A 57671-nucleotide genomic window follows, 5' to 3' on the forward strand; every position below is an offset into this window, starting at 1 on the left:
CGCACCGCCGATCAGGTTGGCGTACTCGTTCGTCTTGAAGTCGCTCATGCGCACGATCACCGGGTGCGGATGCTGCACGGCTGCGATGCGTGCGAGCCCGCGGGCGAGGCGTTGCACGAAATAGTCGCAGCGATCGGCGTAGCCGGCTGTCAGCGTGTCGATCGCGTGCCGCGCGTCGGCGTCGGCGAGCGCGTCGTAGTGCGCGAGCGCCATGGGGTGGATCTTGACGTCGTTGCCGATTACGAACTCCATGCGTGCCAGCCCGACGCCGTCGGCCGGCAGCCGCCACCAGCGCAGCGCGGCGGCCGGATTGCCGAGATTGAGCATCACCTGCGTGCGCGTGGCGGGCAAGCCGGCGAAATCGATCTCCTCGACCGTGTAGGCCGCCTGTCCCTCGTAGATGAAGCCCTCGCTGCCTTGCGCGCAACAGACCGTCACCTCCTGTTCGTCGTGCAGCACGTCGGTGGCATTGCCTGTGCCGACGACGGCAGGAAGGCCCAGCTCACGGCTGACGATCGCCGCGTGCGAGGTTCGCCCGCCGTGATCGGTGACGATTGCCGAAGCCCGACGCATGAGCGGCAGCCAGTCCGGATCGGTCGTATGCGTGACGAGGATCGCGCCATCGACGAAGCGTTGCGCCTCGCGCGGACTTTCTATCACGCGGACCGGCCCGCTAGCGATGGCCTCGCCCACCGCGACGCCGGAAAGCAGCCGGCGTCCCGCGTGTTCGAGCCGGTAGGTCTGCACGGCGCTGGCGGCACGGCGCGACTGTACGGTCTCCGGCCGGGCCTGCACGATGAAGAGCTCGTTCGTGATCCCGTCCTTGGCCCACTCGATGTCCATCGGTCGCCCGTAATGGCGCTCGATGGTGCAGGCCATGCGCGCGAGCGCCAGAATCTCGTCGTCGGCGAGCACGAATGCGGCGCGCTCGGCCTTCGATGTCGGCACATTGCGTGTCGGCTGATCGGAGCTTGCTGCGTAAATCATCTTGCGCGCTTTCTCGCCGCGCTTTTTCTCGATGATCGGCACGCACGCCGGGTCTTCCAACAAGGGTTTGAAGACTTCGTATTCGTCGGGATCGACCATGCCCTGCACGACGTTTTCGCCGAGTCCCCACGATGCGTCGATGACGACGATTTTCTCGAAGCCCGTCTCGGTATCGATCGAGAACATCACGCCGGCGCCGCCGAGGTCCGCGCGTACCATCCGCTGTACGCCGATCGACAGCGCCACTTTCGTGTGATCGAATCCCTTGGCCTCGCGGTAGCTGATCGCGCGATCGGTGAAGAGCGACGCGTAGCAACGCCGGCAGGCGGCGATCAACGCGCGCTCGCCGCGCACATTGAGGTAGGTCTCCTGCTGTCCCGCGAAACTCGCGTCGGGTAAATCCTCCGCGGTCGCGCTCGAGCGTACCGCGACGTCGATCTCGACATCGGCCTGTGTGCCGCCGCCGGAAGTGCGTCGGCACAGCTGCCGGTATGCGTCGCGTATCGCGTCGGCGACCGGCACGGGCCATTCGCCCGTGAGGATCGCGCGGCGAATCGTCTCTCCGGTTTCGGCGAGCGAACGCTTGCCCGCCGCAAGATTGGCGATGGCCTCGTCGATCGTCGCGCGCAGGCCATTTTCATCGATGAAGCGCCAGTAGGCGTCGGCGGTCGTCGCGAACCCGGGCGGAACGTTGACACCTTCGCCGGCGAGGGTGGCAACCATCTCGCCAAGGGAGGCGTTCTTGCCGCCGACGCGCGCGACATCGTCGCGCCGCAACTGCTCGAACCAGACGATCGGTGTGAAGGGCGCAGCGTCGGTGCGTTCGATCATGGCAGACTCCAGCGGTTGCGCGCTTCAAATGCTGATATAGCCCTCGAAGCTCCAGGGCAAAGCCAGTTGCGGCCTGCCGGCAGCCTCGTGCGACCGGTCGATCGCCGTGCCGGAAAACCCCGGGCTGCCGTCATCGGAAAATACGGGCACGAACGAAAAGACGTCGTTGACCGTGACGAGAAAATCCGGGTTGAACATCGACGGCGCGTAGATCGATATCCGCGTGAAGAACGAGGGCGCCGGCGCACGGGGCACGGGACCCTCGACATCCGTGATCAGTGCGGCGGCGGTGTCATAGTGGGCGGGCAACAGATAACGGCGCCCGTCATGTTCGACCACGGCCGCCGGTGTCAATCGAAGCGTCGCACCCGGATAGCGCAGTGCGTACGCCGGCTGCGCGGCAGGCCCGTCCGGGCCGATCGCAAGCGGCGGACGAGCCCAGAGCGAAAGGGTGAGCGGGCCCGCGCGTTGGGCGAAGTACTCGGCCAGCCAGTTCATGTCTGCCTCCTGTCGATCGTTCGAGCCGACGTGATCGATTGTGGAAGCCGGCGCATCGGCCGTGATTGATATGGGTCAACGAGATACGGCCGCGCGCCCACGCGCGAACAGGCCCCTCAAGCCAGATCGCGCTTCGCCTCGGCGCTCAGTTCCTCGACGAGCGCATTCGCATTCGCGCTCGTGCCGCCGAATAGCGCGAACTCCACGTCGGGCAGCGCGGGCAGCCCCGATGGCGGCTCGACGCTGCGCAGGCCTGCCTCGATGCGGCTGGCGGGCATCGGCGCGATGGCGAGCCCGGCGCGCACGGCGGCGACAAGCCCGTTGCTGCTCGCGCACACGACGGCAATCCGACTTTCGACGCCCGCTTGCGCGAGCGCGGCGAGCGCCGCTTCGCGATAGGGGCAAGGCTCGGGGAAAACGGCAAGCGGTACGGGCAGCGCCGCGTCCACCGCGAGCCAATCGGCCGCGGCCCAGACGAGCGGCTCGCGCCACAATTCACGCCCGGCCCGGTCGTCGCGGCAACGCCCGCCAAGCACGACGTCCAGCTCGCCGCGGTCCATCGCCTGCAGCAGCAAACCAGGGATGCCGATCGTCACCTCGAACGCGAGTTCGGGATGGCGCAGACCGAATCCGTGCAGCCGCTCCATCACGCGCACGTGCGCGAAATCTTCCGACATGCCGATGCGCAACGAACCGTCCGCCGGCGTGCGGTGCAAGCGTGTTTGCGCATCCCGGTTCAGCGAAAGAATCGCGCGCGCGTAGCCGAGCAGCATTTCGCCGTCCGGCGTGAGCGACACCGAACGCGTCGTGCGTGCAAGCAGCGCTTTGCCGGCCTGCTGCTCGAGCCGGCGCAGATGCGCGCTGATCGCCGATTGCGTCAAATGCAGCCGTGCCGCCGCGCGCGTGAAGCTGCCCTCTTGCGCGACGGTCACGAACGAGCGCAGCAGCACGGTATCGAACATGGTCATTCAGTTTGATTCGTAATGAATACGTGCAGAATACTTCGTTTTCATTTTCGCCGTTGCTGTGTTGAGATGGTGCGCCTACAACCGCTCAGGAGCCACTCCATGGCCAAGCTGCTGCACATCGAAGCTTCTCCGCGCAAAGCGCGCTCCGCATCGCTCGAGGTTGCGCGGGCGTTCGTCGAGGCTTACCGCCAGGCTCATTCGGCGGCACACGTCGCTTCGCTCGATCTTTGGCAGGCCGCGTTGCCCGAGTTCGACGGCGCGGCGCTCGACGCGAAATACGCGGGCCTGTCGGGTGCGCCGCTCAGCGCCGCGCAGGAGGCGGCATGGGACGGCATACGCGCGCTGGCCGCGCCGCTGCACGAGGCCGAGACGCTGCTCTTCTCGGTCCCGCTTTGGAATTTCTCGATCCCCTACAAGCTGAAGCATTTCATCGACGCCGTGTCGCAAAAGGACGTGCTTTTCACGTTCGATCCGGCACAGGGGTTCGGCGGCCTTTTGCAGGGCAAGCGTGCCGTCGTCGTCTATGCGCGTGGACTCGATTACGGCCGTCAGTCGATGACCCCGGCGGAGCGCTTCGATTTTCAGCAGCCGTTTCTCGATGCGTGGCTGCGTTTCGTCGGCATTGACGACATCGAAACGATCGTCGTCGAGAAGACGCTTTACGGTCCCGAACTCGACACCGCCGCGCGCCGCGAAGCATCTGCTGCGGCACAGGCGCTCGCGCGGGCGCGACCATAAGGCGCACGGAGACGGAGACGCAGGCGAAGCGCACGGGCGAAGGCCCGCGCCGCGCACTCGCCGGACTTGCGGCCGGGCGACGCCGACTTGCGTCTTCCGGCAGCCGCGCGCCCCGCTTCATCGGATCTTTTTCTCGGGTGATTCCTGTATGCCGCTGGCCCCGCGCGGCATACAATGCCGGTCCATTTCGTCTGGTGCGCCGCACAAGACCAGCCGCGCGTGTTTGAACGCGGATTTTGGCGCATCGACGATGCGCATCGGGCCTCGCCCTCGTTTCAACTCTCAAAGGATCTGCCTCCGATGAAATTGCACTCGCGAATCCGCGCATGGATGCTTGCCGTGGCCGCACTGATGGCTGCGGGTAGCGCCAGTGCTGCCGAACTGAAGGAAATTCGCTTCGGCGTCGAAGCCGCGTATGCCCCGTTCGAATCGAAATCTCCGAGCGGTCAGCTCGAAGGCTTCGATATCGATGTCGGCAACGCCGTCTGCGCGAAGCTCAAAGCGAAGTGCGTATGGGTCGAGAACGACTTCGACGGGCTTATCCCCGCGCTCGCCGCGCGCAAGTTCGACGCGATCAATTCGGATATGACGATTACCGCCCAGCGCAAGCGGGCCGTCGACTTCACCGATCCCATTTACTCGATTCCGAATCAACTCGTCGCGAAGCAGGGCAGCGGTCTGATGCCGAATCCGGCCTCGCTCAAGGGCAAGCGTGTGGGCGTATTGCAAGGAACCATTCAGGAATCTTACGCAAAGGCGAAATGGGCGCCGGCCGGTGTCGACGTCGTTTCCTACCAGACGCAGGACCAGGCGTATGCCGACCTCGTCGCCGGCCGGCTCGACGCGTCGTTCCAGGACTCGGAGGCGGCCGCCAAGGGCTTTCTGAAGCGTCCGCAAGGCGCCGGCTTCGCATTCGCGGGGCCGACCGTCGCCGACGATACGCTGCTCGGCTCGGGCGTGGGCTATGGCGTGCGCAAAGGCGACAAGGCGCTCAAGGCGGCGCTCGACCAGGCGTTGCGCGAGCTAAAGGCCGACGGCACGATCGAGCGCATCGCCGCCAGGTATTTCAATGTGAAGGTCGTGCTCAAGTAAGCGGCGAGCGCAGGCGCACAGGTGCGCCGCCCTGGCCCGCAAGCCGGTGCGGGCGGCGTGCCCGTATGGTTTCCCCGTTCGGCAATCGTTTGCGGCCCGGCCATCTTGCGCTATCGGAGGGCGTGGGCGTCATCGTATAATCGCCCCGACTGACCACCACACGGGGCTGGTGCATTGCGCGCCAGATGCAATAACAACAAGCAAGCGAACGAGAGGGGCGTTGATGGACCTTACTCACGATACGGCGGCGCGTCACGCGGCCGGCACCGAAACGCCTTCGTCCGAGGGCCAGCCCGCGGCGGGGCATCCGGTGCGGCAGCCGCTCGTGGATGCCGAAGGGCTGCTATGCGGCTACGAACTGATCGCGCGCCACTCGCCCATCGATGAGCCCGAGGCCGATGGGCCCGACGCCAGTGCTGCGGCAATCCGCGCCACGCTCGACATGCTGGCCGCACCGGGCGTGTACGCCGCGCTTGGGGGCCATCGGGGCTACCTCAATACGACACGGGCGCTTCTCTTTTCCGACGATCTTTCGCGCATCGCGCCCGATCGCTTCTTCCTCGAACTGCCGCGGGACATTACCGCCGACGCCGAACTGATCGCACGCCTCGTGCTGCTGCATGCCAAGCGCTACCGCTTCGTCATCGACAGCGTGGCACAGCCCGATGCCACGTTCGGCAAGCTGCTGCCCTATGCGTACGCGGTCAAGATCGACGTCGCAGCCGTGGATCCCGAGTTTCTCGTCAAGCTTGCCACCGCGCTGAAATCGGCCGGCAAGATTCTCATCGCGCTGGGCGTCAATTCGCAAGAGATGTTCGAGCGCGCCAAGGCCGCGCATTTCGACGTATTCCAGGGCTATTTCTTCGCGCGCGCGCAACAGCAGGGCACCCGGCGCGCGAGCGCGCCGCGGCAGGCGCTCCTGAACCTCCTGCGGCTGCTCGCCTCGGACCCGAGCGTGGCGCAGCTGGAAGCGGAGCTCAAGCTCAATCCGATTCTCGTGATGCATATCATGCGCCTCGCGAATTCCGGCGAGGGAAGCATCGGACGCAAGGTGGCGACATTGCGCGACGCGATCAACGCGACCGGTACGAACCGCATCGCGCGCTGGACGCAACTGCTGCTCTACGCAGATGGACGCAAGGTGCGTCTCGAAGACGATCCGCTCGTACAGATGGCCGCCACGCGCGCGCGTTTCATGGAAATGGCGTCCGCGCGGCTTGCCCACGCGAACCGCAAGGTAATCGACGGGGCCTTTCTGACCGGGGTCTTCTCGCTCGTCGATGCCGTGTTCGGCGGTTCGCTCGATTCGACGCTGGAAGCACTGGGGCTTGCCACGCACATTCGCGCGGCGATCGCACGCCGCGAGGGGCTGCTCGGCACGTTGCTCGACGCGATCGTCGCGATCGAGCAGGCCGATTGGGCCGCGCTCGACAAGACGGCCGAAACGCTGGCGCCGCTCACGTCGACCGAACTCGCGGAACTCGCGATTGCGGCTGCCGCATGGGCAAGCACGGCCGAACAGCATGGCGAAAACGCCGGGCTTGAACGGGTGGACGAGTAAACGGGGCTGGGACGACGGGGTCGCGGCGCATGTCATCTATGCAGAGGCATGGCGAGCATGGCCAAGTCGTCTTCACCGATTTCGAAAGGATCATCCGATTCTGGCTGCATGAGCCATTCCAGCGCATTGTATTCTTTTGCGGAGGCATGGGCCGACATTATCTTTACCCGGACCCCGCTGAGATCGACATTGCGGCTTATGAGTTCCTCCAGAATGGCGATCAAATGCGGTTCGCCAGGTTTGTAGTGGCCGCTTTCGTTTGAAACCTTAATCAACTCCCCATCGCTGTTCATTTCGAAATAACCTGCTGATCTGACAGATCCTCCGGATAATAATGATGTGTGATGATGGAGGAGAGGGGTCTTGTGTAACGTATAGATCCGATTTTCCTCGTCCATTGCGAACATCAACTCAAGATTGCTCTCGTTCCCGCTGCCTTCCTTGTTTTTATTGGATAGGCTGGCGAGATATGGGGATGTGATCTTGTTTCCGTCGAACGATGTTAACAGATTCTCTCTGCGGGCTGCGTCGTAATAATCGATCTTTTTGTGGCGGGCTTCTTGCGGTATTTCATCAATAATTAAAGTCATTACTTCCGACGCGGTGTCTGTGGCGAGCCAGTCGAAGAAATTCAGCGAACCGGGCATGATTTTCCAGGCGCTATGCAGTGCGCTGAGCCACTCCCCGTAGCGGTGCTGTTCATCGAGTTTTTCGAGGTAGTAGGCATCGGAGAGATCCAGCCCTCCTTCGAAATTGCCTGCGGTCAGGCGGCGAGCGATTGCCTTTCCGCGCCGCCAATTCTGCTTTGCCCGCCTTTTGGAAAGCCAGTCGAAGAAGCTGGAGGTGCTATTGGAGTTGCTCCATATTTTGTGGAGGAGCGAAAGATCGCCTTTATATTTATATTTATTGTTTCTGTTTAATAGCGTCAGGTATTGATCTTCCCCCGAGGTCGAAAAATCGGGGTTCGACTGCAGTTCGGCCATGATGCTTCGGACCCGCTGCCAGCTTCTGGCGGTTGTGCTGTGTGCGGCTGGTTCGAGCATGATAGGCCTCGCGTTCAGGCGTGCTATGCGGCAGTGTAACCTATATTCCTGGTAGGGCAGTGCTCCTGAATTCTATCCCTCGATATGGATTGTCGCTCTGGCTTGATTTTCCCGGTTATTCCCGTTATTTGGTTTTACAGCCGCGATTTGAGCAATAACTGTCGATCAGCGACCTGCGATGTGTCGAAAACCGATGGGCCCGCCTATGAGTGCGGTGTAGCGGCCGCCCCGGCGGGCGCATGCGGCGAGCAAGGCGTAGAGCAGGGACAGCGCACGGCCATTATCGGGCGACGTGCGCTGTCGGATTCGTTGAATAGCGGGCGTGTCTGCTGACGCGAAGCGGTTCGATCAGAGCGTTTCCACTTCTCGGGCGGGCGCGTGCGCGAAGAACCGGCCGAGCTCGCGCGCAAGCTCGTTCAACGCACTCATTTGAGCCTGCGAGATTTTGCGCGCTTCGCCGCCATGGCACCAGTCGCCATAGATGAGCGCGACCGTGGACTGATGGGCGACCACGGGCAGCAGCACGAACGAGCGTGCGTCCGAGAAGGCGTCACGGAACCATGTCGGCAATCGCGCCACCATCTTCGGATCGCGCGCGTTCTCGATGAAGATGCCGACCGAATTGGCGATCGCGAGATGGAAGACGTCGGGCTCGAACGCTTCCTTGAACCATAGTGTCGGCAGCACACGCTCGATGTCGCGCCCGAGGCCGAGCCGGGCCTTGAAAAGCCCTGACGCCTGGCGTACGAAGACGACCGTGTGCGCAAAGCCGAGGCCCGCGAGCACCGTTTCCGAGGCCAGCGAGAGGACGGGCGCGAGCGCGTTCTCGGAGGGCAGCGCGCGCAAATCCTCGAGGCCCGCCGCGATGCGCGCCTCCGGGCTGATGCTCGCGCGCGCGATCGCATCGGCGTTCGCGCGCAACTCGGCGATCTCGCGCACGACGCCTTCGCCCGCTTCCTCGCGTGCGAGCGCGACGCTCATCGCGACGAGCGTTTCGGGATCCGTCGTGAGTGCGGCGCAGTAGCGCTGGGCCACGCTTGCGAGCTTGGCCTCGATGGCCTGCGCGGGCGCATCGGGCGCGGTGAGAACGTCGGCCACTTCGGTGGAAAAATTCGTTACCGCGCGCAGCCATTGCGCCGATTGCTGCGCATCGGCATCGGGCTCGTAGGTGCCCATGCCGATACGGATCGTTTCGGGCAGGCGCCAGCGAGAGGCGGCCTCCAGGCCGATTTCCTCGAAGCTCACACCGAGCACGGCGACGCACGCCTGCGTTTCGTCGAGTGCTCCCTGGCCGGCCTTGCGGCGGATCTGCTCCCATTCCTCTTCGAGATAACAGACCACGAGCAGCTTGCCCACTTGCCGCATCAGCGTGCAGACGACGGCTTCCTCGCCCGCGCGCAGATCGGTTTGCGCGGTCAGCTTGCGCGCGACGCTGCCCGAGAGCAGTGTGCGGTTGAGCTCCACCTTGGCATCGATGCGGTGCGGTGCGCTCTGATGGAAGTGATCGACGAGCTTCAAACCGACCACGAGGTGGCCGACGGCGTCCATGCCGAGCACCATCAGCGCGCGTGTGACGGTGGTGATGTTGCCGCCGAACGCCATGTACATGGCCGAGTTTGCAAGGCGCAGCACTTTCTGCGTCAGCGCGAAGTCCGACAGCACGACCTGCACGAGCGCCGTGAAATCGAGGTCGTCATTCTTCATGGCAGCCACGGCTGTGCGCAACGATTGCGAAAGCATCGGAAAGTCGCCGCGCTCGCTCATTTGGGCCCAAAGCTTATCGAGCAGCGCCACCTTCACCATGTGGAATCCGTCAAAACCATATGCATGTCTGTATTGTCGAGCAGCCTCAGGCTGCCGCCTCGACCTCGTGCAGGCGCAGCGCGCGGCTGGCGAACCGCTGCGCGAGCTCCTCGGAAGGCAGCGCCTTGCACACGAGCCAGCCCTGGATGTGGCCGCAGCCCATCTGCGTCAGGAGCTGCCGTTGAGCTTCCGTTTCCACTCCTTCCGCCACGAGCTCGAGATCGAGCGTTCGCGCCAGCCCCACGACGGCCGAGACGATCGCCTGGTCGTTGCGTGAGGTTATCAGGTTCTCGACGAAACTGCGGTCGATCTTTAGCTTGGCGAGGGGAAACCGTTGCAAGTACGCAAGACTCGAGTATCCGGTGCCGAAATCGTCGACGGCGAAGCGGATGCCGGCGGCCGTGAGTTCCTCGAGCAGCGTCTTGGCATGCGCCGGGTCTTGCATGAGCAGGCTTTCCGTGATCTCGAGCACGAGCCGGCGCGGGTTCACGCCGGTCAGATCGAGCGCTTCCCGCACGTTTTGCGTGAAGCGCGGATCGCGGAACTGCTGAGGCGACACGTTCACGGCCACGTACTGCAACGCGATGTCTTGGGCATCCCATTGGACAAGCTGCATGCAGGCGACCTTGAGCACCCAGTTGCCCAGATAGTTGATGAGCCCGATCGATTCGGCGAGCGGTATGAACGTCGATGGTGGGACGAGTCCGTGTACCGGGTGGTGCCAGCGGATGAGCGCTTCTACACCCACGACGCCGCCCGTGTGGCTGCTTGTAATGGGCTGAAAGTGAAGTGCGAACTCACCGTTGCGCACGCCGTCGTAGAGGTCCGCCTCGAGCTTCAGGCGTTCCGCGTCGGCCGGGTCGGCATCGGGCGTGTGAAACGCGATGGCATTGCTGCCCGATGCCTTGGCCTGGGCCAGTGCGTGGTCCGCGCGGCGCATGAACTGTTCGTGATGGCCGGGCCAGCCGTCTTCGCCCGGGGCGGGATAGAGCGCAATACCCACGCTCGTCGACAGATGCACTGGTTGCCCGTTGAACGAATACGGCTGTTGGATGGCCGTCATGAGACGGCGCGCGAGCGCCTCGGCGGCCGCGGCGGCATGATCGCGCGTGCCGCACCGCACGAGGATCGCGAACTCGTCGCTCGTCACCCGGGCCAGCATCTCGTCGGACGAGACGAGGCCGGAAAGCCGCTGCGCCGTGTCGCGCAGCAGTGCATCGCCCGCGTCGTAGCCCAGTGCCCGGTTCACGCGCTGGTAGTCGTCCAGATCGATGAGCAGCAAGGCGGCGCCGGTGCCCTCGGCGTCCGCGTATTCCTGCGCGCGCTTGAGCGCGCTGGCGAGCGCCGTGCCGTTGGCGAGGCCCGTCATGCGGTCGTTGTGGAGTTCGTACGTGAGCCGCTCTTCGGCAGCCCGCCAGTTGGCAACGTCGAACGCCGAGACCGCGAAGCCCGGGATGCCGTCGTGCATGCTCGGGACGACGCGCAGCTCGACCGGAATCGGATAAGTCAGCGACTTCATCAGATGCAGCGTTGCCCGTTCCACGCGGCCGCTCGCCGCCGCTTTGGCGACAAGCGCGTCGAGTTCCGCCGTCTCGCCCGCGGCCACGAGCTCGTGCAGCGTCACCGCCTGCAGATATTCGCGCCGGTAGCCGACGAAGCGCAGGCTCGCCTCGGATACATAGAGAAAGCGCAATTGCGCATCCACATGCGCGAGAAAATCGACGGCACCGACGAGCCGTTCGAGCTCGGCCGCAAGCGCGTCGCCCGCGCAGGTTGCGCTGCCGCGCGCGCTGGAGCCGCCGCGGCGCCACAGCAGATCGATTGCGGCGCGCCACGCGCCACGGCGAGGCGTGCTGATGATGTTTCCTTCCATTGGTTCTCGCTGACTGAGATCGAACGGCCGCACGCGCGTCCGGCGAAAAGGCTGCGGCACTCGTCGGACCGCTCGCTATTGCCTCCCATCAGGCGCATTATCGGCTCTGGGACCGATTTCTTTAGCGCTAAGCTCATTGTGGGATCCGGCCCGATTTATGCGCGCATCCTGCCCAATTTTTGAGAGAATGCGGACGAGCCGCGGCAGCGCGTCGCTGGCAACGAGGGTGGCCGAGGGGTAAAGAGTCGTTCGCGGCCCAATGTGCCGCCTGTCGGCGCGGGCGCCGCACTTGCTGCCGATATCCGTGTCAATGCCAACCGAAGCGAACCGACGAACCCATGCCCGATAGCCTTTCCGTGCGCGCGAACCGGGGTGCCGCACGCGCCTCGCACGAGGCGTCCTACGTCTACATCGGACGCCAGCCGATCGTCGCGCGCGACGGCGCGCTGAAGGCCTATGAGCTGTTGTTCCGCTCGGGGCGCCGCAACGAAGCGCGCGTCGCGGACGACGCGCAGGCGACCGCGCACGTCGTCGCGAGCACGATCGGCGGCGTTGGCGTGGCTGCGGCGCTCGGCCCGCATCGGGGGTATGTCAACGTGGGCGGCTCGCTGCTGTTCGACGATGCGCTGCTTTTGCTGCCGCCCGAGCGCTTCGTCCTCGAAGTGCTCGAGACCGTGCCGCTCGACGCCACAGTCGTCGAGCGGCTTGCCTCGCTGCGCCGCGCGGGATTCCAGATCGCGCTCGACGATGTTGGGGAGATCAGCGAGCGCGTGTGTACCGCGCTGCCTCAGGTCGATATCGTCAAAGTCGATTTCGTTTTGGCCGAACGCGCGGCCTTGCCGGCCATCGCCAGGCAGGTGCGCCGCTGCGGCAAGACGCTCGTTGCGGAGAAAATCGAAACTCGGGAGGACTTCGGACTCGCGAGCGAACTCGGCTTCGAACTGTTCCAGGGCTATTTCTTTGCCCGGCCGCAAGTATTGAGAGCGCGCCGCAGCGAGCCGTCCCGGCAATCGCTCTTGCGCGTGCTCGCCTTGATCGCGGGCGACGCGCCGTTCGCCGAGCTCGAGGCCGAGCTCAAACGCAATCCGCCCGTCGTCATGCAGTTGCTGAGACTCGTCAATTCGAGCGCCTACGGGTTCGCGCGGCGCATTGCCTCGGTGCGCGAAGCCATACTCGCGGCCGGCACGCGGCAGATCGCCCGGTGGGCGCAACTGCTGCTTTATGCGTCTGCCTCGGGGCTGCCCTGGCGCTCGGACCCGCTCGTGCAACTGGCGGGCACGCGTTCCCGCTTCATGGAGCTGGCCGCGAGCCGTCTGCGGCCCGGCGACGAGCGCTTCATCGATATCGCGTTCATGACGGGTATTTTGTCGCTCGTGCACGTGCTGTTCGGTGAGTCGACACCCGCCGATACGCTGCACCGGCTCGGGCTCGTGCCCGAGATCGGCGATGCGATCAGCCACGGCACCGGGTTGCTCGGTGCGCTGCTGAAGATCGCCGAGGCCGCCGACGCCGCCGACGCGGGGCGCGCGCAAGCCGCCGTCGAGGCAGCCGCGGTTCAACATGGCGAGTTGGCGATGTTCACTCCCGCGTTGCTCGCTGAACTCACGCTGCTCGCCGCGGACTGGTTCGACGCTCGTCCCGCGTCGTGACGGTGCGATTGCGCCGGCTTGCGCGCGGCGCTGCACCATCGTCGGGCCCGTGCTTCAATAAGACCGTTTTCCATCGGGCGGAGCCGGCGGTGGAAGTGTGGCCGTTCCGTCTTCTCATCGAACCGACATCGAGGAAGCGATATGAAGCGAACGATGACACGTATTGCGCCCGCGTTGGCGCTCGCGCTCTGCCTGGGCACATGGACGCTCGACGCCGCCGCGGTACTGAAGCCCGGCGACAAGGCGCCGGCGTTCACGACCGACGCATCGCTCGGTGGCAAGACGTTCCGGTATTCGCTGGCCGATGCGCTCAAGCGCGGCCCCGTCGTGCTTTATTTTTACCCGGCGGCGTTCACCAAGGGCTGCACGATCGAAGCGCACGAGTTCGCCGAGGCCGTCGACGAGTACAAGCGGTATGGCGCGACGGTGATCGGCGTCTCGCGTGACGACATCGGCACGCTCGCGAGGTTTTCGGTCAGCGAATGCCGCAGCAAGTTTCCCGTTGCCGCGGACGGGAGCGGGCACATCGTCGAAGCCTACGACGCTGCCATGCCGCTCGCCAGCAAGAAGATGGCGAACCGCGTTTCGTACGTGATCGCGCCCGACGGCACGATCGTCTACGAGTACACGTCGCTGTCGCCGGACCAGCACGTGCGCAATACGCTCGACGCACTCAAGCAGTGGGCCACGGCGCATCCGGCGAAATGACCGGCTCGCGCGGTGTTTGAACGTCCGAGCCGCGCGTGCGGGCGTACGCAGCCCTTCGGCGTGGCGTCTGTTTGGTAAGGAGCCTCTACGAAAAGCTGTCGGCATTCGGGGGTGCAACACAAGACAATCGAGTCGAGATCATTTGACGAGCGGCCCCGCATTGCCCTGTTGGCAGGAGCCGGTGCTCCGGTGCTCTGGTGCTCTGGTGCTCTGGTGCATTACGCCGATCCATGCCCGCCGACACGATGCGACGAAGGCCGCCGGGGGAGGCATGATGCTCGGACGATATCAGGGCCCTTCGCGCCCGGCGGCGCGCGTGCGCCATGCGTCGGCGCGCCGCTGGGCAGGGGCCGCCGCGGCGGCGCTCGTCGCGGTGCTGGCCGGCTGCAGCGCCGCGGCGGATATGCCGGCGGCGCCCGGTGCGCACTTGCCGCGGCTCGAGGCCGACAAGGCGCGCGCGCTCGAGATCGAGCGTGCCATCGCGATGCGCTTGCCGTCGGCCGGCGGCATGACGCTCGCGCGTACGCGGCCGTTCACGCTGCGCGATTCGGGCATCGATGCGACGCTGCTCTTCGCGCGCGATGTCGATTTCCGTGTGACGGGCGAGCTCGGCTTCGAGATTCGAACGATGGCCGCAACGCTTGCGCCGGCGCACGACGGCGTGCCGATCGTCTTCGACGATCCGGCCAGTGTGACGATCCGCGTGCATCGCGGCGAGGTCGTGCTCGATGCGGCGCGGCTCACCGCCGTCTTCGACCGCTACCTCTTCGGCTATCGCGGCTCGCCGCTGCGACGCTTGCGCGTGACGCCTCAGGCCGGCACGCTGCGCATCTCGGGTGAGATGTGGCGCGGCGCATGGGTCCCGATCGAGCTCATGGGGACGCTCGCGACCGATCGCTCGCGCGGCCCCGATACGCTGATTTTTCATGCGACGCACGTGAGCGTGGCTGGCGTGGCGGCCGATGCGCTGATGCGCGCCGCACATGTGCGCATGGCCGATCTGCTGACGATTCGCACCCCGCTTGCGCAACTCGCGGGCGACGACGTGGTGATGCGTGCCTCGCTCTTGATGCCGCCGCCCGCGCTCGACATGACGGTGGCGGCCGTGAACGTGACGAGCGCGGGCGTGGCGCTCGCGCTCGACGACGGCACGCTCCAAGGCATCGACTGGCCCTCGCACATGCCTGCGCGCGGCATGCTGCTCGTGGGCGGCGACGTGAAGTTCATGCGCTCGATGCCGATGAACATCGACCTCGCGCTTGTGCCGCTCGAGCCGTTCATGGCCGATGAGCCATTTCGGTTCGATCTCTACCGGTATCGCGAGCAACTGGCCGCCGGGTTCATGACCTTCGACGAACGCGGGGCATTGACCGTGCACGTACCTTCGGCCGCCGCGCTTGCCGGCGCGAACGAGCGCACGAGCCTCCAGGGTTCGGCTCGCGCACAGTTCAACGACGCACTCTTGCGTCGCCAGCAGCGCGCGCTGGCCGCTGCGCGCGCCCAATGGCGCGCATCGACCGCCGAGGTGCCGGCAGCCGCCGCTTCATCCACGAAGGAGCAGGCGCAGGCGGCCGAACCGGCTGACGCGCGCGCCGAACGAGGTCCCACGGGTGGCCCCACGCGCGTGCACATCGAAAACGTCGATTATTTCGTCGCGGGGCGCATCGGCTTTCACGTGCGCACGCTCGATGCGCAGATGGTGCCCAAGCGCGCGGGCGAGCCTGTGGACCTCGACGATCCGAACCAGTACGACGTACGCATCCTCGCGGGCGAGGTGATCGAGCCTTGGCCGGCAATGACGGCGCTCTTCAACGAGTATCTGCTCGATTACGCACCGCGCTCGCTCAACGGCATCGAGCTGGTCGCGCACGAGGGCCAGCTCCAGGTCAATGGTGGCGTAAAGCTCTGGAATCGCTTTCCGGGGGTATGGATGCCGCTTGCCCTGAGCGGCGGCATCGAGGTGCTCGACGGGCGCCATATCGCCTATACGCCGACGCGCGTGGAGGTGCTCGGCGTCCCTCAGGCCGGATTGCTGCGAGCGCTCGGCGTGCAGCTTTCGTCGCTGACGCCGTTCGATCGCAAAGGCGCGCGCCTCGACGGCAACCGCCTCGTGTTCGATCAATACACGGTCTTTCCACCGCCCGCACTGATGGGCGAACTCGAACGCGCGAGCGTGACCGATGAAGGCCTCGTATTGAAGTTTCGACGGCAACCGTCCGTCGCGCTCTCGCACCCGCCCGCCGGCGCCGGCCCGAGCTACGTATGGATCGAAGGCGGCGACGTGAAGATGTTCGATTCGCTCGTCGTCAACGCGCGCGCGCTGATTCGCGATACGAGCTCTCCGACCCTGCGTTTCGACTTGTACGGGTACCGGCGAGACGTGTCGCGGGGTGCGGTGCGGATGGCGCTCGACGGCACGCTTGACGTCTCGCTCGCCCAGCGGGCCGACGCGAGCCCCCCTGACTGGGCGCCGATGGGCGCGGCGCACGGAGCCGCAGCGGTCAGTATCCGGGCGGGGGCGGCGGAGGCGGCGTGGCGCCGCGGGCCGGCTGCTCGTCGAACGACTGGCGATACGCGTTGACGGCGTTGGCCGGCACCGGCACGCGTTCGCCGGCCGCGTACATGCACTGGATGTAGGCGTAGTCGTAGCGTCGCTGGATGCCGTAGCCCGAGGCCTGCGCGGTGCCGGCACCAATGGCGCTGCCCGTGAGCAGCCCCGCGCCCGCGCCGATTGCGGCACCTTGCCCGCCGCCGAACGCGGCGCCGGCCGCCGCGCCCACGGCGGTGCCGAGGGCGGCGCTGCCGACGGCGCTCGACGTCGCGGCCTGGCCGGCGCTGACGCCGCCGACCTGTGCGAGCGCGTACTGGCGGCACGATGCGTCGTCCGCGCGGAATTGGTCGAAGGTCTTGCCGGTGCCCGGCAGCGCCATGACACTCGGGCCGGACGGCATGACGGTACAACCGGCGAGCGCGGCGAGCAGGGCGGCGGCCGGGGCCGCAGCCGCGATGCGCGCCCTCGCGCCGGCGCGAAGCGTGGTTCTCTGGTCGCTCATATCAGCGTTTCGGCGCGGGCGGCGTCGCAGGCGTTTCCTGCCAGCCGCCCGGGCATTCCTTGACATAGGGGTAATACGCCTTCGAGGCCCTGCAATACCACCAGGTACCGCCGGAGCTCGTGGCGGGCGTGCCCGGTGCCGCCGTCTGCGAACGTTCGATGTAAACATCGGGCTGGGCCGGCTCGATGACGACCGGCGGCGCATAGTAGGGCGGGGGATACACCGGGTAGGGCGGTGGATACGGCGCGTAGTAGTACGGCGCGGGTACGACCGGAACGGGGTAGATCGGGGCCGGTGGACCGAGGAAAACGCCGACGTTCCAATGCGCCGCCTGGGCGGTGCCGCTCAGGCAGACCGCCGCCGTCGCCAGGAGCGCAAGCGAAGCGTTTCGCCATCGCACGATGATTCTCCTTCATGACAAATGGCCCCTTCGAGACGGGGCGCTTATGAAGGCTATGCCAATCGCGGCGCAAGCACCATAACAGGCCGCTTCACAATTATTTCGCGGGCTTACCGTCGGAGGCGTCGGTGTACCGCCTCGTGCCTTCTTGCGCGCAATCGCCCAGATAGTGGAGCAGCAAGTGTTCGAGATCGCGAAGGGCGGCTTCGCGATCGGCTATCGATGCATCGAATCTCATGGCGACCGCCGTTTTCATCAGATGCTGGACGACGGCTGCTCGCACGGCGAGCGCGGCGGCCGGCAACCCAGGCGCCAGTGCCGCGATCATCGCTTCGATCGAACCGCGTATTCGGAGACGTATCGCTTGCGCGGCGGGCAGCGCGAGGTCCGCGGCGTCGACGAGCACGACGAACGCCGGATGCTCGGTGCGGAATCGCGCGAAGAGGGTGGTGAGCCGGGCGGCGAGCGATGCGGCGTCGCCGCCCGACGCGAGTGCGCGCAGCGCGTCCAGTGCATCGACGAGCGCACTCGTGTACTGCTCCATCAGTGCGGCGGCGATCTGTTCCTTTGTGGGAAAAAACTGATAAAGCGAACCGATCGACGACTCGGCGCGCGCCGCGATGGCCGTCATGGTCGCCGCTTCGTACCCCTTCTCCGCGAACTCGACGCTTGCCGCTTCGAGCAGACGCGCCACCCGTGCCCGCCCGCGGGCGCGGGCCGGTGCTTTGGGTGCCGAGGCCTCGGCCGGCGCCGAATGACTTGACTTTTGTGAGGTCATCCTCATATATTAAATGTGAGTCGAGCCTCACAATACAGGCTCGCGTCCATTCGTTCAACCGAGGCCAACATGCTGCAGAACCTGGATCCCCATACCACCGCGCTCGTGCTGATCGACCTTCAGCAGGGCATTCTCGGCTTCGGCAAGGCGCCACGCAGCGGCGAAGCCGCCTTGACGGCTGGCGCCAAGCTCGCCAAGCGCTTTCGCCGGATCGGAGCGCCGGTCGTGCTCGTACGCGTAGGCTGGAGCGCCGACTTCGGCGACGCGCTGAAACAGCCCGTCGATCGACCCACGCCTATGGACGGCGGCCTGCCTGCCAACTGGTGGGACTTCCCCGCGGAGCTCGAAACGAGCCCAAGCGATATCCTGATCACCAAACGTCAATGGGGCGCGTTCCACGGCACGGAACTCGATTTGCAGTTGCGCCGGCGCGGTGTTCGCACGATCGTGCTGGGTGGCGTGTCGACCAACGTCGGGGTCGAATCGACCGCACGCGCCGCCTTTGAGCACGGTTATGCGCTCGTGCTGGTAGAGGATGCGATGAGTTGCGTCGCCGCCGAGCAGCATCGGGCATCGGTGGAATATATTTTCCCAAGGCTCGGGCTCGTCCGCTCGTCGGAAGAGGTGCTTGCGGCGCTGCCCGGCCCAGCCGATTCGCGCGGCGCTTGAAGGCGCGCCGGGGTGTTCCGGCGACGGGCAACGAGCGGCCCGCAATACGGCTCGATGCGGCCGCCCTTCGCCGCGACGGCGCCCTCAGTGTTCCTGGCCGCGGACGGCCGGCGAGGCGCGCCGCCGGTCCCACCAGACACGCAGCCGGTCCATGTAGAGATAGACGACGGGCGTCGTATAGAGCGTGAGCATCTGGCTCACGATGAGCCCGCCGACGATCGAAATGCCGAGCGGCGAGCGCAGCTCCGCGCCCTCGCCGGTGCCGAAGGCAAGCGGCAATGCCCCGAGCAGGGCCGCGCAGGTCGTCATGAGGATGGGCCGAAAGCGCAGCAGGCAGGCGCTGCGGATCGCCTCGACTGAAGACATGCCCTGGCGCGATGCCTCGATGGCAAAGTCGATCATCATGATCGCGTTTTTCTTCACGATGCCGATGAGCAGAATCACGCCGATCAACGCGATGATGCTGAACTCCGTCTTGAAGAGCAGCAGCGCGAGCAGCGCCCCCACGCCCGCCGAAGGAAGCGTCGAGAGAATCGTCACGGGATGGATGTAGCTCTCGTAGAGAATGCCCAGCACGATATAGACGGCGGCGAGCGCGGCAAGAATCAGGAGCGGCATGTTCGACACCGACTGCTGGAACGCCTGCGCCGTACCGGAAAAGCTGCCGTGGATGGTACCCGGCATGCCGATGTCGGCCATCGTCTCCTCGATCGCGCGCGTGGCGTCCGAGAGCGACTTGCCGGGCGGCAGGTTGAACGAGATCGTCGAGGCCACGAACGAGCCCTGGTGATTGACGGAAAGCGGCGTATTGCCGGGTCCGAACGAGGCGATGGCCGAGAGCGGCACCATCGTTTCGGCGGAGGTCGACACAGCGGAACCCGTCGACGCGCTCGACTTGCCGCTCGCCGCGATCGAGTTGGTGGCGAGATTGCGAGCGGCGTCCGTTGCGATCGTGGCCGCGCTCGTGCCTGTGCTGCCACTGCCACCGCTCGCGGCGGCGGACGCAGTCACGGTCCCGGCCACCGCATTCGTCGATTGCGTACCGCCTGCGCTGCCGCCGGACGTGCTCACGTAGATCTGCTTGAGCATGTCCGGGCTCTGCCAATAGCGCGGGGCGACCTCCATGACGACGTGATACTGGTTGAGCGGGTTGTAGATCGTCGAGACCTGGCGCTGGCCGAACGCGTCGTAGAGCGTGTTGTCGATCTGCGAAGGCGTGATCTTGTAGCGCGCGGCGCTCCTGCGATCGATCGTCACCATCGATTCGAGGCCGCCTTGCTGCTGATCCGAGTTGACGTCGATGAGTTCCGCCCGGCGCTTGAGCGCCTCCGTGAGCTTGGGGGTCCATTCGTCGAGATCGGCCGAGGAGTCGCCGAGCAGCGTGAACTGGTATTGCGCGTTCGACATGCGGCCGCCGACGCGGATGTCCTGCACGGGCTGCAGAAACGTCTGCGCGCCCGCCACGTGCGAGAGCGGGCCACGCAGCTGCGCGATGACCTGATCGGCCGAGGCCTTGCGTGCCTTGCCTTTCGGTTTGAGCGAGATGAACATGAAGCCGGAGTTCGTCTGCCGGCCGCCCGTGAAGCCGGTGACGGTGTCGACGTTCTGGTTCGCCTGCACGATACGCATCATTTCGGCGAACTTCGTCTTCATCAACTGGAACGATGTGCTCTGATCGGCCATGATGCCGCCGATCAGCCGCCCCGTGTCCTGCTGCGGGAAGAAACCCTTGGGCACGGCCACGTAGAGATAGACGTTGAGCGCCACGGTGCCCGCCAGGATCGCAATGACGATCGCCGGATGCGCGAGGGCCCAGCCGAGCGTGCGCCCGTAGCCGGCGGCGAGCCGCGCGAAGCCGCTTTCGAGCCGGCGCGCAAGCGGGCCTTCCTCGCGGCGCTCGTGGGCCGGGCGCAGCAGCCGCGAGCACATCATGGGCGTGACTGTCAGCGACACGGCGAGCGAAACGGCGATCGCAAGCGAAAGCGTCACGGCGAATTCGCGGAAGATGCGCCCCACGATGCCGCCCATCAACAGGATCGGCAGGAACACGGCCACGAGCGAGATACTGATGGACATGACCGTGAAGCCCACCTCGCTCGCGCCGAGGTAGGCGGCGCGCATCGGCGGCACGCCTGCTTCGATGTGCCGCGAGATATTTTCGAGTACGACGATCGCGTCGTCCACGACGAAACCCGTCGCGATGATGAGGGCCATCAGCGACAGATTGTCGATCGAGTAGCCAAGCAGATACATGGCCCCGAACGTGCCGATGATCGAGATCGGAACGGCCACGCTCGGGATCAACGTCGCGCGCCAGTTGCGCAGGAACACGAATACCACGGACACGACGAGCGCCACGGCGATCAGCAGCGTACGCTCCGTATCCTTGAGCGACGAGCGGATCGTCGTCGAACGGTCGACGACGGGTTCGACGTCCACGGCGGCCGGCAGCGAGGCCTTGAGTGTCGGGATGAGGCCGATCACGCGGTCGACTGTTTCGACGATGTTGGCGCCGGGCTGCCGATAGAGAATGACGAGCACCGAGCGCTTGCCGTTCGACAGGCCGAGGTTGCGCAGATCTTCCACCGAATCGACGACTTCGGCGACGTCCGAAAGCTTGACGGCCGCGCCGTTGCGGTAAGCGATGACGAGGTCCTTGTATTGCGCGGCCCTCGTCGCCTGATCGTTCGTGTAGAGCTGTACGGTATGCGGCCCGAACTCGATCGCGCCTTTCGGGCTGTGAGCATTGGCGGCGGCGAGCGCGGCGCGCACGTCCTCGAGACCGATGCCGTAGTGAAACAGCGCCTGCGGCTCGAGCTCGACGCGCACGGCGGGGCTCGCCGAGCCGCTCACGTCCACCTCGCCCACGCCGTCCACCTGCGAGAGGGCTTGCTGCAACACGGTCGACGCGGCGTCGTAGAGCTGGCCGGGCGTCATCGTCGGCGAGCTCAGCGCGAGTACGAGGATCGGGGCGTCGGACGGGTTGTACTTGTGATAGGTCGGGTTGCTGCGCAGGCTCGTCGGCAAGTCCGCGCGCGCCGCGTTGATCGCGGCCTGCACGTCGCGCGCCGCGCCGTCGATGTCGCGGTTCAGGCCGAACTGCAGCGTGATGCGCGTATAGCCGACGGCGCTTTGCGACGTCATTTCGGTGACGTCGGCGATCTGGCCCAGGTGCCGTTCGAGCGGGCTCGCCACGCTCGTGGCCATCGTTTCCGGGCTCGCGCCTGCCATCTGCGCCATGACGGTGATCGTCGGGAAGTCGATCTGCGGCAACGGCGCGACCGGCAGCCTCACGAACGCAAAGAACCCCGCCAGCGCGATGCCGATCGCGAGCAGGGTCGTGGCGACGGGCCGGGAAATGAAGGGGCGGGAGAGATTCATCGCGTCCCTCCGCACGAGCGGTAGCGGATGCCGAGACGGTTCATGTCACGTGCCTGCGTCGCTCGGGCCGCGGCTCGCCGGCGGCATGCCGAAGCGTTCGCGCAGCCGGCGCGCGAGCGAATCGAAGCCGAGGTAGATGACGGGCGTCGTGAAGAGCGTGAGCAACTGGCTCACGAGCAGGCCGCCCGCAATGGCGATGCCGAGCGGATGGCGCAGCTCCGAGCCCACGCCGGTGCCGAGCATGAGCGGCAGCGCGCCGAGGAGCGCCGCCATCGTCGTCATGAGAATCGGCCTGAAGCGCAGCAGGCAAGCCTGATAGATGGCCTCGCGCGGCGATTTTCCTTCCTCGCGCTCGGCCTCCAATGCGAAGTCGATCATCATGATCGCGTTCTTCTTCACGATGCCGATCAGCAGCACGATGCCGATGATGCCGATGATGTCGAGGTCATGGCCCGAAATCATCAGTGCGAGCAGCGCCCCCACGCCGGCCGAGGGCAGGGTCGAGAGAATCGTGATCGGATGGATGAAGCTCTCGTAGAGCACGCCGAGCACGATGTACATGGTGACGATGGCGGCCAGGATCAGAAACAGTTCGTTCGAAAGCGAGGCCTGGAACGCGAGTGCCGCGCCCTGGAAGCGCGTCTGAAACGAGGCCGGCAGGCCGATCGCGGTTTCGGCCGCGCGGATCGCCTTGACGGCTTGCCCGAGCGAGGCGCCCGGCGCGAGGTTGAACGAGATCGTCGTGGCCGGAAACTGACCGAGGTGCGTGACGAGCAGCGGGGCGGGGCGCTCGATGAATTTCGCGATGGACGTGAGCGGCACCTGTCCGCTCGTCGTGGTGGACGAAGGCAGGTAGATCGACTTGAGCGCGTCCATGTAGTGCTGCATCTGCGGCTCCGCCTCGAGGATCACGCGATACTGATTCGACTGAGTGAAGATCGTCGAAATGATCCGCTGCCCGAAGGCGTCGTAGAGCGCGTTGTCGACGGTGGCAGGCGTGATGCCGAAACGGGCGGCGCTCGCGCGGTCGATTTCGACGTAGACGGAGCGTCCGCTTTGCTGCAGATCGGTGGCGACGTCGGCGAGTTCGGGCGCAGCCTTGAGCCGCTCGACGAGCTTCGGCACCCAGTTCGCGAACTCGTCGGCGTTGGGGTCGGTCAACATGAACTGATACTGCGTCGGGCTGACCGTCGAGTCGATCGTGAGGTCCTGCACGGGCTGCATGAAAAGCGAAATGCCCGGTACGTCCGCCACCTCGCCCGCGATGTCGCGAATGATGCTGCTCGCACCGGCGCTGCGTTCGCTCGCGGGCTTGAGATTGATCAGCATGCGCCCGCTGTTGAGCGTAATGTTGGTGCCGTCCACGCCGATGAACGACGTGAGGCTTTCGACGTTCGGGTTGCGCAGGATCACCTCGGCGAGCGCGCTTTGGCGATCGGCCATCGCTCCGTACGAGATCGATTGCGGCGCTTGGGTGATGGCCTGGATCACACCGGTATCCTGCACCGGAAAGAACCCTTTCGGGATCACGACATAGAGCACCCCCGTCAGCACGAGGGTGAGCACGGCCACGACGAGGGTCGAGCGCTGGCGCGCCAATACCCATTCGAGCGCGATGCCGTAGCGCGCGATCACGGCGTCGATGAGCGCATGCGCCTTCGCCTCGAAGCGGCGGCTTTCGGGCGGCGTATGGCGCAGCAGCTTCGCGCACATCATCGGCACGAGCGTGAGCGAGACGACGGCCGAGATGACGATCGTCACGGCGAGCGTGATCGCGAACTCGTGGAACAGGCGTCCCACCACGTCGCCCATGAATAGAAGCGGAATCAGCACCGCGATGAGCGAGACCGTGAGCGAGATGATCGTGAAGCCGATCTGCCGTGAGCCCTTGAGCGCCGCCTCCAGCGGTGAATCGCCCGCTTCGACGTAGCGCGCGATGTTCTCGATCATGACGATTGCGTCGTCGACGACGAAGCCCGTGGCAATGGTCAGCGCCATCAGCGAGAGATTGTCGAGCGAGAAACCCGCCAGATACATGACGGCGAGCGTGCCGATCAGCGAAAGCGGTACTGAGAGGCTCGGAATGACCGTTGCGTAGATATTGGCGAGAAAGAGGTACATCACGAGCACCACGAGCACGACGGAGGCGGCGAGCTCGAACTGCACGTCGCGCACCGAGGCGCGGATCGTGGTCGTGCGATCGGTGACGACGGCCACGTCGAGCGAGGCCGGCAACGAGGCGCGCAACTGCGGCAGGATTGCCTTGATGCTGTCGACAACTTGAATCACGTTCGCGCCAGGCTGGCGCTGCACGTTGAGCAGAATCGCGGGCGTGACGCCCTGCTGCGTGCCGATCCAGGCGCCGAGCCGGGTGTTCTCGGCGCCGTCGACGATCTTCGCCACGTCCGTCAGCATGACCGGGCGGCCGCTCTTGTAGGCGACGATCGCACTCTGGTACGCGCTCGCATCGGTCAACTGGTCGTTGGCGTTGATCGCGTAGTTGCGCGTCGGCCCGTCGAAGTTGCCCTTCGGCGTATTCACGTTCAGATTCGCGACCGTCGTGCGGAGATCGTCGAGATTGAGGCCGTAGGCCGCGAGCGCGAGCGGGTTGGCCTGAATCCGCACGGCGGGGCGGTTACCGCCCGCGAGACTCACGAGGCCGACGCCCGCCACCTGCGAGATCTTCTGCGCGAGCCGCGTGTCGGCGAGATTCTGCAATTGCGTGAGCGGCATCGTCTTCGACGTGATCGCGAGCGTGAGGATCGGAGCATCGGCCGGGTTGACCTTGGCGTAGATCGGCGGCGCCGGCAGATCCGACGGCAGCAGGTTGCCGGCCGCGTTGATGGCGGCCTGGACTTCCTGCTCGGCTACGTCGAGCGGCAGATCGAGGCTGAACTGCAGCGTGATGATCGACGAGCCGGCCGAACTTTGCGAGCTCATCTGATTGAGCGACGGCATCTGGCCGAACTGCCGTTCGAGCGGTGCCGTGACCGACGAAGTCATGACGTCCGGGCTCGCACCGGGGTAGAACGTCTGCACCTGGATCGTCGGGTAGTCGACCTCGGGCAGTGCGGAGATCGGCAAAAAGCGCAGCGCGACGAGCCCGACGAGCAGGATCGCCGCCATCAGCAGCGCCGTGCCGACGGGGCGCAGGATGAACGCGCGGGAAGGATTCATGCGGGCAGGGCGTCAGTGCGCGGCCGAGGCCGCGGAGGCCGCCGACGCGTGCGCGCGCCGGTGCCCGCCCTCGGGCCGCGAGCCGGGCTGCGCGGCCTGGGCCGCCGATGCGCCCGAGGCGGCATCGGCCGGAATCGTGATCTTCGCGCCCTCGCGCAGGCGGTCCGAGCCGTCGACGACCACGCGCTCGCCGGCGGCGAGACCCGAGGCGATGCTCGTGCGCTCGCCGTCCACCGGGCCGACCTTGACGAGCCGCACGGTCACGGTGTTGTCGGGCTTCGCGACGTAGACGAACTGGCCGGACGAGCCGTTGAGCACGGCCGAGCTCGGCACGATCACGGCATTCCTGATCGTGTCTACGAGCAGCCGCGCGTTCACGAACTGATTGGGGAAAAGCAACTGCTCTTTGTTCTCGAAGAGCGCGCGCAGCTTGACGGTGCCCGTCGAAGTGTCGATCTGATTGTCGAGCGTCTCGAGATACCCGGTTTCGAGCGACGTCGTGTTGTTGCGGTCGTAGGCGGTGGTCGAGAGCTTCACGCCCGTGTGCATGCGCTTGAGAATGGCCGGGAGGTTGTCTTCCGAGGTCGTGAACACGACGCTGATCGGCTGAAGCTGCGTGATGACGACGATGCCGTTCGTATCGGAGGGCGTCACGTAGTTGCCGGGATCGACCTGCCGAAGGCCCACGCGGCCCGTGACGGGCGCCGTGATGCGGGCATAGGTCAGGTCGAGTTTGTAAGTGTCGACGTTGGCCTGATCGGATTTCACCTGCCCTTCGTATTGCTTGACGAGCGACGCCTGGGTGTCCACCTGCTGGCGTGCGATCGAGTCCTGCGCGAGCAGCGTGCGATAGCGCTCGAGATCGAGTCTCGCCGTCTGCAGCAGAGCCATGTCCTTGGCGAGCGTTCCCTGGGCATTGGCGAGCGAGATCTCGTACGGGCGTGGGTCGATCTGCGCGAGCAGATCGCCCTGCCTGACCATCTGGCCTTCCTTGAAGCCGACGCTTTGCAGCGTGCCGGAGAGCTGCGTCTTTACCGTGACCGTGGCAAGCGGCGTGACCGTGCCGAGTGCGGTCAGCACGATCGGCATGTCGCCGAGCTTCGCGGTGGCCACGTGCACGGGCTGCGGCATGTCGGCGAAGCGGCTGCCGGGCCCGTTGCGGCCGTGGCGCGCGGCGCTGCCGGAGGCGCCGGGGGTGTCGGACGCGGGCGACATGCCGCGCCACGGGTGCCACCAGGCGAGTATGAGCGCGGCAACGAGCACGACGCCCGCGAGTGCGCCAAGCCTCGCGCGAGGCGAGCGGTGCGGGCTCGACGCGAGCGGCGGCTCGGGGCGGCTGGGGGAAGCGTCAGGGCGGTTTTCTTGTTCGGCCATCGGTGTCAGGGCGAGAGCATGGAGGATCGCGGACGTTCGGGGGCGGGCAGCCATTCCATGCGGGCACGCCAACAATACGAATACGAGTACGAAAGCTGCTGAGAGCGACCGAATAGCGACCGAATAGCCGCGAACACGTTCGCACGCGTTCGATGCGTACACGGTGGCGGGCGCACCCGGCTCGGCCTCGGCGCGCGCCGGGCCGCAACCGCGGACCATGATGCTACGTCGGCCGCTCTCCGATCGTCCAGTCACGTATTTTTCAGGGCGTTACGGCCGTAACGTCCTGAAAACGCCGCGCGTCAGTCGCGCAATCGCAGCCGCGGCGCGCCGCCGATCTCGCGCACGATCTGCGCCACGCATGCGACGAGAGCGGGTGCGGCATGCTCGATCAACCACTCGCGCGGGCAAAGGTGCGCGGCGCCGCCGCAGTTGACCGCGTAGCGCTCGCCGGACGGTCCGACGAAGCCGGCTGCGATTGCGTTCAGCCCTTCATACCACTCGCCTGTGGCAATGGCATAACCGTTGGCCTGCGTTTCGGCGAGCGCCGGAGCGAGCCGCGCATGGATATGCGGCCAATCGTCGCCGGCCGCGGCCTGCAGGCCCGACATCAGCGCGTCCCGCTCGGGTTCGGCCAGCACGCCGAGATAGGCGCGGCCGACGGCCGTACGCGTGAGGTCCATGCGCGAGCCGATCTCGAGCCGCGAGACCAGAATCGCCGAACGGGGCCTGATCGTCTCGATGACGACCATATCGAGCCGGTCGCGTGTGGCGAGATGCACGGACAGCGACGTCTTTTCGGCCAGTTCGACGAGAAACGGACGGGCCCGCGCACGGATGTCGAAGTTGCGCAGAAAGCCATTCGAAAGCTCGAGCACGGCCGCGGTCAGCACGAAGCGCTCGCTGTCGGGCAGACGATAAAGGAAGCCGGCGCCGACGAGCGTTGCCGTGAGGCGCGAGACGGTGGGTTTCGGGATGCGCGTGACCTCCGCGAGTTCACGGTTGCTGATCGGCGCATCGGCTGCCGCCACCGCCCGCAGCACCGTCAATCCGCGCGCGAGCGCGGCGACCTCTTCGGGTGCCCCGTCGCGTTCGATGGTTTTGGGAGGAGGGGCGGGTTTTCGGTTCGGACTGGGCACTTTTCGTCTTCCTGTGATTTTTTGAAACTTTATTTCAGGTTGAGATTTCATGTCGCGCAAGTCCGCAAACGCGCGATGACTGAAATCGGTAAAATTTGCATTGAGTGTCCGATGTAATCGTTTCCCCTCGTGTGCAACCTGTCAACAATTCGGAAAAATTTATCTTGACTTCATCGGCGGAAAGAGAAAGAATGGAATCACATTTCGGAATGACATATCGGCAGCGGCCGGTACCGGACTGCGGCAGGACTTCGGAAGGGGGTTCGGCCGGTGGTTCGAGGGTCTTCCGGAATACCGTCTCTCAGGTTCTAGCACGGCCCTCGGAATGGCTAGAACTTCTTCAAGGCGTCACGGCAACGTGGCGCCTTTTTTTTTGTCCGTGAGGGGCGGGTCGCGGCGGGTTGCCCGCGGTTCTGCTATCGTCGCAGTCCGGCCAAAATCAGCGAGTGGGCCAACGGCGCGAGCAGGTGTTTGCGCATCCGTTCGTGCGCGATGCGCGCGTGGCCGTGCCGGTCTCCATGTGATCCTCACCATGCAACCCATCCTATCCATTACCGACCTGTCGAAGACATACGCGTCGGGCTTCACGGCGCTCAAGCACGTCAATCTTGAAGTGCGGCGCGGCGAGATTTTCGCGCTGCTCGGCCCGAACGGGGCCGGCAAAACCACGCTGATCGGCATCGTGTGCGGCATCGTCAACGCAAGCGGCGGTGAAGTCCGCGTGGACGGCCACGACATCGTGCGCGATTACCGGCGTGCCCGGGCCATGATCGGCCTCGTGCCACAGGAGCTCACCACCAACGCCTTCGAGTCCGTCTGGGCCACCGTGGCGTTCAGCCGCGGCCTTTATGGAAAGCCCGCCAACCCCGCCTACCTCGAACAGGTGCTGCGCTCGCTCTCGCTCTGGGAAAAGAAGGACGCCAAGATCATGATGCTGTCGGGCGGCATGAAGCGGCGCGTGCTGATTGCCAAGGCGTTGGCGCACGAACCTACGCTGCTCTTTCTCGACGAGCCCACGGCAGGCGTGGACGTCGAGTTGCGCCGCGACATGTGGGCGCTCATGCGCACGCTGAAGGAAAACGGCACGACGATCATCCTCACGACCCACTACATCGATGAGGCCGAGGAGATGGCTGACCGCATCGGCGTCATCAATCGCGGCGAGATCATTCTCGTCGAGGAAAAAGCCCATTTGCTGAGAAAACTCGGCAAGAAGCAGTTGACGCTGCAACTCGAGGGGCCGCTCGCCGCGGTGCCGCCGCCACTCGCCGACTACCGGCTCGAGCTTTCGCAGGACGGCTGCCTGCTCACTTATACCTACGACGACACGCGCTCCGAGCGCGCCGGTATCGTCCGGCTGCTGAAGGATCTCGACGATGCCGGGGTCCGCTTCAGGGATTTGCAGACGAAGCAAAGCTCGCTTGAAGACATCTTCGTCGATCTCGTCAGGGAGGCCTCATGAATCTGCACGCCGTACGCGCGATCTACCTCTTCGAGATGGCACGGACCTGGCGCACGCTGATGCAAAGCGTGATTTCGCCCGTCATCTCCACGTCGCTCTATTTCGTGGTTTTCGGTGCCGCGATCGGCTCGCGCATCAGCCAGATCGACGGCATCAGCTACGGCGCGTTCATCGTGCCCGGGCTCGTCATGCTGTCGCTGCTCACGCAAAGCATCACCAACGCCTCGTTCGGCATCTATTTCCCGAAGTTCACGGGCACCGTCTATGAGCTGTTGTCCGCGCCGGTGTCCTATCTGGAACTGGTGATCAGCTTCGTGGGCGCCGCGGCCACCAAGTCGATCATGCTGGGGCTCATCATCATGGCGACGGCGGCGTTTTTCGTGCCGCTTCGCATCGAACATCCGGTGTGGATGCTGCTCTTTCTCGTGCTCACGTCGGTCACGTTCAGCCTGTTCGGCTTCATCATCGGCATCTGGGCGGACGGCTTCGAGAAACTGCAGGTCATTCCGCTGCTGATCGTGACGCCGCTCACGTTCCTTGGCGGCAGTTTTTATTCGATCGGCATTTTGCCGCCCATATGGCGCACGATTGCGCTCGCCAACCCGGTCGTCTACCTGATCAGCGGGTTCCGCTGGAGCTTTTACGGCATCGCCGACGTACACGTGGGCGTGAGTCTGGCGATGACGGCTGTCTTTCTTGCGGTCTTCACCGCCATCGTTGCCTGGATCTTCAAAACCGGCTACCGCCTCAAGAGCTAGCGCCGCTCGCGTCCGGAGCGGCGGGTGTTTTGTCATTCTTAACAAACGCCGACATAATGCTCGAATTGCCGCGCGCATCGGCGCGCGGCTTGCGACCCCATTCCACCGAGCATGAGACTGACGACCAAAGGGCTGCTGCTGATCGCCATTCCGACGTTGTTCGAACTCGTGTTGCTGGCGGGGCTCGTCAAGGCGCAGGCCAATGCCGAACAGGCCGAGCAATGGGCACTTCACAGCAAGGACGTGCTGCGCCAGACGAGCGCGATTCTCGAGCCGGTGCTGATCGAGTCCGTGCGTATCCGCGGCGCGGTGCTCAAGAACGACCGAAGCTCTGCGACGCCGGTTACGCTGTGGATCGATCTGGATCGCCGGATAGATAGACTTGTCGATCTCGTTGCGGAAAACCCGGCGCAAGTCGAACGCGCGGCGCAGATCCGGCAGACGGTGCAGGCTTACCGGCAGTGGTCCGATCGTGTACAGGATCTGCTGCGCAACGGGCGCAGCGACGATCTGCTGCAGCGCTTCCGCTCTCAGGCCACGGCTGACGTCATCGACCGCTTCCGCTCGCAGGTGGCGGCGTTCCAGGCCGAGGAACTGCGTGTCGACTCTCGCCGCTCCGAGGCGGCCGCCCGGGCGCTTGCGCAGGAGCAGCGGCTTACTTCGGCTGCCGTCGTCGGTTCGCTCGTGCTGGCGGCGCTCGCGGTATTCCTGTTCACTCGTGGGCTGCGCGGCCGGCTCGCACGGCTGTCCGACAACGCCGAACGGCTGGCGGAAAACGCGCCGCTCGGGCCCCCGTCGCCGGGCGACGACGAAATCGCCGAGCTCGACTCGATCCTGCATGAGACGAGCCGGCGGCTCAGGGAATCGGAGCGGCTGCAGGCGCGCTTTCAGAGCGATCTGGCCCGGCGCGCCGACGAACTCGCGCGCACGAACGAAACGCTGCACCAGCAGACGCAGGAAAACGAGATGTTCATCTACAGCGTGTCGCACGACTTGCGCGCGCCGCTCGTGAACCTGCAGGGGTTCTCGAAGGAGCTCACGCACGCATGCGACGATCTGCGCGCGGCCGTGCGCGACTCGGCACTGTCGCCCGAGGAGCGCGAGCGCGTGGAGCGGCTGATCGACGAGGACATCGGCGAAGCATTGCGCTTCTTGCAGAGCGCCGTGCTGCGCGCGGCGCACATCATCGACTCGCTGTTGCGGCTCTCGCGCGTCGGGCGCGTCGAATACCGGCGCCAGGTGGTGGACGTGGGCGCGCTCGTGCGGCACGTGCTCGACGCCATGCAGGCCTCGATCAAGGCGAGCAACGTCGAAATCGTACTCGAGGAGCTGCCCCAGGTATGGGGCGATCCCACGGCGCTCGAGCAGATCTTCGCGAACCTGATCGGCAACGCGGTCAACTATCTGGACCCCGCGCGGCGCGGACGCATCGAGATCGGTGCCATGGCGGCGCCGCCCGGCGTGCACTCGCTGCGTATTTTCTACGTGAAGGACAACGGCCTCGGCATTCCGGCTGTGGCGATGCCGCGCCTGTTCAATGCGTTCCAGCGGCTGCACGGCAACGTGGCGACCGGCGAGGGCATCGGGCTCGCGCTCGTGCGCCGCATGGTCGAGCGCCACGGCGGGCGCGTCTGGGCGGAATCGACGGAAGGCGAGGGCACGACCTTCTATTTGTCTCTACCGGAGGCGGCCGAGCAGGCCGCCGCCTGATCCACAGGGGATCTATCATGCATAGCGGACTGGGAGCGCAAGCGGGCCAATCGGTCAGCATCATCCTGATCGAAGACGATGACGGCCATGCCACGCTGATCGAGCGCAACCTGCGCCGAGCCGGCCTGACCAACGGTTTCACGCGTCTTTCGGACGGTCAGGAGGCGCTGGATTTCTTTTTCGGCGAAGCGGCGCCGTATTTGCGCGACCCCACGCCGGCCTCCGTTATTCTGCTGGACCTGAAGATGCCGCGCATCGACGGGCTCGAGGTGCTGCGGCGCCTGAAGGCCGACAAACGCACGGCGTCGCTGCCTGTCATCGTCCTCACGACCACCGACGACCCGCGCGAAATCGAACGCTGCTACGAGCTCGGCTGCAACGTCTATGTGACCAAGCCAGTCGAGTACGACGCCTTCATCGAGGCGGTGCGGCGCCTCGGCTTTTTCCTGCAGGTGGTCAAGCTGCCCGCATGCGGCCGATGAATGCGCGGGTCTTGTTCGTCGACGACGACGAAGGGTTGCTCAGGCTGGCCTCGCGCTCGCTCGGGCGCGCCGGTTATCGCGTCGATCAGGCTGCGACGACAGCGGCGGCGCGGGCCTTGATGGCACGCGAGATGCCCGACGTCGTCATTGTCGATTACGCGCTTGGCGGGCTCGAAACGGGCCTCGAGTTCTTGCGCGCTGTCCGGGCAGGCGGGCTCGTGCTGCCCGCGATTCTCTGCACGGGTTTTGCCGACGAGGCGCGCGTGATCGAGGCGCTGCGCTCCGGCGTGGCCGACGTCGTGCCGAAGAGCGAGGGCTATCTCGACTATCTTCCCGAGGCCATCGAGCGCGTGCTGCGCGAGCGGCGCATCGAGCGCGAGCTTGCGGAGGCGCAGCGGGCCCAGGAGCGCGAGGCACACTTTCGCGCGCTGGCCGAGGAACGGGAGGCCTTGCTGGCTTCCGAGCGCGCGGCGCGCGCCGAAGCCGAGCGCGTCTCGCGCATGAAGGACGACTTCGTGGCCACGCTCTCGCACGAGCTGCGCACGCCGCTGAACGCGATCGTCGGCTGGACGCAGTTCCTGCTGCGCGATGCGAGCGGATCGGAATCGATCCGCAAAGGCCTCGACGTGATCGACCGCAACGCGCGGGCGCAGGCGCGCATGGTCGACGAACTGCTCGATTTTTCGCGCATTCTTGCCGGCAAGCTGCGGCTCGAGATCGAGCGCGTCGACCTCGTGGACATCGTCGAGTACGTCATCCGCTCGGTCGGGCCGGCCGCGCAGGCAAAGGAGATCCGCGTGAACTCGTCGCTTGCGCCGGTGACCTCGATTCTTGCGGACCCGGCGCGCCTGCAGCAGATCGTCTGGAATCTGCTCTCGAACGCGGTCAAGTTCACGGGTAAGGGCGGCGCCGTCGAGGTGGCGATCGTCGGGCGGGACGGCGAAGTCGAGCTCACGGTTGCGGACAACGGGCAGGGCATCAAACCCGAATTCCTGCCGCACGTTTTCGAGCGGTTCTGCCAGGAAGACGCCGGCATCGCGCGCCAGTATGGCGGTCTGGGGCTCGGGCTCTCGATCGCCCGGCAACTCGTGGAATTGCACGGCGGGCGCATCGAAGCAAAAAGCGACGGCCCCGGGCGCGGCGCTTCCTTCATCGTGACGCTGCCCGCGACGGGCGCCGAGCTGACGTCGGCGGCACCCGAAGAGCCGATGCCGCAGGTCACGCCGCCGGCACTCGCGGGGTTGCGCGTCGTGATCGTGGAGGACGAGCCGGACGCGCGCGAACTCGTGCGCAGCGTATTGGAGGAGCGCGGCGCGCAAACCTACGCCTTTGGCCATGCGCTCGAGGCGCTCGAGGCCTGCATGAGCGTGCCGCCCGACGTGATCGTGAGCGATATCGGCATGCCCGGTGTGGACGGCTACGAGTTCATCCGCCGGCTGCGCACGTTCGAGGCACAGCAGGGCCGTGCGACGCCGGCCGCCGCGCTGAGCGCATTTGCGCGCAGCGAAGACCGCCGCCGCGCGCTGCTCGCCGGATTTCAGACCCACGTGGCCAAACCGGTCGATCCGCTCGAACTCGTCGTCGTGGTGGCCGCGCTCGCGGGCCGCGCGACCTCTTTCGCCGACGAGCAGAGCGGTTAGCGATTCAAAGCTCGATGCGCGTGCCGAGCACGACGAGGAACTGTCGCAGCCATTCGGGGTGTGCGGGCCACGCCGGCGCCGTCACGAACTGCCCATCGGTGATGGCCGCGTCGACCGGGATATCGGCGTACTCCCCGCCCGCGAGGCGTACCTCGGGCGAGCAGGCCGGGTAGGCCGAGATCCGCTTGCCGCGGATCACGTCGGCGGCGGCGAGCAGTTGCGCCGCATGACAGATCGCCGCGATCGGCTTGCCCGCCCCGGCGAAGTGCCTGACGAGCTCGATCACTTTCGGGTCGAGCCGCAGGTATTCGGGCGCGCGGCCGCCCGCGATCGCGAGCGCGTCGTAGTCGGCCGCGGCGATTTCCTCGAACGTCGCGTTCAGCGCGAACTGATGGCCCGGCTTCTCGGTATAGGTCTGGTCGCCTTCGAAGTCGTGAATGGCCGTCTTCACCTTTTGGCCTGCCCGCTTGCCGGGACACACGGCATCGACGGTGTGGCCAACCGCCTGCAGCGCCTGAAACGGCACCATCGTTTCGTAGTCCTCGGCGAAATCGCCAGTCAGAAAGAGGATTTTCTTTGCTGCCATTGCGTATCTCCTGTGTCAGGGGGCTCGGAGGAATCGACGAACTGAGCAGTGTACTCCTCGCGTTTGACATCCCGTGCGGGATCCGGCACTCGATCGGAGGCTTGCGTGCGGGCTGAAGTGTAATTAGAATGGTTACATTATTTTTTGGCGCAGCCGAAGCAATGCGGCGCACGCAGGCAACATGAATACGAGCAGCCGGTTCGCATATGCGGTCCACATATTGGCGCTGCTGTCGCTGCAGGAGGGGGCGCCGCTTTCCTCGGAGATCATTGCGGGCAGCGTCAACACGAATCCGGCATTGATTCGCCGGCTCCTGACGATGCTGGCCGCGGCCGGGCTCACCACCGCGCAGTTGGGGGCGGGCGGTGGCGCGCTGCTTGCGCGCGAGCCGCAGGCCATTGCGCTGCTGGACGTCTATCGCGCCGTGGAGGAAGGGCAGCTTTTCGGCCTGCATCGGGATACGCCGAATCCCGCGTGTCTGGTCGGGCGCCACATCCAGGAGGTGCTCGTCGGCGTGGTGGACGAAGCGCAGCGGGCACTGGAGGCATCGCTCGCGGCGCGTACGCTGGCCGACGTGACGGCTGGCGTCGTACAGGCGGAGCGGCAACTCGAGCGCAAACGCCAGCGGGGCTGATCCGGCCGCGCTGGCAAGAAGCGGCAAGCGCGGCAAGCGCGGGAGGCAGGCGCCTCCGTTTTTTTTCGATTGAAATGTAACTGCAGTAATTACACAAATGGAGAGCGAAGATGCAAAAGAGTCTGAAGATTGCGCTTGTGGGCGCGGCCGGCATGATCGGTTCCCGTATCGCGGCGGAAGCCGCGCGCCGCGGGCATAGCGTGAGCGCGTTTGCGCGGCACCCTGAACGGATCGCGGGCGCGGCGAACGTGGAAGCGCGGCAGGGCGACTTGTTCGACGAGGCCGCGATGGCGGCGGCCGTTGCTGGCCACGACGTGCTCGCAAGCGCCTACGCGCCGCCGCACGACAATGCCGGCAAGGTCCTCGACGCATCGCGTGCGCTCGTGGCGATTGCTCGCGCCGCCGGCCTGAAGCGGCTCGTGGCCGTGGGTGGCGCGGGCTCGCTCGAAGTGGCGGCCGGCAAACAGCTCGTCGATACCGAAGGTTTCCCCGAGCAGTACAAGCCGTATGCGCTCGCACACCGCGAAGCACTGCGATTTTACCGGGGCGTGCTCGACATCGATTGGACGTTTTTCGCGCCCGCCGCCCTGATTGCGCCAGGCGAGCGGACCGGCACGTTCCGTACCGGCGCCGACGCGCTTATCGCCGATGCAAAGGGCGAAAGCCGGATTTCGGCCGAGGACTACGCGATCGCGTTCGTCGACGAGATCGAAAACGGTCGCTTCATTCGCAAGGTCGCGACGGTCGCTTATTGAACGAGCGGACCCACGGGTGCGACGGCCGTCGAGACGACGGCCGCCATCGCGATCCGCCATTGGGCGGCGCGCGAGCGCGTAGAATGCAGGCTTGCCGCGCCCGGGCGCCCTGAGCGCCCACGCGTCTCGCCCACCCTATCCACCCGATCCACCTGACACGCCGCCATTGCCTTGAACGATCCCCGTAAGCAGTCGAATCCGACGACACGCGTCGCTATTCTGGTCATTGTCATCGTGCTGGCTGTCGTTGCCACGCTCGTCTTCAACGCACTGAAAGGCAAGCGCGAGTACGAAGAGATGCAGCCCGCCGCATCGGAGCCGGTGGCCGCGAGCGCAGCGGCGAGCGCGGCCACCGGCGCGTCGCAATAACCGGCCCGGCGCATTCCGCATGGCGGGCGCCAGTGCCGATGCCGGCGCCGGCGCCGGCGCGCGTGCGAAGCCGCTATTGCGGCAGCCGGATGACCCCGGCGTCCTTGCGAATGAGAAACGACGCGGCGAGCATCTGCTTGCACTGATGCGCGAGCAGCTTGAGTTCCTGTACGAGTTCGGGCTGCTGCGTGCCTGACTGTTCGATCTCGACCACCATCGAATCGAGCTGGCGCGTGAGCTGTCGCGTGATCTCGCCCTGATCCCCGGCGAGCGGCTCGCCGGCCTGCGCGCGCGCGAGGTTCTCGTGCACGGCCGCGAGCACGCACTCGACAGGCTCGGAGCGCTCGGCTGCCAACTGCTCGGCAGCGCTCTTGAGCAGCGGCGCGGCCGCGGTGATCTGCGCCGCGAGCACATGGCTCTGCACGAGCAGGTCGTTGAGCTCCGGCACGAACTTCTGCTGCGCTTTGGGCTCGATCAGCATGCGCCGGAACGCCTGGGCGAGGTTGGCGAAGGCGACGTGCGCGTTCTTGCGCGCGAGCCGGTAGCGGAAATCGCGGCTCGCCGGGCTATCCGTCTCCGGCATGCTCGCCGTTGCGGATCCTTCCCCCGTGGCGGCGCCGGCCGTACGGGGTTTGCCGACCCAGCGATAGGCGGCGTCGAGATACTGCTGCGTGGCTGTCAGCATCTCGGCCACGAGCTTGCCGATCGCGCGATATTCCCAGTACGGGAAGAGGCGGCTCGCAGCGATCGCGAGCGCGCAACCAATGCCGGTATCGATGGCACGCTCGCCGATGATGCGCAGGCTGCCCGGCGCGAGCAGATGGAACAGCAGCAGCACATACGACGACGTGAAGACCACGCTCGCGCCGTAATTGAAGAGCAGCAGGCTGTAGCTCATCACCATCGACGCAAACATGACCGCGAGCAGCACATGCGGCGAGTGGACGAAGAGGATCAGCGCGATGCTGACGGCGCAGCCGATCGCTGTGCCGACGATACGCTGCGCGTTGCGCTGCTTCGTCAGCGAGTAGCCGGGCTTCAGGATGATCAGCGTCGTCATGATGATCCAGTACGCGTTCGTGAGCGGCAAAATGCGCCCGAGCCAGAAACCGGCCGCCACCGCGATCGCTACGCGCAGCGCATGGCGAAAGCTCGGCGAGGACATCGTGAGGTTCGAGAAGATCTGGCGAAGCGGTACGCGGCGATTCGACAAAAAGCGCGTGAGCTGCGGGTCGAGCCGCAGTTCGGTCTTCGCGGTCGCATCTTCGCTCGCGAGGCTTTTCTTCATCTTGTCGATGAGGCGAATGCCGCTCCAGATGCGGCGAAACGAAGCCGAAACCGCCGAGTACGCTTCGGGATTCGTCTCGGGCAGCCTTTCCTTGCGCAGGCGCTCGAGCTCGAATTCGATCGCGCGCAACTCGGCCCGCACGTTCACGCGCGATTCGGAAGCGCCGTTTTGCAGCACGGCAAGGCCGATTTCTTCGAGATCGAGCGCCGCCTTGCGGATCAGGTCCCGGAAGAACATCATCAGATCGACGTTGCCGAACGTGCGCCGCAGGAGCGGGTAGTCGGTGTGGGCGCCGACGAAAAGCTCGTGCAGATCGACCGAATTGATGAAAAGGTTGAAAAGGGCCACGCGCCGCGGGTCGAGCTTGCCGCGCCTGAGTTTCGGCAGATTGCGCAGGACGATCGCGCGGGCCGCGTCCTGCGTTTCCACCGCGGCGGTCTGCTTATCGATGAGGTGGCGATAGCAGTCGTCCAGATCGGCATCGACGTCGTAGAAGTCCGCCCGCGCGAGCAGGTAGTCGGCGCAGGCGAACACGCTTTCGGCGAGCGCCTGTTTTTCCACGCGCCAGGCCTGCCATTGCAGCAGCAGCGTGGCCCAGTAGGTGTACCAGAGTCCCCCGGCCAGAATCCATGCCGCGTTGCTGAGCGCGCGCATCGGCGTGAAGCTGTCTTCGAGCGTCACCACCATCATGAAGAGCGTCGCAAAGCCGATCTGCGGCCAGCGATTACCGTACGCCACCGTGAGCGACAACACGAAGGTCAGCGCCACGACGGTGGCCCAGAGCGCGAAGACGTTGAATGTCGCAAGGCCGGTGGCGAGTGCCGAGACGAAGCCGAGGACGCTGCAGATCAGCATCTCGTTGTGCTTGTGCTTCAGCGGGCCGGGCATGTCGACGACGCAGGCGCCCAGCGCGCCCGTGGCGATCGTGAAGCCGAGATCGGCGTTGTGAAAGACGATGAGGAAAAGCACGGCCGGCAGCGAGACGCCGGTTGCCATGCGCAGTCCACCGAAGAAATACTGGCTGTAGAGAAACTTCTTGATTTCGATCGAGTAGCGCATCGGTCTCGAGGCAGCAGCCAGGGTGGCCGGTTAGCAGGTCGGCGTCGAGTCTAACGTATTGCTCGCACGGCGGCGAGCGCGACCGGCCGGGCGCCATGCGCGCCGCGTTTGCTATGCTGACGCTTTTGCCCGGGCGCGGCCCGTTGCGCCGCGGGCGGGCGTCGCCATCAAGAGCTCATGCTGCAGGTTCTCTACTCCAACCGTTACGAGACGCTCGTCGAAGCACTCTGCGAAGATCTTTCGACGATGCCGGCGGATCCGTGGGCGAGCGAAGAGGTCGTCGTGCCGAGCGCCGCGGCCCGCCGGCATATCGAACTCGAACTCGCGAAACGGCGGGGGATTTGCGCGAACGTCAATTTCGGCTATCTGGCGCAGTGGCTCTGGGCCCGGATCGGCGGGGTACTCGAGGTGCCTGCGCATTCGCCGCTCGCGGTGGAGCGGCTCCAATGGCGCTGCTACCGGCTCTTCTCCGAACGCGGGCGCGAGGAGGCGGGCTTGGCCGGGGCCGGCGGCGGGTATGCGTCGCCGCGGCTCGCCGCCTATCTCGACGCGGCCGACGCGCCGATGCGCTACGAGCTCGCGCGGCGCGTGGCGACGCTGTTCGACCACTATCTGACCTATCGCCCGGAATGGCTCGCCCGCTGGCAAGCGGGCGGTTCGATCTTCGACGAACCGCAGCGCGCGGGCGTGCGCCCCGGCAGCGGCCCCCAGCTGCGCGAGGACGAGCGCTGGCAGGCGGCGCTCTGGCGCGCGGTGCTGGCCGAGCTCGCCGGGGGCGACGATGCGCTTGCCGCCGTTGCCCCGCCCGCCCATCGGTTTCTCGACGTCGCACGCGGGCTCGATCTCGACGCCGTGATGCGCGCGCGCTGGCCGGCTTCGGTGAGCGTGTTCGCGCTACCGACGATCGCACCGCTTCACATCGCGCTCTTGCGCGAGCTGTCGCACTGGATGGACGTGCGGCTGTACGTCATGAACCCGTGCCGCCAGTTCTGGTTCGATATCGTCAGCGTGAGAGCGGCCGTCGCGCTCGACGCGGCCGGGTCGCTCGACTACCACGAGGTGGGTCATCCGCTGCTTGCGGAGTGGGGGCGTCAGACGCAGGCGCAACTGCACCTGGTGCATGAATTGACCGAGGGAGCAGCCTCGGCCGAGGCGACGCGGTTCATGGAGAATCCTGCGCCGGGCTGGCTCGCGAAGCTGCAAAACGCCATGCTCGATCTCGAAACCGAGGAACCCGAGCCCGCGCTTGGGGAGCAAGGCGGCGCACGCGCGAGCCAGACGGTGGAAGTGCACGTCTGCCACAGCCTGTCGCGCCAGCTCGAAGTGCTGCACGACCGGCTGCTGGGCTGGTTCGACGACGGTGCGCGCGAAGACGGAGCGGGCGGGCTGCGGCCATCGGACGTGCTCGTCGTCTGCCCCGACCTGGCCGCCGCGGCGCCGCTCGTCGATGCGGTCTTCGGCACGATGGAGATCGATGACCGGCGCCGCATCCCTTACCGCGTGACGGGCCTGCCCGCTTCGCAGGCGAATCCGGTCGCGCGCGTGCTGCTGCAGTGGCTCGCGCTCGGCGAGCGCGGGGCCACGGCTCCGGAACTCGTCGAATGGCTGCGTATCGACGCGGTGGCCGCGCGTTACGGCATCGATGCGGGCGCGCTCGACGCCGCGCAGGCATGGCTCGCGGCGGCCGGCGCGCGGCGCGGGCTCGCGCCCTCGGCCTCGGGCGGCGAGCAGGCGCCGCTTGCGCGCCATACGTTCTCCGATGCGCTCACGCGGCTTTTTCTCGGTTATGCGATGCCCGACGGCGGCGAGCCCGTGGACGCCTGGCTGCCCGTGCCCGGGGCGCAAGGCGCCGAAAGCGAACTGCTCGGGCGCCTTGCGCGCTTTGTCGACGATCTCGAGCGCTTCGCAGGCGGGCTCGGCGAGCCGCGCGCGGGCGAGGCATGGGCACGCGTGCTCGGCGACGCCCTCGAGCAGTTCTTCGACGAAGGGCCGGCGTTCTCGGATGCGGTTGGAGCGGTGCGCGATGCGCTCGACTCGACACTCGACACGCTGCGCGACGGTGCCGGCGAGATGCCGGTACCGGTCGACGTGCTGCGTGCGGCGCTCACGGCGGCACTCGACGACAGCGCGAAGGGGGGCGTGCCTTGGGGCGGTGTGACGTTCTCCTCGCTGACGAGCCTGCGCGGCCTGCCCTATCGTGCGATTTGCCTCATCGGCATGGACGAGGGCGCATTGCCCAGCCTCGCGCGTCCCGACGAATTCGATCTGATGGCGGCGTGCCCGCTGCTCGGCGACCGGCAGCGGCGCGCCGACGAACGCAACCTCTTTCTGGACCTGCTGCTCGCCGCGCGCGACCGGTTCTTCGTCGCCTATACGGGACGCAGCATTCGCGACAACGCCCCGCTGCCGCCGGCCGCGCTCGTCGACGAACTGCTCGATCACCTCGCGCGTGCGGCGGCAGGCCCCGGCGCTGCACCGTCGCAAGTCGATGCCGCACGGCGGGCGTTCATCGTCGAGCACCCGCTCCAGCCGTTTTCGAGCGCTTACTTCGAGGCGCAAAGCGGCCTATTTACTTATGACGCCGAGCGCGCGCAGTTGGCTGAGCGGCTGACGGCGGGGGAGCCGGCGCGTGCGCGCCCGTTCTTCGCCCAGCCGCTGCCGCCGGAACCGGACGGGCCGATCGCATTCGCCGATTTCGTGCGCTTCTGGCAGCACCCGGCGCGTGCGCAGCTGCGCGAGCGGCTCGGGATCGTGCTCGAGTCGGCAGACGGCGAACTCATCGACACCGAGCCGTTCGCGCTCGACTATGCCGCGAGCGACGCACTGGCCGAGCGGATTTTGCCGCGCCTCGTCGAAGACGGCGGCGAAGCGGTACGCGCGCGCGCGATGCGCGTGGCCGATGCGAGCCCCGAGCTGCCGATCGGCGCAACGGGCGGCGTCATGAAGCGCCGCGAGCTCGCAGCGCTTCAGCGGCTGGCGGCCGATGTGCGCGCAGATGCCGCCGGCGCGCGGGCGCGGCGCCTGACGTTCGCGCTGGCGGTGCGCCCGGCCTGGCCGGATACGGGCGGTGCCGCGCTTTTCGGCGTGCACGACGCCGCGCTCGCCCAGGCGGTGCAGGCCGCACCGGCACGCGAGCTGCAGGGCGCGCTCGGCGGGTTGACGGACAACGGGCTCGTGCTCTATCGATACGCACGTGCCGGCGCGCGCGACTACCTCGGGGCGTGGCTCGCCCATCTCGTCTATTGCGCGGCCGAGCCGGATGGCCCGCGCCGTACGGTCTGGCATGGGCGCGACGAACGGTTCGAGTTTGCGCCCGTTGCCGCGCCGCTCGATCTGCTCGCGCCGCTCCTCGCTCTTTTCCTCGCGGGGCGGCGCGCGCCGCTACCGTTCTTTCCGAGGAGTGCGTGGGCCAAGGCGAAGAGCGGCGATGCGGAAGCCCTCGGCACATGGATCAGCGATCGCGTGCGTGGCGAATCGGAGGATCCCGCGCTCGCGATTGCATGGCGCGGCTTGCCGCTCGCGCTCGACGAGCGCTTCGCCGCGGTTTCGCGGTTCGTATTCGATCCCCTGATCGCTCATCTGAGCGGGGAGGACGCATGAACGGCGAACGGCACCGGCCCACGGCCGCGGCGCTCGCCGCACCTGTCGAGCTCGACGTGTTCGGCTGCCGGCTCGACGGCGTGAATCAGATCGAGGCGTCCGCCGGCACGGGCAAGACCTGGAACATCTGTGCGCTCTATGTGCGCTTGATGCTCGAGCGCGATTTGAACGCGGATCAGATCCTCGTCGTGACGTTCACGAAGGCGGCGACGGCGGAGCTGCACGAGCGGATCCGCTCGCGGCTCGCCGAGCTCGAGCGCGCCATCGAGCGGCGCGATCGCGACGGCGACCCGTTTATCGCGCGCCTTTTCGAAACTGTTCTTGCCGATGCCGACGACGTGGCGCTCGAGCTGGCCGCCAAGCGTGTGCGCCGCGCGCTCTCGACGTTCGATCAGGCCGCGATCCACACGATCCACGCGTTTTGCCAGCGTGCGCTGCAGGAGGCGCCGTTTGCAGCGGGGATGCCGTTCTCGTTCGAGATGCAGGCCGATGACGCGAGCCTGCGCTTCGAACTCGCAGCGGATTTCTGGCGCACGCGCGTCGAGCCGGAGGCCGCGGCCCATCCGGCGTTCGCGGCGTGGCTCGTCGAGCGCGGCGCGGGGCCGGCCGCGCTCGATGCGCAACTCGCAAAGCGTCTCAAGAAGCCGCTTGCACGGGTGCGCTGGGGAGCGGCGGGCGCTTCGTCTCCCGAAGCCGAGGCGCAGGCCGACGAGGTCGATGCGCAAGCGCGCTTCGACGAAGCCTGCGCACTGTGGCATGCCGAGCGCGAGGCGATCGTACAACTGCTCGGGCAAGCCCAGGCGGTGCTTTCGCGCACGACCCACAAGCCCGAGACAGTGGCCGCGGCGCTCGATGCCTGGGACCGCTACTTCGCGCAGGGAGATTGCCACGCGGCGCCGCCGCGCGCCGCGCTCAAGCTGACCGCTGCCGCACTCGCGAAGGCGACGAAGGTGAAATGCACGCCGCCCGAGCATCCGTTTTTCGTGCTGGCGCAGACGCTCGCGGCCGCGAGCGAATCGGCCGAGGCTGCGCACCGCATGCGCTGGCTCGTGCTGCTGGCACAGTGGCTCGACGAAGCGCCGGCCGCGTTGCGCGCGATGAAGCGCACGCGCCGCGTGAGCTCGTTCGACGATCTGCTCGCGAACCTGCACGATGCACTCGTTGCGCACCCGTGGCTGGCCGAAGCGCTGCGCGCGCGTTATCCGGCTGCGCTCATCGACGAATTTCAGGACACCGATCCGCTGCAGTTCGCGATCTTCGAACGGATCTTCGCCAAGAGCGGGCAGGCGCCGGCGCCGCTCTTTCTCGTCGGCGATCCGAAGCAGGCGATCTACAGCTTTCGCGCGGCGGATCTGCACACGTATCTGGCCGCGCGTCATGCCGCGAGCGCCCGCTATACGCTCGCAGTCAATCAGCGTTCGACGGCACCGCTCGTCGAGGCCTGCAACCGCATTTTCGGCGCCAATCCGCAGGCCTTCGTGCTCGACGGGCTCGACTATCAGCCCGTGCGTGCCGGTACGCGCATCCGCGGCGCGTTCGTCGACGAGCGCATGCCGGCCAGGCACGGCGTGGCTGAGGGCTCGTTCAACGTCTGGATGCTGCCTTCCGGCGAAGATGCGCTCGTCAAGCGCGACGCGCAGCGGCAGGCCGCCGAGGCGTGCGCGGCGGAGATCGCCGGCCTCATGCGCGGCGCGCGCGAGGGCACGGTGCGCGTGGGCGCCGCGCCGCTCGCGCCCGCGGACATCGCCGTGCTCGTGCGCACGCACAAGCAAGGCAGCCTCGTGAAGCACGTGCTGGCGGCATGGGGCATCGGCAGCGTCGAACTGGCGCAGGCGTCGGTCTTCGAGACGATCGACGCCGAGCAGCTCGAGCGCGTGCTGATCGCGATCGATACGCCCGGCGATCTGCGCCGCCTGCGCGCGGCGCTCGCGGCCGACTGGTTCGGTCTCGACGCCGCCGCGCTCTGGCGCCTGCAGGCGCTGACCGACGAGGTACCGGCCACGCACGAGGACGACGCCACGGCCTGGGTCGAGCGCTTCTCGCGCTATCGGTCGCTGTGGCACGAGCGCGGATTTGCCGCGATGTGGCGCACGCTCATGCGCGAGCTCGGCATCGGGCCGAAGCTCATTGCCGGCGAAGACGGCGAGCGGCGGCTGACCGACGTCAACCATTTGGCCGAACTCGTCGCCGCGCGCGATGCGGCGACGCCGGGTCTCGCGCCGACGCTGCGCTGGCTCGCCGCGCAGCGGACTCAGGGCGGCGGGGAGGAGGCGCAGTTGCGCCTCGAGTCCGATCGCGATCTCGTGCAGATCGTGACCGTGCATAAATCGAAGGGGCTCGAGTACGCCGTCGTCTTCTGCCCGTTCCTCAACGACGGGGCGCGGGCCGCCGGATCGTCGCCGGCGTTGCCCGACGCCTGCGAATACCACGAAGCGGCGGATGCGCCCGGCGCGACCGTGACAGTGCTCCACTACGGTTGCGAGGGCGAGACGGCCGAGCGTGCCGCGCGGGAGGCGGCGCGCGAGGAGGCGGCGGAGCGGGCGCGGCTCGTGTACGTTGCGCTCACGCGTGCCGTTCATCGTTGCTATCTGGTGGCCGGCAGCTATCTGTCTTCGCGCTCGACCAAGGAGTCGCGCCGCAGTGTGCTCAATTGGCTCGTGGCGGGCGACGAACGCGGCTTCGACGCATGGAGCGACGATCCGCCGGAGGAGGCCGTGATCGCACGCCAATGGGAGGCATTGACCTCGCCCGGTGGCCCGATCGCAATCGGACCGTTGCCGATGCCGGTCACCCGTGCGCCGCTCGCGCGCGAATCGGCGCGGGGACGCCGCCTTGCCGCACGCATGAGCCGAATCGCGCTCGCGGAAAGCTGGCGCATCGCGAGCTTCAGCTCGCTCGCTTCGGCGGCGCTCGCGCACGCGCCACTCGTGGCCGAGGAGGAGCCGCGCCCCGATCACGATGCGCTCGCGGCACCGCCTCCGGAGCCGGCGTTACCAGCCGTTGCGGCTGGGGCATTGCCGCCCGCGGCGGCGCAGGCCGACGACATTCTCGCCTTCCCGCGCGGGGCGGCGGCGGGCGAGTGCCTGCATCGGCTGTTCGAGTTGGCCGATTTCGCGAACCCGGACACGTGGCCCGCGGCTATCGCGCGTGCGCTGCAGGAGCGGCCGGTGGCCGCGGATGCGGCGACCGCCCGGTTGATGCCCGCCATGATGGGCCGGGTCGTGGCCGACGTCGTTGGGACCGAACTCGCTCCCGGGCTGACGCTCGCCGAGGTCGACCCCGAGCGCCGGTTCGTCGAATGGCCGTTCCTCTTCGCGGCGCCGGCGCTGGCGTTGCCCGCGCTGCGACGCCTTTTGACGGCGCATGGCTATCCCGACGTCGCGCTCGAGCCGGGCATGCTTGCGGGCTTCGTCAAGGGATTCGTCGACATGATCGTCGAGCACCGCGGCCGCTACTGGATCATCGACTGGAAGTCGAACCATCTCGGCATGAACGCAGCCGATTATGCGGCGGGCCCGCTCGAGGCCGCGATGACGGCGCATGCCTACCACCTGCAGGGCCTGCTCTATACGCTCGCGCTGCACCGATATCTGAAGGTGCGCAAACGCGGCTACGACTACGACGCGCATGTGGGCGGCTACCTGTACGTGTTCCTGCGCGGAGTGCGCCCGGGCTGGCACGACGGTGGCATGCCGGCCGGTGTACACCGGCGCACGCCGTCGCGCGCGCTGATCGAAGCGCTCGACCGTTTGATGGCGGGGGAGGCACGGGCATGAGATGCGCCGCAATTTCGTTCATGGCCGTGCGCCGCGCCGCATGGGGCGCAACCCGCCCGCAGGGAGACATGCATGAGTAGCCCCGCGCTCGAGCGGTCCGTGCCCGTCGCGGTTGCGGCCGCCGATTTCACGACGGCGCTCGCGAACGGGTTCGCGCGCCGCATCGGTACGTTGGCCGAGCGGCTCGGCGCCGATCCTCGCAGCGTGCGCTGGGCGCGCCGCGCCGCGTTCGCCGTGAGTCGCGCGACGAGCGCGGGCCATGTCTGCGTGCCGCTCGCGCGGCTCGCCCGCCGTTATGATGCGGCGCCCGGCGAAATCGAGGCGGCGCTCGTCGCGAGCGGCATCGTCTCGGGCGAGCGCGATGCGGCCGAAACGTTGAAGCCGCTCGTCATCGATGGCGAAGGGCGTCTCTATCTCGGCCGCTATTTCGACTACGAGCGGCGGCTTGCCGCATCGATCGTCGCGCACCTGACCGGGGAGGCACGGGGGCGGGAAGCCGCAGCGCGCGGCGCCGACGAGGACGCGGCGCTTGCCGGGCGTCTCGCGCGCTACTTCGGCCCCCCCTCGGGCACCGAGGTGGACTGGCAGCGGGCCGCGGCGGCACTCGCGCTTTCCAGCCGCCTGACGGTCGTGAGCGGCGGACCCGGCACGGGCAAGACCACCACGGTCGTCGGCATGCTCGCCTGCCTCATCGATGCCGACCCGGCCGTGACGATCGCGCTGGCGGCGCCGACCGGCAAGGCGGCTCAACGCATGCAGGAAGCGCTCGCGGAGCGCGCCGCGGCACTGCCTGCGGCGATCGCCGCGCGCATGCCGGCCGGCGCGCAGACGTTGCACCGGTTGCTCGGCGCGGGGCATGGCGCCCGCCTGCGCCATCATCGCGACAACCCGCTGCCGTACGATGTGCTCGTTGTGGACGAGGCTTCGATGATCGACGTGGCGATGGCCGCGCAGCTCTTCGATGCGCTTGCTCCGTCCACACGGCTCGTGCTGCTCGGCGACAAGGACCAGCTCGCGGCGGTGGAGGCGGGCGCCGTTTTCGCGGAACTCAGTGCGCAACCGGTCTTCAGCGCGGCCGGCATCGCGCGTATAGCCCATGCGACCGGGCTCGACGAGGCGTGCGTGGCCGATGCGCTGCCGGCCGAGCCTCGCGCGGCACACGGGCAGCCCGCGCGCGCGCCGCTCGATGCGGCTTTCGACGATGACGCTTTCCTGCCGGTGGACGACGATGTGCCTTCGCCCGCCGCAGGTGAGGTCCGGCCGGCCAGCGCCCATTTCGACGATGACGGCATATCGGGAGACGAAGCCGTGCGGGCCGCAGCACGCCCGCCGCTGGCGACGCCGCTCGTCGATGCGGTGATCTGGCTCGAGCGCAACTATCGCTTCGGACTCGACTCGCCGATCGGCCGACTATCCCTCGCGATCCGGCGCGGCGATACTGACGCCGCGTTGTCGACGCTGAGCCTCGGGCACGACGAAGCGAGCCTCGCATCGCCTGCCGTGCTCGACGAGGATGGCGGCAGCCCGCTATCGGCCGCCACGGTGGAGCGGCTCGCGCGCGGCTTCGCCGGATATGCCTCGGCCGTTGCCGCCACGCTCGAGGCGGTGCAGCCCGATCCCGAGCCGCTCTTCGCGGCGCTCAACGCGTTCCGGATCCTCTGCGCGACGCGCGCCGGCGCGCGCGGCGTCGACGCGCTCAACGCGATCATGAGCGCCCACGTTCGGCGTGCGGCGCACATTCCGCTCGCGCCGGGGGCCAGCTGGTTCGCGGGGCGCGCGGTGATGGTGGCGCGCAACGATTACGCGATCGGGCTCTTCAACGGCGATATCGGCATTGCGTTGCCCGACGCGCGCGGCGTGCTGCGCGTCTATTTCCGCACGGCCGAGGGCGGCATGCGCGCCGTCTCGCCAGCCGCGCTGCCGCCGCACGATACGGCGTTCGCGCTGACCGTGCACAAGTCGCAGGGCTCGGAGTTCGACGAGGCGGCGCTCGTGCTGCCCGCCTCGGCGAGCCGCGTGCTCTCGCGCGAGCTCGTTTATACGGCTGTCACGCGTGCGCGGCGGGCCGTGCGCATCGTCGGCACGCGGCGCGTGCTGGCCGAGGCGATTGCCACGCCGACGCGCCGCGATTCGGGGCTCGCGGCGCGCATGGCGCGGGCGCTCGACGAGGCGAGCCGGCGTTGAACCGCGCCGCCCGGGGGATCGGGTTGTGCGACACTGCGGGCAAATCCTTTATCGATGGTTTCTGTTTCTATTCGTGCGTGCCAGGTACCATGAGCTTTCGCTACACCGTTGCGCCTGACGAAGTCGAGTTGACGGCCGTGCGTGCGCAAGGCGCGGGCGGCCAGAACGTCAACAAGGTCTCGAGCGCGATCCACTTGCGCTTCGATATCCGCGCGTCCTCGCTGCCCGAGCCGATCAAGATGCGGCTGCTTGCGCTGTCCGATCACCGCGTCACACGCGACGGCGTGGTCATCATCAAGTCGCAGGAGTATCGGACGCAGGAGATGAATCGCGCGGCGGCACTCGAGCGCCTGAATGCACTCGTGGCAAGCGTCAGCATGACACCGCGCGCTCGCGTGCCGACGCGGCCGACGCGCGCCTCCAAGGTGCGGCGGCTCGAGAGCAAGGCGCGGCGCAGCGGCGTCAAGGCGGGGCGAGCGCGAGTCGAGGAGTGAGCGCGGGCGAGCCGCGCGTCGCGTGCGGCCCGGTCAGGGCGGGGGGGCGCGGGGCGACGCTTCGCCGGGCGGCGCGTCCAGCAGGAAATCGACGCAGTAGACATGCATCTGTTCGCCGATGTCGACGGTCACGGCGCCGGTATACGTGTCCTTGCCAAGCGTCAGCGAGTAGTGCGGGCCCATGACCGCCACGCGCCCCGGCGCCGCGAGGGCGCGCTTGAAATAAAGGCGGCGCGACCAGTTGCAGCCCGTATCGGGAAAGAGCGGAGAGAGGCGATCCACCGCCTCCTCGGGGTTGGCCGCGATCGATGCCTCGTACTGATCGCCTTGCGCATCGGTGACGAACACGCGCCGCGCCAACGGAGATTCGAATGTGCGGCCCGCCGCCACGGCGAGTTGGCGCGTGGCCTTGTAGAGGCTCGCACCGGCAAGTACGGCACGCTCGAACTGCGCTAGATCGGCTGTCAGCCGCGGTGCACCGCCGGCCCGCTCGCGAAAGCGGGACCACATCGTCTCGATGCGCGAGCTTACGCCGCGGCTTGCCTCGACTGGCGATCCTCGAGGCTGCCCGAGCCAGAACCCTTGCACGAAATCGACGTCTGCTTCGAGCAGCGTGACGAGCTCGTCGTCGGTCTCGACGCCCTCGCCGAGCACCATCGCACCTGCGCGATGCAGCATCGTCACGAGTTGCGCGGCGAACTGACCGTCGGCGCCGGGCGCGGCCATGCGGGCCACGAGCGAGCGGTCGAGCTTGACGATATCGGGGCGCATGCGCCAGATCCGGTCGAAGTTCGAAAAGCCCGTGCCGAAATCGTCGATCGCGATCAGCAGGTCGCGGCGCCGCAACGCCTCGACGGTTCGCTCGAAAACGGCTTCATCGGCCGCGGGCTCTTCGAGCAACTCGATTACGACGCGCCGGTGCGGCAGCGAGAAATGCGCGCACAGTTCGTCGATGAACGAGCCGTAGGGCCAGCCGGAGCGAAAAAGGCCCGGCGGCGCGTTGACGAAAAGCCATGCATTTGCCATGTCGTGTTCGACGAAGTTGGCGAAATGCACGCAGCGCACGAGGCGATCGAGCGCGAAGGTGGCGTGTTTGCGGGGCGTCTGCGCAAAGAGGGTCGGCGGCGAAATGGGCTGTCCCTTGCCGTCGGTCGCGCGCACGAGTGCTTCGTATCCCACGATGCGTTTATGCGTGATCGAGACGACGGGCTGGAACGCGCTTCTGAGTCTCACGGCCTGATAGTCGACGTACCAGCCGGCAGCATCGTGCTGAAGGTGGGGCAGGATTTCGGCGAGTGTCAGCTCGCGCTTCGCGGCCATGGCGAAGGCGCGCGCGGCGCGCGCAAGCGTGGCCGAACCGGCGCGGCGGCGGGCGAGCGGACCGAAGCGCTCGGCGTTGCCGCCGGACGCCCGAGCGCCGCGTGGCGGACGAGGAGACCAAGCATGCCGGGCAATGCCCATACGAAACCGAACCCTGTAGCAAGCGAGCGATGACTGCCCGTGAGCGTAAGCCGGCCCGCACGCAGTGCTATGTTCGATGGGCGACGAAGGACGAGCGAAGCACCTCGCGGCCGGACGGCTCGGTGGGGTGGCGAACGCAGGCGGTGACCCGGCGGCCAGCCCGCGCCGCCGGGAGACGGTTCAGCTTTCGCGGGCAGGGCGGCCGAAGCCCGGGATGCGCTTGACGGCGCCCGTCGCGAGGGCAGTGCCGATGAGGACGATCGCGCAGCCTTCGAGCATCGGCGCGGTGACGCGTTCGTGCAGGAAGAGCACGCCCCAGAGGATGCCGAAGGCGGGGATGACGAAGGTCACGGTCATCGCGCGCGCGGGGCCCGCCACCGCGAGCAGATGGAAGTAGATGAAATAGGCGATGCCCGTGCAGGCAACACCGAGGCTCAGTACGGCGAGCCAGGCGTTGATCGAGACGGGCGCGCCTGGCCAGGTAAGGAATGCGAGCGGCGCGAGCGCAATGGTCGAGGCGACCATGCTGCCCGTCGACACGGTGAGCGCATCGACGCCCGTCAGGTGCCGTTTCGTATAGTTGGCGGCCACGCCGTAGAGCAGCGCGGCACCCATCGCGGCGGCGGCCGCGAGGGCCGTGGCGAACGGTGAGGGGCCGGGCGCCCCGTGGGGGGCGGCGATTTCGTCCCACACGAGCGTGACGACGCCCGCGAAGCCGATCGCCATGCCGAGCGAGCGCAGCGGCGTCAGGCGATCGCCGAGCCATACGAACGCGACGAGTGCGCCCCATAGCGGCGTGGTTGCGTTGATGACCGACGTCGTGCCGGCGGAAAGCGTGAGCTCGGCGAACGCAAAAAGACAGAACGGCGCCGCGGAATTCAGCACGCCGACGATGAAAAGCGGCACCGCGCGTTGACGCATCGTGGAAAGCACGTTGCGCGATGCGCCGCGAATGACGACCCAGCCGATCAGGAAAAAGGCGCCGATCGCGACGCGCAGCGCCATGAGCGGGGCGACGCCGAATTCGGCCACACCGACGCGGATGAACAGAAACGACGCACCCCAGAGCGAGGCCAGAAAGACGAGTTGAGCGAGATGGGCGGGCTTCATCGAATCGAGCGCGCTCGGGGCGCGCCTGCGTTATGAGCTAAAGGCACCCATGTTACCGCGCCGTTGCGAGCGGATGTTTCAGTGCGGGATGAAATGGCAAGAAACAGGACGAAAGCGGGATCGGAGGCGGGACGAAAGCGAGGCGGGCCGATCAACGCGGCAGAGAAGGCGGCCGAGGAAGCCGGGAACGAGAAGAGGCGCATCCCAGGGGGAATGCGTCTCCTCAGGGGCGTTCCGCCGTCGGTGCGGCCGCCCGCCGGACATGGCCGCCGGCCGTTACAGTCCCGGCATCATTGACGCTGATAGATTTCGGCCCCGCTTTTCACGAATTCGACGGCCTTCACCTCCATGCCTTTTTGCAGGGCAGCCTCCTCCGAGACGCCTTGCGCGGCGGCGAATTCACGAACGTCCTGCGTGATCTTCATCGAGCAGAAGTGCGGGCCGCACATCGAGCAGAAGTGGGCGACCTTCGCCGAATCCTTCGGCAGCGTCTCGTCGTGGAACTCGCGTGCCTTGTCGGGATCGAGGCCGATGTTGAACTGGTCCTCCCAACGGAACTCGAAGCGCGCCTTCGAGAGCGCGTTGTCGCGGATCTGCGCGCCGGGATGGCCCTTTGCAAGATCGGCGGCATGCGCTGCGAGCTTGTAGGTAATGATGCCTTCCTTGACGTCGTCCTTGTTCGGCAGGCCCAGGTGCTCCTTCGGCGTGACGTAGCAGAGCATGGCCGTGCCGAACCAGCCGATCATCGCGGCGCCGATCCCCGAGGTGATGTGATCGTAGCCCGGCGCGATGTCCGTCGTGAGCGGGCCCAGCGTATAGAACGGCGCCTCGTCGCACCACTGCAGTTGGAGATCCATGTTCTCCTTGATGAGCTGCATCGGCACGTGGCCCGGGCCCTCGATCATGACCTGGACGTCGTGCTTCCACGCGATCTGCGTGAGCTCGCCGAGCGTCTTCAGTTCGGCGAGCTGCGCTTCGTCGTTCGCGTCGTAAACCGAGCCGGGACGCAGACCGTCGCCGAGCGAGAAGCTGACGTCGTAGGCCTTCATGATTTCGCAGATTTCCTCGAAATGCTCATAGAGGAAACTCTCCTTGTGATGCGCGAGACACCACTTGGCCATGATCGAGCCGCCGCGCGAGACGATGCCCGTCATGCGGCTGGCCGTCATCGGCACGTAGCGCAGCAGCACGCCCGCGTGAATCGTGAAGTAGTCGACGCCTTGCTCCGCCTGCTCGATGAGCGTGTCGCGGAAAATTTCCCAGGTCAGGTCCTCGGCCTTGCCGTTGACCTTTTCGAGCGCCTGATAGATCGGCACCGTGCCGATCGGCACCGGGCTGTTGCGGATGATCCACTCGCGGGTTTCGTGAATGTGCTTGCCCGTCGAGAGGTCCATGACCGTATCGCCGCCCCAGCGGATCGCCCAGGTCATCTTGTCGACTTCCTCGCCGATCGACGACGTGACGGCCGAATTGCCGATATTCGCGTTGATCTTCACGAGGAAATTGCGGCCGATGATCATCGGCTCCGTTTCCGGGTGGTTGATGTTGGCCGGAATGATGGCGCGGCCTCGCGCCACTTCCTCGCGCACGAACTCGGGCGTGATCTCGCGTGGGGCGTTGGCGCCGAACGCGGCGGCGCCGAAGGCCTGGCCCGGATGCTGCCGGCCCATCAGATCGGCCAGCTTCGCGCCCGCAGGGCCGCTTGCGCGCAGGCTTTCGAGGTATTCGGCGCGGCGCTGGTTCTCGCGGATCGCGATGAACTCCATCTCGGGCGTGATGATGCCGCGGCGCGCATAGTGCATCTGCGTCACGTTCGCGCTGGCCTTCGCGCGGCGCGGCATCCGGTGCAGATCGGGAAAGCGCAGTTGGGCCGTGGCCGGATCGGCCGCGCGCTCGCGTCCGTACTGGCTCGTCAGTCCGTCGAGCAGCACCGTGTCGCCGCGCGCCTCGATCCAGCGCTGACGGAGCGCCGGCAGGCCCTGCCGAATGTCGATCCTCGCGTCCGGGTCGGTGTACGGCCCCGACGTGTCGTAGACGTAGATGGGTGGGTTCTTCTCGCCGCCGAAGGCGCTCGGCGTGTCGGCCTGGGTGATCTCGCGCATCGGCACGCGGATATCGGGCTGCGAGCCGGTCACGTAGACCTTGCGCGAATTCGGCAGCGGTGCGACGGCGGCGGCATCGACGCGTGCCTCGTTCGAGATGAATTTCGGGTTGGCGTTCATGCGAATCTCCTGGGCTTTGCCTGGCCGGGCCAGACGCTTGCGCGCCGATCCGGTCGATCTGTGGGGCGCTAAAGCAGGAGCAGGAGACGAAAGGGGAGGTCGGGCGGTCGGTGATGCGGTCAAGCCCGTACGCTTCCCTGCGCTGGCATTATCCAGATCAGGTTCAAAGGGTGTTTCTCACCCGCGCGGCGCTCTCGCATCGATGGATGCGACAACGCGACGCAGGACCCCCGCGTTAGCACCGCAGAAGATACAACGGGTCGGCAGGCTTTGGCAACGAGGAAAACGCGTGGCGGGACACTCGCCGGAGCCCGCGGCAGGGTTCGCGCAAATGACCCTTATAGAGAAGTGGTTATGCGCACGGGCGCATCGCCCGACCTGCGTGCATAATGCCGACGATTGCCTGACGAAGCGCGTTGTGCGCCCGCATGCGGCGCCGATCGTCCGTCGTCGGGCATCCATTCCTTTCGTCGTCCTGTCATGCCCGCTTTCCTTCGTTCGAATAGCGCCCGCGCGTACCACCGTGCAGGGGGCCGCCACGTTCCACGTTTCGCGGACGGGCAACGCGCATGAATTTTTCCCGCTGGTTGCCGCGCTCGCAGGGCGGCCGCATCGCGCTCGCACTCGCGGTCGTTTATCTGGCATGGGGCTCGTCTTATCTCGCCTTGCACGTCGCGCTCGCGTCGTTCCCGCCGCTGTTGCTCTCGGGCCTGCGAAACCTGCTGGCCGGCATCGGGCTCTTCGTGCTGGCGGTGCGCCGCGCGAGCGCATGGCCGACGCTCGCCGAGGTACGCAATGCCGGTATCGTCGGCACGATGCTCGTAGGCGTGTCGAGCGGGCTGCTCGCGTTCGGCATGCGCAGCGTCGGCACCGGCACGGCGGCGGTCATCATCGCCACTGTGCCCCTCTTCGCGACGCTGATTTCGGCCATCGCGGGGCGCCCGGTCACGCGCGGGGAGTGGGCCGCGCTTGCGCTCGGCCTGGCCGGCATCCTCGTGCTGAATCATGGGGGGGCGTCGAGCACTTCGGTGAGCGGCAGCATCGTCATCCTGTTCGCGGCGCTCGCCTGGGCCGGCGGCGCGCATCTCGCGAGCCGCCTTACGCTGCCCGCCGATCTTTTCATGGCCACCGCATTGCAGATCGGGCTCGGCGGGGCGATTTCGACGGGCGTTGCCTGGCTCGACGGCGAGCGCGTGACGGAGCCCGCGTTCGGTTCGATCGTCGCGTTCGTCTATCTGCTGCTCGTGGCGACGATGGCCGCATATGTCGCCTATGGTTTTCTGATTCGTCACACGAGTCCGACTATCGCGAGCAGTTGCATGTACGTCAATCCGATCGTTGCGGTGGCGCTCGGCGCGCTCTTGCTCGGCGAGACCGTCACCCGTTCGACCGTGTTCGCGACGCTTGCCATTCTCGCGAGCGTCGCGCTGTCGTTCTGGTTCGACCGGCGCCGGGCCGGCTGAGCCCCAAAAAGGAGCCATGGCCCGCGGTGTTGCGGGCGCTCCGTGCCCGCGTTCTTGCGGGTAGCCCAAGCCGAAGAAAAAAGTAAAGAAGACCGGCCACATCTGCTCCCCGGTGCGTAAAAGCGGGACACGCACCGGACATGACAGAACCTCTGCATCCCCTTCGAAGCGTTCGTCCAACGGGCGCCAAGTACCGGCCCACGGCCGAACCGGTTTCATCAGGCGATTGACGCGCACCCGACGGCATACCGATTGCTCCCTGCAAGTGCCCCGCAACGACGAGAAACGATCCGGGGTTCTCCAATCATTCAGAGGTGCGACATGAAGTACGTACGAAATCTTGCCGCGTTTATTGTTGCGGCGTTATTCCTCGTGGCTTGCGGCGGCGGCGGTAACGATCTGGGCAGGGAACTCGGTATCCAGAACCCGCAGTTGCATTTCATCAACGCGTTTCCGGCCGGACCGAACCTTGATCTGTTCGTCAACGGCACGGCGCCGTCCGGGCAGACCAACGTCCCCTACAAGGGCGTGACCAATCTAACGAACATCGGCACGGGCAGCACGGTCATCGCTTATACGGCCACAGGCACGACCTCGCCGCAACTCGCATCGGGCACGTTCCCGAACGTCGCCAATGGGCACGAATACACGGCCATCGCGTTGCCGACCACGACCGGCTACGGCATCGGCCTGATCGACGACCCGTTCGACAAGGGGCTGCTCTCGGCGAGCGCGCGCGTGCGCAGCTTCAATGCATCGGCAAATGCGTCCAACGTCGACATCTACATCGTCGCGCCGGGTACGACGAGCGTGTCCGGGTCGCCCACCATGGCTGGCGTGTCGTACGGCAACGCCGTGCCGGCGTCGGGGCAGGACTCGATCTATCTGTCTGGCGGCACGTACATGGCGATCGTCACGGCCGCGGGCTCGACCACGCCGATCTACGAGTCGACGAGCTTCACGCTCGGCAACAACGCCGACTGGCTCATTACGACGGTGCCGGCGAGCACGTCGGTGAGCGCGCTGACGACCGGCCAGATCCACCTGCTGATCGCGCAGGGCGGCAGCCAGCCGGGCACCGCGCTCGAGCTGACGAATGCGTTGACGGGGCAGTGAGGCAAGCAGTCCGCGGCGCGCCTGCGGGCGCCGGCGTCGCGGCTGCAACGGACCGGAAGCGGCGGGCGCCTGCGGACATCGCGGCGTGCGATCCGCGCGAGACTTGCGGCGCCCGAACGCTAAGTGCGCCGCGGCATGTGATTCGCCGCGGCGGCAAGCGCGAAAGCGAGGCCTGCCGCGCACACGCCTGTCCAACCGAAGACGCGCCACGCCAGCGCGCCGACGGCGGAGCCGGTCGAGCCGCCGATGAAGTAGCAGACCATGAAGACGGTATTGACGCGGCTGCGCGCCTCCGGCTTGAGCGCATAGATGCGCGACTGATTCGATATCTGAGCGGCCTGCACGCCGACGTCGAGCACGATCACACCGATCACGAGCCCCACGAGGCTTCGTGCCGACAGCCCGAATACGACGAACGCGATTGCCACGAGCACGATCGAGAGCGAGATGACGGCGCGCGGGCCGCGCTTGTCGGCCGAGCGGCCCGCCAGCGGCGCGGCGAGCGCGCCCGCTGCGCCGACGATACCGAAAAGCCCCGCCGCCTGCGGCCCGAGATGAAACGGTTCGCCTGCGAGCAGCAAGGTCAGCACGGACCAGAATGCACTGAACGCCGCGAAGAGCGCGGCACCGGTCAGCGACGCCTCGCGCAGCCCCGGCAACTCGCGGGCGAGGTGCCACATCGACGCGAGCAGCCGCCCATAGGGCAGCGTGGAGGTAGGTCGGCTTTTCGGCAACCGCAGCACGACGACCACGGCCAGCGCAAGCAGAGCGGCCACGGATGCGGCGAACACGCTGCGCCATCCGAAGTACTGCGCGACGAAGCCGGCTGCCGTGCGCGCAAGCAAGATACCGAGCAGCAATCCGCTCATGACCGTACCGACGGCATGGCCGCGCTCGGTGGGCGGCGCGAGCTCCGCGGAGAACGGCACGGCTTGCTGCGCGATCGTGGCGAGGATGCCGATCGCAAGGCTGGCGACGGCCAGTACGGCGAGCGTGGGTGCCAGCGAGGCGGCAATGAGCGCGAGCACGAGGCCGGCGGTCTGCAGCAGGATGAGCCGCCGCCGGTCGAAGCGATCGCCCAGCGGCGCCAGAAAGAGCATGCCCGCCGCGTAGCCGAGCTGCGTGGCGGCCGGCACGGCGCCAACCCATGCGGCCGCGGCGGGAAAGGTTGCGCGCAGCGCGTCGAGCAGCGGCTGGTTGTAGTAGATGTTCGCGACCGACACGCCGGCGATCGTCGCGAGCAGCAGCAAGATGCCGCGCGAATAGCGGTTGTCCGTGGCAGGTTCGACTGGAGCTGCTGGCACCGTGGGCCTCAATCGATAAGCCTGCCGTTCGGCTCGTAGAAGGGATAAGGGCCGTCGCCTTCGTCGATGTAGGCGTGATGCGTCACGAGTCTGTTGTCGTCGTCGAGCAGATGCAGCGCGAACGCGGGCGGCTCGAGCCGGAACGCGGACGGTGCATCGCGGCGCAGATCGAGCGCGACCTGATGCGCCGGAGCCGGCACCGCCGAAGCGATGGTGCCGGCGAAGCGCGTGACGATCGGCCGATGCACGTGTCCGCAGATCACGCGTTCGACGTTCGGAAAGCGGGCGATGACGGCGGCGAGCCGTTCGGCCGCGGCCGGGTCGAGCCGCTGGCGATCCATGTGGCCGATACCCGAGACGAACGGCGGATGATGCAAGGCAACCACGACAGGCGCGCCGGCGGCGGCTTGCAGCGCACGTTCGAGCCAGGCAAGGCGCGCATCGCAGAGCGTGCCCGGGCTTTGCCCCGGCGTTTG

The 57671-nt window shown here is 66.9% G+C and carries 41 protein-coding genes and 1 riboswitch (2 of these 42 cut by a window edge); of the genes, 21 read left to right on the top strand and 20 right to left on the bottom strand.

Going from position 1 to position 57671, the window contains the following annotated elements:
• The 3 genes from ppsA to U0034_RS16585 form a co-directional block, all read right to left on the bottom strand.
• Window positions 1-1818, bottom strand: the 5' portion of a protein-coding gene (ppsA, locus tag U0034_RS16575; RefSeq protein ID WP_085226861.1) for a phosphoenolpyruvate synthase. Its footprint begins 618 nt before the window's first position; the window shows 1818 of its 2436 coding nt (coding positions 1-1818); the start codon lies at window positions 1816-1818; its stop codon lies off the left edge, out of view.
• Window positions 1819-1842: 24 nt separating this feature from the next.
• Window positions 1843-2316 (bottom strand): hypothetical protein, encoded by a 474-nt coding sequence (locus tag U0034_RS16580; RefSeq protein ID WP_085226863.1) that lies wholly within the window; start codon window positions 2314-2316, stop codon window positions 1843-1845.
• A 116-nt stretch (window positions 2317-2432) separates the two neighbouring features.
• Window positions 2433-3278, bottom strand: coding sequence for a LysR substrate-binding domain-containing protein (locus tag U0034_RS16585; RefSeq protein ID WP_085226866.1), 846 nt, complete (start codon window positions 3276-3278; stop codon window positions 2433-2435).
• Between the two features lie 105 nt (window positions 3279-3383).
• Here U0034_RS16585 and U0034_RS16590 point away from each other — a divergent pair, with 105 nt between their 5' ends.
• The 3 genes from U0034_RS16590 (at window position 3384) to U0034_RS16600 (ending at window position 6675) form a co-directional block, all read left to right on the top strand.
• Window positions 3384-4022, top strand: a complete 639-nt coding sequence (locus U0034_RS16590) for an FMN-dependent NADH-azoreductase (RefSeq protein WP_085226868.1) — start codon at window positions 3384-3386, stop codon at window positions 4020-4022.
• Window positions 4023-4322: 300 nt separating this feature from the next.
• The gene (locus U0034_RS16595) at window positions 4323-5114 is read left to right on the top strand and encodes an ABC transporter substrate-binding protein (protein WP_085227252.1); all 792 of its coding nucleotides are present in this window, start codon (window positions 4323-4325) and stop codon (window positions 5112-5114) included.
• A 223-nt stretch (window positions 5115-5337) separates the two neighbouring features.
• The gene (locus U0034_RS16600) at window positions 5338-6675 is read left to right on the top strand and encodes an EAL and HDOD domain-containing protein (protein WP_085226870.1); all 1338 of its coding nucleotides are present in this window, start codon (window positions 5338-5340) and stop codon (window positions 6673-6675) included.
• Window positions 6676-6707: 32 nt separating this feature from the next.
• Here the strand turns inward: U0034_RS16600 and U0034_RS16605 are convergent, their stop codons facing one another.
• From U0034_RS16605 to U0034_RS16615, 3 genes are all read right to left on the bottom strand, one after another.
• Complete coding sequence (locus tag U0034_RS16605) at window positions 6708-7658, bottom strand: hypothetical protein (RefSeq protein WP_102622843.1); 951 nt, start codon at window positions 7656-7658, stop codon at window positions 6708-6710.
• 408 nt (window positions 7659-8066) lie between these two features.
• On the bottom strand, window positions 8067-9521 hold the full coding sequence (locus U0034_RS16610; protein WP_085226874.1) for an HDOD domain-containing protein: 1455 nt from the start codon (window positions 9519-9521) through the stop codon (window positions 8067-8069).
• 46 nt (window positions 9522-9567) lie between these two features.
• Window positions 9568-11394: a putative bifunctional diguanylate cyclase/phosphodiesterase gene (locus tag U0034_RS16615; RefSeq protein WP_085226876.1), complete on the bottom strand. Its 1827-nt coding sequence runs from the start codon at window positions 11392-11394 to the stop codon at window positions 9568-9570.
• A 338-nt stretch (window positions 11395-11732) separates the two neighbouring features.
• Here U0034_RS16615 and U0034_RS16620 point away from each other — a divergent pair, with 338 nt between their 5' ends.
• The 3 genes from U0034_RS16620 (at window position 11733) to U0034_RS16630 (ending at window position 16332) form a co-directional block, all read left to right on the top strand.
• Window positions 11733-13043, top strand: a complete 1311-nt coding sequence (locus U0034_RS16620) for an EAL and HDOD domain-containing protein (RefSeq protein ID WP_085226878.1) — start codon at window positions 11733-11735, stop codon at window positions 13041-13043.
• A gap of 153 nt (window positions 13044-13196) precedes the next feature.
• Complete coding sequence (locus U0034_RS16625; protein ID WP_386092256.1) at window positions 13197-13751, top strand: peroxiredoxin; 555 nt, start codon at window positions 13197-13199, stop codon at window positions 13749-13751.
• A gap of 271 nt (window positions 13752-14022) precedes the next feature.
• Window positions 14023-16332 (top strand): hypothetical protein, encoded by a 2310-nt coding sequence (locus U0034_RS16630; RefSeq protein ID WP_102622842.1) that lies wholly within the window; start codon window positions 14023-14025, stop codon window positions 16330-16332.
• On the opposite strand, the gene U0034_RS16635 is transcribed toward U0034_RS16630, so the two are convergent.
• The 3 genes from U0034_RS16635 to U0034_RS16645 form a co-directional block, all read right to left on the bottom strand.
• Window positions 16253-16804 carry a YMGG-like glycine zipper-containing protein gene (locus U0034_RS16635; protein WP_386092087.1) on the bottom strand — a complete coding sequence of 184 codons (552 nt, stop codon included), beginning with the start codon at window positions 16802-16804 and terminating at the stop codon, window positions 16253-16255. The two genes, U0034_RS16630 and U0034_RS16635, sit on opposite strands and share 80 nt — an antisense overlap.
• Before the next feature lies 1 nt (window position 16805).
• Window positions 16806-17204, bottom strand: a complete 399-nt coding sequence (locus tag U0034_RS16640) for a hypothetical protein (protein ID WP_085226882.1) — start codon at window positions 17202-17204, stop codon at window positions 16806-16808.
• Between the two features lie 97 nt (window positions 17205-17301).
• Window positions 17302-17898, bottom strand: coding sequence for a TetR/AcrR family transcriptional regulator (locus U0034_RS16645; protein ID WP_233211794.1), 597 nt, complete (start codon window positions 17896-17898; stop codon window positions 17302-17304).
• Window positions 17899-18051: 153 nt separating this feature from the next.
• On the opposite strand from U0034_RS16645, the gene U0034_RS16650 reads away from it, so the two are divergent.
• A complete protein-coding gene (locus U0034_RS16650; RefSeq protein WP_085226886.1) occupies window positions 18052-18651 on the top strand; it encodes a hydrolase in 600 nt (199 codons plus the stop codon).
• 84 nt (window positions 18652-18735) lie between these two features.
• On the opposite strand, the gene U0034_RS16655 is transcribed toward U0034_RS16650, so the two are convergent.
• The 4 genes from U0034_RS16655 to U0034_RS16670 form a co-directional block, all read right to left on the bottom strand.
• Window positions 18736-22032, bottom strand: coding sequence for an efflux RND transporter permease subunit (locus tag U0034_RS16655; RefSeq protein WP_085226888.1), 3297 nt, complete (start codon window positions 22030-22032; stop codon window positions 18736-18738).
• 45 nt (window positions 22033-22077) lie between these two features.
• A complete protein-coding gene (locus U0034_RS16660; protein ID WP_085226890.1) occupies window positions 22078-25209 on the bottom strand; it encodes an MdtB/MuxB family multidrug efflux RND transporter permease subunit in 3132 nt (1043 codons plus the stop codon).
• Window positions 25210-25221: 12 nt separating this feature from the next.
• The gene (locus tag U0034_RS16665) at window positions 25222-26583 is read right to left on the bottom strand and encodes an MdtA/MuxA family multidrug efflux RND transporter periplasmic adaptor subunit (protein WP_085227254.1); all 1362 of its coding nucleotides are present in this window, start codon (window positions 26581-26583) and stop codon (window positions 25222-25224) included.
• A 302-nt stretch (window positions 26584-26885) separates the two neighbouring features.
• Complete coding sequence (locus U0034_RS16670; protein WP_233211793.1) at window positions 26886-27722, bottom strand: IclR family transcriptional regulator; 837 nt, start codon at window positions 27720-27722, stop codon at window positions 26886-26888.
• A 532-nt stretch (window positions 27723-28254) separates the two neighbouring features.
• Between U0034_RS16670 and U0034_RS16675 the strand changes: the two genes are divergently transcribed.
• The 5 genes from U0034_RS16675 to U0034_RS16695 all read left to right on the top strand — a co-directional run bounded on the left by U0034_RS16675 (window position 28255) and on the right by U0034_RS16695 (window position 33774).
• Entirely contained in the window at window positions 28255-29184 is a 930-nt protein-coding gene (locus U0034_RS16675) for an ABC transporter ATP-binding protein (RefSeq protein WP_085227255.1), read from the top strand.
• The gene (locus U0034_RS16680) at window positions 29181-29942 is read left to right on the top strand and encodes an ABC transporter permease (protein WP_085226895.1); all 762 of its coding nucleotides are present in this window, start codon (window positions 29181-29183) and stop codon (window positions 29940-29942) included. Before U0034_RS16675 ends, U0034_RS16680 begins: the two co-directional genes overlap by 4 nt.
• Window positions 29943-30053: 111 nt before the next feature.
• The gene (locus U0034_RS16685; RefSeq protein WP_085226897.1) at window positions 30054-31652 is read left to right on the top strand and encodes a sensor histidine kinase; all 1599 of its coding nucleotides are present in this window, start codon (window positions 30054-30056) and stop codon (window positions 31650-31652) included.
• 17 nt (window positions 31653-31669) lie between these two features.
• The gene (locus U0034_RS16690; protein WP_085226899.1) at window positions 31670-32134 is read left to right on the top strand and encodes a response regulator; all 465 of its coding nucleotides are present in this window, start codon (window positions 31670-31672) and stop codon (window positions 32132-32134) included.
• Entirely contained in the window at window positions 32131-33774 is a 1644-nt protein-coding gene (locus U0034_RS16695) for an ATP-binding response regulator (RefSeq protein WP_085227256.1), read from the top strand. The genes U0034_RS16690 and U0034_RS16695 overlap by 4 nt, the downstream gene beginning before the upstream one ends.
• Window positions 33775-33778: 4 nt before the next feature.
• Here U0034_RS16695 and U0034_RS16700 read toward each other — a convergent pair whose 3' ends face one another.
• Window positions 33779-34360 carry a DJ-1/PfpI family protein gene (locus U0034_RS16700; protein WP_085226902.1) on the bottom strand — a complete coding sequence of 194 codons (582 nt, stop codon included), beginning with the start codon at window positions 34358-34360 and terminating at the stop codon, window positions 33779-33781.
• A gap of 181 nt (window positions 34361-34541) precedes the next feature.
• On the opposite strand from U0034_RS16700, the gene U0034_RS16705 reads away from it, so the two are divergent.
• From U0034_RS16705 to U0034_RS16715, 3 genes are all read left to right on the top strand, one after another.
• Window positions 34542-34994, top strand: a complete 453-nt coding sequence (locus tag U0034_RS16705) for an Rrf2 family transcriptional regulator (RefSeq protein WP_085226905.1) — start codon at window positions 34542-34544, stop codon at window positions 34992-34994.
• A 110-nt stretch (window positions 34995-35104) separates the two neighbouring features.
• Complete coding sequence (locus tag U0034_RS16710; protein ID WP_085226907.1) at window positions 35105-35749, top strand: NAD(P)-dependent oxidoreductase; 645 nt, start codon at window positions 35105-35107, stop codon at window positions 35747-35749.
• A 171-nt stretch (window positions 35750-35920) separates the two neighbouring features.
• Window positions 35921-36118 carry a hypothetical protein gene (locus U0034_RS16715; protein WP_085226909.1) on the top strand — a complete coding sequence of 66 codons (198 nt, stop codon included), beginning with the start codon at window positions 35921-35923 and terminating at the stop codon, window positions 36116-36118.
• Window positions 36119-36191: 73 nt separating this feature from the next.
• Here the strand turns inward: U0034_RS16715 and U0034_RS16720 are convergent, their stop codons facing one another.
• Entirely contained in the window at window positions 36192-38465 is a 2274-nt protein-coding gene (locus tag U0034_RS16720) for an FUSC family protein (RefSeq protein WP_085226911.1), read from the bottom strand.
• Between the two features lie 177 nt (window positions 38466-38642).
• On the opposite strand from U0034_RS16720, the gene recC reads away from it, so the two are divergent.
• From recC to arfB, 4 genes are all read left to right on the top strand, one after another.
• On the top strand, window positions 38643-42065 hold the full coding sequence (gene recC, locus U0034_RS16725; protein ID WP_085226914.1) for an exodeoxyribonuclease V subunit gamma: 3423 nt from the start codon (window positions 38643-38645) through the stop codon (window positions 42063-42065).
• Complete coding sequence (recB, locus tag U0034_RS16730; RefSeq protein WP_085226915.1) at window positions 42062-45841, top strand: exodeoxyribonuclease V subunit beta; 3780 nt, start codon at window positions 42062-42064, stop codon at window positions 45839-45841. Before recC ends, recB begins: the two co-directional genes overlap by 4 nt.
• A gap of 72 nt (window positions 45842-45913) precedes the next feature.
• The gene (locus tag U0034_RS16735) at window positions 45914-48025 is read left to right on the top strand and encodes an AAA family ATPase (RefSeq protein ID WP_085226917.1); all 2112 of its coding nucleotides are present in this window, start codon (window positions 45914-45916) and stop codon (window positions 48023-48025) included.
• Window positions 48026-48114: 89 nt separating this feature from the next.
• Window positions 48115-48519, top strand: a complete 405-nt coding sequence (arfB, locus tag U0034_RS16740; protein ID WP_085226919.1) for an alternative ribosome rescue aminoacyl-tRNA hydrolase ArfB — start codon at window positions 48115-48117, stop codon at window positions 48517-48519.
• A gap of 33 nt (window positions 48520-48552) precedes the next feature.
• On the opposite strand, the gene U0034_RS16745 is transcribed toward arfB, so the two are convergent.
• From U0034_RS16745 to thiC, 3 genes are all read right to left on the bottom strand, one after another.
• Window positions 48553-49839 (bottom strand): EAL domain-containing protein, encoded by a 1287-nt coding sequence (locus U0034_RS16745; RefSeq protein WP_085227257.1) that lies wholly within the window; start codon window positions 49837-49839, stop codon window positions 48553-48555.
• Between the two features lie 321 nt (window positions 49840-50160).
• On the bottom strand, window positions 50161-51090 hold the full coding sequence (locus tag U0034_RS16750; RefSeq protein WP_085226921.1) for a DMT family transporter: 930 nt from the start codon (window positions 51088-51090) through the stop codon (window positions 50161-50163).
• 290 nt (window positions 51091-51380) lie between these two features.
• A complete protein-coding gene (gene thiC / locus U0034_RS16755; protein ID WP_085226923.1) occupies window positions 51381-53312 on the bottom strand; it encodes a phosphomethylpyrimidine synthase ThiC in 1932 nt (643 codons plus the stop codon).
• A gap of 116 nt (window positions 53313-53428) precedes the next feature.
• A riboswitch (TPP riboswitch) is annotated at window positions 53429-53554 on the bottom strand.
• A 327-nt stretch (window positions 53555-53881) separates the two neighbouring features.
• On the opposite strand from thiC, the gene U0034_RS16760 reads away from it, so the two are divergent.
• Together U0034_RS16760 and U0034_RS16765 are read left to right on the top strand one after the other, a co-directional pair.
• Complete coding sequence (locus tag U0034_RS16760; RefSeq protein WP_085226925.1) at window positions 53882-54775, top strand: EamA family transporter; 894 nt, start codon at window positions 53882-53884, stop codon at window positions 54773-54775.
• 321 nt (window positions 54776-55096) lie between these two features.
• Window positions 55097-55891, top strand: coding sequence for a DUF4397 domain-containing protein (locus U0034_RS16765; protein WP_085226927.1), 795 nt, complete (start codon window positions 55097-55099; stop codon window positions 55889-55891).
• Window positions 55892-56010: 119 nt separating this feature from the next.
• On the opposite strand, the gene U0034_RS16770 is transcribed toward U0034_RS16765, so the two are convergent.
• A complete protein-coding gene (locus U0034_RS16770) occupies window positions 56011-57195 on the bottom strand; it encodes an MFS transporter (RefSeq protein WP_102622840.1) in 1185 nt (394 codons plus the stop codon).
• A gap of 8 nt (window positions 57196-57203) precedes the next feature.
• Window positions 57204-57671: the 3' portion of a phosphodiesterase gene (locus tag U0034_RS16775; RefSeq protein WP_085226932.1), read on the bottom strand. It continues 360 nt past the right edge of the window; 468 of the gene's 828 nt are visible here — the last part of the coding sequence; its start codon lies beyond the right edge, outside the window; the stop codon is at window positions 57204-57206.

Origin of the sequence: Trinickia caryophylli (assembly GCF_034424545.1) — a bacterium.
GTDB classification, from domain to species: Bacteria; Pseudomonadota; Gammaproteobacteria; order Burkholderiales; family Burkholderiaceae; genus Trinickia; species Trinickia caryophylli.

Excerpts from the sequence above, each read along its gene's own strand:
- U0034_RS16580 (WP_085226863.1), bottom strand. The coding sequence starts at position 2,316 with ATGAACTGGCTGGCCGAGTACTTCGCCCAACGCGCGGGCCCGCTCACC.
- U0034_RS16585 (WP_085226866.1), bottom strand. The coding sequence starts at position 3,278 with ATGTTCGATACCGTGCTGCTGCGCTCGTTCGTGACCGTCGCGCAAGAG.
- U0034_RS16590 (WP_085226868.1), top strand. The coding sequence starts at position 3,384 with ATGGCCAAGCTGCTGCACATCGAAGCTTCTCCGCGCAAAGCGCGCTCC.
- U0034_RS16595 (WP_085227252.1), top strand. The coding sequence starts at position 4,323 with ATGAAATTGCACTCGCGAATCCGCGCATGGATGCTTGCCGTGGCCGCA.
- U0034_RS16600 (WP_085226870.1), top strand. The coding sequence starts at position 5,338 with ATGGACCTTACTCACGATACGGCGGCGCGTCACGCGGCCGGCACCGAA.
- U0034_RS16605 (WP_102622843.1), bottom strand. The coding sequence starts at position 7,658 with ATGGCCGAACTGCAGTCGAACCCCGATTTTTCGACCTCGGGGGAAGAT.
- U0034_RS16610 (WP_085226874.1), bottom strand. The coding sequence starts at position 9,521 with ATGGTGAAGGTGGCGCTGCTCGATAAGCTTTGGGCCCAAATGAGCGAG.
- U0034_RS16615 (WP_085226876.1), bottom strand. The coding sequence starts at position 11,394 with ATGGAAGGAAACATCATCAGCACGCCTCGCCGTGGCGCGTGGCGCGCC.
- U0034_RS16620 (WP_085226878.1), top strand. The coding sequence starts at position 11,733 with ATGCCCGATAGCCTTTCCGTGCGCGCGAACCGGGGTGCCGCACGCGCC.
- U0034_RS16625 (WP_386092256.1), top strand. The coding sequence starts at position 13,197 with ATGACACGTATTGCGCCCGCGTTGGCGCTCGCGCTCTGCCTGGGCACA.
- U0034_RS16630 (WP_102622842.1), top strand. The coding sequence starts at position 14,023 with ATGATGCTCGGACGATATCAGGGCCCTTCGCGCCCGGCGGCGCGCGTG.
- U0034_RS16635 (WP_386092087.1), bottom strand. The coding sequence starts at position 16,804 with ATGAGCGACCAGAGAACCACGCTTCGCGCCGGCGCGAGGGCGCGCATC.
- U0034_RS16650 (WP_085226886.1), top strand. The coding sequence starts at position 18,052 with ATGCTGCAGAACCTGGATCCCCATACCACCGCGCTCGTGCTGATCGAC.
- U0034_RS16655 (WP_085226888.1), bottom strand. The coding sequence starts at position 22,032 with ATGAATCTCTCCCGCCCCTTCATTTCCCGGCCCGTCGCCACGACCCTG.
- U0034_RS16660 (WP_085226890.1), bottom strand. The coding sequence starts at position 25,209 with ATGAATCCTTCCCGCGCGTTCATCCTGCGCCCCGTCGGCACGGCGCTG.
- U0034_RS16665 (WP_085227254.1), bottom strand. The coding sequence starts at position 26,583 with ATGGCCGAACAAGAAAACCGCCCTGACGCTTCCCCCAGCCGCCCCGAG.
- U0034_RS16675 (WP_085227255.1), top strand. The coding sequence starts at position 28,255 with ATGCAACCCATCCTATCCATTACCGACCTGTCGAAGACATACGCGTCG.
- U0034_RS16680 (WP_085226895.1), top strand. The coding sequence starts at position 29,181 with ATGAATCTGCACGCCGTACGCGCGATCTACCTCTTCGAGATGGCACGG.
- U0034_RS16685 (WP_085226897.1), top strand. The coding sequence starts at position 30,054 with ATGAGACTGACGACCAAAGGGCTGCTGCTGATCGCCATTCCGACGTTG.
- U0034_RS16690 (WP_085226899.1), top strand. The coding sequence starts at position 31,670 with ATGCATAGCGGACTGGGAGCGCAAGCGGGCCAATCGGTCAGCATCATC.
- U0034_RS16695 (WP_085227256.1), top strand. The coding sequence starts at position 32,131 with ATGAATGCGCGGGTCTTGTTCGTCGACGACGACGAAGGGTTGCTCAGG.
- U0034_RS16700 (WP_085226902.1), bottom strand. The coding sequence starts at position 34,360 with ATGGCAGCAAAGAAAATCCTCTTTCTGACTGGCGATTTCGCCGAGGAC.
- U0034_RS16705 (WP_085226905.1), top strand. The coding sequence starts at position 34,542 with ATGAATACGAGCAGCCGGTTCGCATATGCGGTCCACATATTGGCGCTG.
- U0034_RS16710 (WP_085226907.1), top strand. The coding sequence starts at position 35,105 with ATGCAAAAGAGTCTGAAGATTGCGCTTGTGGGCGCGGCCGGCATGATC.
- U0034_RS16720 (WP_085226911.1), bottom strand. The coding sequence starts at position 38,465 with ATGCGCTACTCGATCGAAATCAAGAAGTTTCTCTACAGCCAGTATTTC.
- recC (WP_085226914.1), top strand. The coding sequence starts at position 38,643 with ATGCTGCAGGTTCTCTACTCCAACCGTTACGAGACGCTCGTCGAAGCA.
- recB (WP_085226915.1), top strand. The coding sequence starts at position 42,062 with ATGAACGGCGAACGGCACCGGCCCACGGCCGCGGCGCTCGCCGCACCT.
- U0034_RS16735 (WP_085226917.1), top strand. The coding sequence starts at position 45,914 with ATGAGTAGCCCCGCGCTCGAGCGGTCCGTGCCCGTCGCGGTTGCGGCC.
- arfB (WP_085226919.1), top strand. The coding sequence starts at position 48,115 with ATGAGCTTTCGCTACACCGTTGCGCCTGACGAAGTCGAGTTGACGGCC.
- U0034_RS16745 (WP_085227257.1), bottom strand. The coding sequence starts at position 49,839 with ATGGCCGCGAAGCGCGAGCTGACACTCGCCGAAATCCTGCCCCACCTT.
- U0034_RS16750 (WP_085226921.1), bottom strand. The coding sequence starts at position 51,090 with ATGAAGCCCGCCCATCTCGCTCAACTCGTCTTTCTGGCCTCGCTCTGG.
- thiC (WP_085226923.1), bottom strand. The coding sequence starts at position 53,312 with ATGAACGCCAACCCGAAATTCATCTCGAACGAGGCACGCGTCGATGCC.
- U0034_RS16760 (WP_085226925.1), top strand. The coding sequence starts at position 53,882 with ATGAATTTTTCCCGCTGGTTGCCGCGCTCGCAGGGCGGCCGCATCGCG.
- U0034_RS16765 (WP_085226927.1), top strand. The coding sequence starts at position 55,097 with ATGAAGTACGTACGAAATCTTGCCGCGTTTATTGTTGCGGCGTTATTC.